The organism is Parashewanella hymeniacidonis, from assembly GCF_016900895.1.
GTDB lineage: Bacteria > Pseudomonadota > Gammaproteobacteria > Enterobacterales > Shewanellaceae > Parashewanella > Parashewanella hymeniacidonis.
Genome location: NZ_JAFEUN010000013.1, coordinates 1 through 57,671, shown reverse-complemented (window position 1 = coordinate 57,671; position 57,671 = coordinate 1). Strand labels below are relative to the sequence as shown.

Sequence of the window (57,671 nt, the reverse complement as noted above, 5' to 3'; positions counted from 1 at the left end):
CAATGGCTGATTACTCACCTCGCCAGCTTAAAAATGAAAGTCATATTGTTATTATTGTCAGTACACATGGTGAGGGTGAAGCGCCTGATGATGCAGTAGCACTCTATCAATTTTTGCACTCAAAACGAGCACCTAAACTACCAGAACTTAAGTTTTCAGTTCTGGCTCTGGGCGATTCAAGTTATGAATTTTTCTGTCAAACGGGCAAAGATTTCAGTAAACGTTTGCTTGAGCTTGGCGCACAAGAATTCGTGCCACTCGCTGAATGTGATGTTGACTACGAAGAGACAGCAGCATCTTGGTCACAAACTCTGGCGATTGAATTAGAAAAAACCGTAACCAAGACGGCGCAAGTTTTGCCGTTAAATACCAGTGCAACTACAATACAGGCAAGCGGTTTTACTAAAGAAAATCCATTCTCGGCGGAGATCATTGTCAGTCAAAAGCTTACCGGCCGTGACTCTGATAGAGATGTGCGCCATGTAGAAATAGATCTTGCTGGCTCAGGCATGACTTATCAAGTGGGCGATGCTTTAGGCGTGTGGTTCAAAAATCAACAATCATTAGTAAATGAAATTATTATCGCTCTTGGATTTTCGCATGATGAAGCTGTAGGTGATAACACTCTGCAACACATACTAACGGAAGAGAAAGAACTTACCCAGCTTACGCCAAGTGTGGTGTCCGCTTGGGCTGAGTATGCCCAGAACGAAAAGCTGAATAAGTTAATTAAGAATAAAGAACAACTAAGAGATTACATTACTCATCATCAAGTGATCGAGCTGATCAGTCAATATCCAGCAAGCGTGACCGCTGAGCAATTTGTGAATGTACTGCGTCCGTTAACACCAAGATTGTACTCCATTGCCTCAAGCCAAGATGAAGTGGATGAAGAAGTACACCTTACTGTTGCTAAAGTAGTAGATGAACGCCAAGGCACACTGCGTCTAGGTGCAGCTTCTCGTTTCTTATCGGAAAGCGAAGAAGGCCAAACGGTGAAAGTGTACGTTGAACCAAACTCACACTTTCGTTTACCAGATGATCCTGCAACCGCAATCATCATGGTCGGACCTGGAACTGGTGTTGCGCCATTTCGTGCATTTCTACAACAACGTTCGACTGAGACAATAACTGGAGACAGTTGGTTATTCTTTGGTAATCCTAATTTTGAACAAGATTTCTTATATCAAACTGAGTGGCAGCAATTTCTTAAAAAAGGAGTATTAAGTCGTTTAGATGTAGCTTTCTCTCGTGATCAAGCTAAAAAAGTTTATGTTCAACATCGATTGCTCGAACGTGGCGAAGCGGTGTGGCAATGGCTGCAAACTGGCGCACATCTCTATATTTGTGGTGATGCAAAACGTATGGCGAAAGATGTGCATCAAGCCTTATTAGCAATCGCACAGCAACATGGCGGGTTAGATACAGAGCAAGCCGAAGCGTTTTATAACGAATTACGAATCAACAAACGTTACCAGAAGGATGTGTACTAATGAGTAAGTTAGCTGCCAATGAATATATTAAAACCGACAGTAATTACTTACGTGGCACGATTAAGGAAGGGCTTGGCTCTCAGGTAACTGGCGCATTTGCAGATGACGATCAGCAACTGATTAAGTTCCATGGTTTTTATCAGCAAGACGATCGCGATTTACGCCAAGAGCGACAGCAACAAAAGCTTGAACCTCTGTATAGCTTTATGCTTCGCGCTAGGATCCCTGGTGGGATTTGTACGCCAGAACAATGGTTAGCAGTTGATAAAATTGCGTCGGAGTTAACGACTTCAAACAGCATTCGTTTAACCACGCGGCAGACGTTTCAATATCATGGGATCCCAAAGCGTAATCTCAGAACGCTCATTCAAGGGCTTGATCAACAAGCGTTGGACTCCATTGCCGCTTGTGGTGACGTTAACCGTAACGTGATGTGTAATCCGAATCCGGTGCAATCCGAATTGCATCAACAAGCTTATGCTGTAGCAAAAGCGTTGTCGGATCATCTACTGCCACATACGAAAGCGTATGCTGAGATCTGGCTGGGTGATGAAAAACTGGTGAGCGCCGAAGAAGAAACGGTTGAGCCGGTATATGGCAATACTTACTTACCGCGTAAATTTAAAATGGCGGTGGCGGTACCGCCAGAAAATGATGTGGATGCTTACACCAATGATCTTGCTTTTATCGCCGTTGCAGAGCAAGGTAAGTTGGTTGGTTTTAATCTTGTCGCTGGTGGGGGTATGGGATCCACACATGGTGATGTGAATACTTTTCCACAATTGGCGAAAGAGTTCGGTTTTGTAAAAACTCAGGATGTACTTAAATTTGCTGAAGCGGTGATGACGGTGCAGCGAGATTGGGGCAATCGCGTTGATCGAAAACGTGCGCGGTTTAAATACACGCTTGTTGATAAAGGCTATGAAGCGATAAAGGCAGAAGTCGAAGCACGTGCGGGTATCATATTTGAACGAAAGCGAGATGTTGAATTAAAAGATCGGGGCGATCGTTATGGTTGGACTCAAGGTTTTGATGGTAAATGGCATTTAACTTTATTTATTGAGTGTGGGCGCATTAAAGACACTCAAGGCAAGCTATTACAAACAGGATTACGAGAAATCGCTAAGATCCATAATGGCGATTTTCGAATGACAGCGAATCAAAACATGATTGTCGCTGGCGTTGACGAAGCAGAGAAAGCACAAATTGAAGGTCTTGCCCGCAAGCATGGCTTGATGGGGGAAGTGCTAACTGAAAGTCGAGGTCGTTCGATTGCGTGTGTTGCTCTGCCAACTTGCCCACTGGCCATGGCCGAAGCAGAGCGTTACTTTCCTGAGTTCATGGACAAAATAGATGCTCTACAGACAAAGCATAATATTGCAGAGCGCCCAATTGTTGTGAGAATGACGGGATGTCCAAACGGTTGTGCGCGTCCGTTTGCGGCAGAGATAGGTCTTGTAGGTAGAGCGCCAGGTCGATATAACCTATATTTAGGTGCTGACTTTGAAGGTAAGCGCTTAAACAAACTCTATAAAGATAATGTGGATGAGAGTACGATCTTTTCAGAGCTCGATGGCCTGTTCGAGCAATATTCTGAGCAACGTCATGCAGGCGAAGGCTTTGGAGATTTTGTGGTACGCAGTGGCGTCGTAAAAGCGGTGATTGAAGCCGCAAGGGACTTTCATGGATAAGGCTCAGATTCAAGGATTACTTAACGCTTCAAAAAGAGAACAACAGCAGGGGCTGGTCGAATTAAATGACAAGCTTGCTGTTATGTCCGCTGAAGATCGTACCGCTTGGGCATTAGATCATTTGCCTGAGCAAGCGATCGTATCTTCAAGTTTTGGGATTCAATCGGCGGTTATGCTTCATCTATTACGTCAGGCTCGCCCAGATATTCCAGTTGTGCTCACTGATACTGGGTATTTATTTCCGGAAACTTATCAGTTTATTGATGAACTTACTGAGAAGTTATCACTGAATTTGAAAGTGTATCGCTCACAAACTTCCTCAGCTTGGCAAGAAGCCCGCTATGGCAAATTGTGGGAACAAGGTTTGGATGCGCTTGAGCGTTATAATCGCATCAATAAAGTTGAGCCAATGCAGCGTGCTTTAAAAGAATTAAACGCAGGGACTTGGTTTGCGGGTTTGAGAAGGCAGCAAGCAAAAAGTCGGAATCAATTGGACGTGTTAGCCATTCATGGTGATCGATTCAAAGTGCTTCCGATCATAGACTGGAGCAATAAAGACATCCATCAGTATCTGGTGGATAATGAGCTGCCTTATCATCCGCTTTGGTACGAAAATTATGTATCTGTTGGCGATACGCATTCAAGTAAGCCTTTAGAATTAGGAATGCTGGAAGAGGAGACTCGGTTTAACGGTATTAAACGAGAGTGTGGTTTGCATTATGAAATTTGAGGATGCTTTACTCTCATAGTTTATCCCCAATAAATCTAACCAGGCAGTAGCAAAAGTAGTGGAGCATAGTTTATTTTATGGAAAAGTGGACAGGATGTTTCGTCGAGCTTCATGAATCTCAATAAATGTGCAGGAGAAGGTGATGAAAACAGCAGCTTTGCTACTTCTAGTTGGTTTATGTTCTATTTCAAGCGTTTCGGCCATTGAAAGCAGTCATAGTGTTCTTAGAACTCAGCAATTTAAATCGATACAGCTACTTAAGTTACAGCCGACAAGTCAGATGTACGATTGGCCTGCTGGCTGTAAAGTATGGAATGAGTGCATTCCAAAGTGGCAAGTAAATCGTTAACGATGATAAAACAAAAAAGAAACAATGAAGACGTAACTCGTTATTTAAGGGGGCAAGCAATTAATTCAATTTGAATTAGTGCATTTACTTTCCAATCGCAGATTAATTTTGATACTCTCAGTTTCCATAGTACAAATCTACTACAACAAAATACTATGGAAGCTTCGATGTTAGATAAAAAACAACCCAAATACCCGCCAATGGCGCTGATCAAAACATGGGTATGGATGATGGTGGAATCTAACGTTCCTGAGATTAATGAAAAAGGACGTAACAATTTAATCAAATCTTTTGGTAGTCTTTCCAACGCTAATGACTATATTTCAAAGGTGTTGAATAAATAATCACACTTGTAATATCGAGGGTTGCAATGAAAAATTGGTTGATCATTCTTTCAGTATTATCATTATCAGCATGTAGTTCAGCCCCGAAACCGATTGTACTTTCACCTAAAGTACCCGTTACAAACCATCAGATTATTGCCAAATTACCCATCAATATTCAGGTTGTCGATCAAAGAAAAGCCAATTACCTTGTTGAAATTAATGGCGCTTCAGGTGCAGAAAGAAAGTTGCTTTTTCCTGCAACCCCTCCAAGACAACAATTGCAAAAAACCTTGGTTGCCGGCTTTAACAAAGCCAATGTAAGTGTCAACCTACAAGCAGGCACTCAGCTTACGTTTAATCTTGAGAAACTTTTAGTTAAAGTGAAACAATCGAGTTTCGATTATGATGCGACGACCTCTATAGTACTTAAGGTTAAAGGGAATAGCAGTAATCAAACATTCAGCAAAGATTACAGGGTTTCAGGCACGATGAATGGTGCCTTCAAATTAGATAATTCAGCGATTGAGCAAGAACTGAATAACTTGATCGATAAGTTGACTACTGACATTATTAACGACAAGCAATTACAAAGCTTCATCAGCCAAAAATAGAGATAGATTAAGGACAACACTATGTTACGTGCTTTGCTCGTCGGCATTCTTTTGAGCGTCAGTCAATTTGCGCTTGCGTTAGATATCCAAAAAAACACCTTGTATCCAAAAGTTGAACTTGATACTTCAATGGGAAAGATTGTGGTTGAATTAGATCGAACACGTGCACCCATCACGGTCGATAACTTTTTAACTTATGTAGTTAAAGGTGAGTACGACAATACGACTTTTCATCGAATCATTCCTGAATTTGTAGTCCAAGGTGGTGGACTCGATCCTGATCTAAAAGAAAAGAAAGAAATGGATCCGATCGTTAATGAGTCTGGCAACGGTTTATCTAACAGTTTAGGTACAATTGCGATGGCTCGAGAGAACTCGCCACATACTGCAACCAGACAGTTTTATTTTAATGTTGCCGATAATGAACGTTTAGATCCATCCCCTAGACGTTGGGGTTATGCGGTGTTTGGTGAAGTGACAGAAGGGCTAGAGATCTTACAGAAAATGGCTCTAGTAAAAACAGAATTCAATAAAACACTCGACTGGCCTGATGTTCCTGTTGAGGCCATTATTTTGAAAAAAGCGACGTTATTACCAAGAATGGAATAATTCCGATCAAAATAAACAGTTTTTTATTAAAAAAACAATCGCGATCGCGATCTAGTGTTTATACTGGATAAGCTACAAAAACATAATATTGAGGCGAACGATGAAAAAGCAAAATTTCATCGATGAAAAAGCGCCCCAGCTTGCTCACTACGGCAAGGCATTTCTTTGTCAGCAGATTGATTACAATGAAGTAAAAATGTATTTATGGGACACATTGGAAGAGTGGCAGCAGTTTAACTTTCAGGGTGAAACACAATCGGAATCAGACATCGAGACCGTTTTTTGGCATCTACTTTACAGTTTTGAAAAGTGGCCAGCCTGGGCAATCCGGGGTAACAAAGTTTTGCGAAAACAAATCAAAGAATGTTGTGAATTTTTGAGTGGAAATGGCGCAGTTCCCAAAGGCGTAATTGGGGTTAGTCCAGAAACAGCAGAGCTTCATCGAGTAGGATAGAAAACAGAAAGCCCGCACTCATCAGTGTGGGCTTTTTTTTATCTGTATTCGCTTTCCCCGACTTGTATCAGTTCAAAAATAAATGACAGCAAAACGGCGAGGTTATTATGAGACAATTTCTAAAGCTGTTGATTTAGCCATACTCCCCTCGTAAGCTTGAAACAGTTATTTTTTTATTGGTTTTTTTAATGGCACTTTTGTCTCGTCTGTCTGACATGTTTTCTGTTTATGCTCAAAAGCGCGTGGTGAGTATTTTATTTCTTGGCTTTTCTTCTGGCTTACCCCTGATGTTGGTGTTCTCGACATTATCATTCTGGCTACGTGAAGCGGGTGTAGATCGAACCGCAATTGGTTATTTTAGCTGGATCGCATTGGTCTATGGCTTTAAGTGGATGTGGTCTCCACTGGTCGACAGGTTGCGCATTCCGATCATTGGTAAACGATTTGGTCAGCGGCGAAGTTGGATTCTTATCGCACAATTTGCATTGTTTTTTGCCATATTAGGCATGTCGTTTAGTGATCCAGTTGAAAACATCAAGCACTTAGCCATTTGTGCCTTTATTGTCGCTTTTGCTTCAACCACTCAAGACATTGTGATTGATGCTTTCCGGATTGAATCAGCACCTGAAAAAATGCAAGCCGCACTTTCGGCGGCTTATTTAGTTGGATATCGGAGCGCAATGATCATTGCCACGGCAGGGGCGTTAACGATCGCAGCTTGGATAGAACCAGGTAACGATGCCTATAACCTTCACGCATGGCAGGTATCTTATCAAATCATGGCTGGGTTAATGATTGTGGGTGTCATTGCGACATTGTTGAGTAAAGAACCGCAAGTCAATGAGACGGAAATCACTGAAAATCAAATTCAATTGCAGCAAAAGTACCGCCAACAGTTTCCAAAAACAATGGCGGACTTCATGGCTTGGTTTCATCAGGCGTGTGTTACCCCGTTTGTGGCGTTCTTCAAACGCTATGGTAAGCATGCCATTCTAATTTTAGTCCTCATTTCCTGTTATCGTATTTCTGATATTGTGATGGGAATCATGGCGAATGTCTTCTATGTAGACATGGGGTTCTCCAAGGAAGAAATTGCCGCAATCAGCAAGGTTTTTGGCATTATTATGACCTTAGTTGGTGCTGCTGCTGGTGGTTTACTTACGGCACGTTACGGCATTATGAAAATCCTGTTTCTTGGAGCTTTACTGGTGATCTTTACCAATGCGTTATTCGCCGTACAAGCGGTAGTGGGTCATAACGTACCATTATTAACGGCCATTATTTCTGTTGATAACTTCAGTCAGGGGATTGCGATATCAGCGTTTATTGCATACCTTTCGAGTTTGACCAGCTCTGGATACAGTGCAACTCAATATGCGTTATTGTCCTCTGTAATGCAGTTATTCCCTAAATTTATTGCTGGCTTTTCTGGTACATATGTTGACAGTTTTGGGTATGTAAACTTCTTCATTGCTTCTAGTGTGATTGGAATACCGGTTTTGTTTTTGATTTATTTCGCATCTAAAGTGCAAAAAGCTCAAGATAGCTAAATTAATATGAAATGGCATTCTCAGAGCTTTCACAGAAGCTCCTTACAGGCTGGTTTCAAAGAAATTTATGCTACGTTAAATTGTCTCAAGGTAGAGTGACTATGTATTCCCCAATTTACCTTGCCTAAATTTCTTTTAATTCTAGCTGAGTGCGTCATTTTATATTGATTTAGCTATAAGCCTTGCGTTAACAGAATGTTTCACTCACTATAGCCGTGATTTTCCGCATAAATAAATGGAGCTTATAATGAAAAAAGCGGCTATCGCCCTTGCTGTTGTTGCGGCAGGTGCGGCAGGGTATTGGTACACTCAAAACTCATCATCGACGGCCTCAGATTCTGTCTATTTAGAATACATTCCGGCTGATACCTTAATGTTTTCAGGCAGTTTAGAAGACTTCCCTTTAAAAGATTACATTAATCATACTGCTGCCAGCATGATGCCAATGGATACATCCGCTTTCGATAATCTCGGTGAAAAAGAGTCCACTCATACTAAATTTTTACTGTCTCTCCTAAAGCAGTTTCAGCAGGCAGTTACCAAGCCAGAGACCTTCACACAGTCATACGGATTACCAGATTCAGGTAAGTCATTTATGTATACCATAGGTGCGATGCCAGTGATTAAAGTGGAATTAGCCTCACCCGATGCTTTTTGGAAGCACCTTGATAGTGCAGAAAAAGACAGTGGCTTTAACCATCAAATCAAAGAATTAGATGGCGTGATTTATCGTGCTTACCAACTTATGGATAAAGATGTAAACGGTAAGCCAATGGATCTGATTTTTACTGAAAAAGATGGTGTTCTAACAATAACACTAACTGGCTTTACTCAGGACAATAGCGCTTTAAAGCAGGCATTCAGTCTCGTTAAACCAAAGCACTCTCTTGCTAAATCTGGACAGTTAGAGCAGATAATTGATAAATACGACTTTGATCCAAGAAGTGTATTTTACATCAATCAAAAAGCGTTAGTGAAAGGCATTACCACAACAGACGGTAACGAATTTGCTCAGCAATTAACTTCAATGTTTGCGTTAGCGGGCGAGAATCCATTATCTGAATTCCAAACGCCTGAGTGTGCTCAAGAGCTTCAGGGCATTGCGGATAACTGGCCACGTACTGTAGCGGGTTTAACGGCATTAGATATTCTGCCAGATCATGCAAAAATGGATGTTTCGGTTATTGCTGAATCGAACAATAAAACGATGATAGACGGCCTTAAAAAGCTGCGCGGTTTTATTCCTAACTTTGTTGCGAATGACAAAGACAGCGTTATGGCAATGGGATTAGCGCTTAATACCAGCGATGTTGTTAGTGGATTAACGGATGTTTGGTCAGACTTGCAGACGCCAGCCTACCAGTGTGAACCGTTAGCACAAATGCAGCAGAAATTGTCCCAGCAAAGCCCTGCGATGCTTGGAATGGCAACGGGAATGGCTGCAGGCTTAAAAGGCATTGCTGCTTCCATAATTGATCTCGAATTTGATGGGACTCAAGGTCCTTCAATCAGTCAACTCGATGCACTCGTGAGTGTATCAGCAGACAAGCCAGAGCAACTGTTTAACAAGCTTAAAACGTTTGTGCCTATGCTGGCGAATGTTGAATTAAAGCCAAATGGTGAGGCTGTTGATTTATCGACATTACTTCCAATTCCACCGCAATTGAACATCAAGCCGATGCTAGCACTAAAAGGTCAACACTTGGTGCTTTATACCGATGTTAAAGGTGAAAAGTTAGCGGATAATTTAAGTAATGAAGCTGTTACTGAAAATGGCATTATTTCGATGGCAATAGATCAGGGGAAACTGATGAAGCACCTGATTAAAGCGTCTGAATTGTCAGGTCAACCTATGCCAAAAGAGCTGAATATGATGAAAGGCAATAATCAATTCAAGTTTAGCTTTGACGTGCAAGATGATGGAATTGTCATTAAAGAGTCTATTGTTTACAAAAAGTAAACTTTTGAATCTTTGAGACTAAAAACGGGCTATAAGCCCGTTTTTTATAGTTAACTAGAAAATGTCGTTAATCGATACACCCACACCAAGGCGATTGGTATTGACATTGTAGTCAATCAAACTTTCACCGTAGCCATTGAAATACTGAACGTATAAACGCATGTGACCAACAAGAGGGTAACTGTAGGTGAATTCGGCAGAACCTTTGTTATCGCTACGTAAGTTGTTCCTAAGCTTTAATGTGAAGCGGTGTTTATCAATAGCGTAGGCGCCATAAAGCTCAAAATTTCCCATGTATTTGTTGATGTCTGGATTGTCATCCCCTTTAGCATCCTCAGGTGTTTTTTTAGGATCTTCAGGTAAACGCCACCAAACTTTCGCTGAAAAAACGAAGGGACCATGATCAAACACCGCAAGGCCGTAAATGCGATTCCAGCTGCGTGACAACGTACCGCTACGGCCATTAGACTGGTGTGCAATACCTAAACCGAGAAATTTACTTTCAAAGCGGCCAACTTGCCAATCATTATTAAACAGCAGTAATGCTTCAGGTTCATGGTTTGTTTCTCTGAAAGGAGAAGAATGTTCCTGATTGTAGACTTGCCAATACGACTGGTTGGTGTAAGCAAAGTACAAGTGGCCGTTATCACCAAACATGTTATACCAGACGGGAAACTTTAGACTGACTTGAAACTTAGCCTCTAAATTATCAAAAGGATAATAGTCATCTCGATTGATAAACGGAGCTTCGTTTGGTGAGCTGTTGTAGGTCACTGGCAGAATATAGTTCACCTTATGCGAGCTCAATGCAAACGGGTTATCTAATACTTCAAGTTCTTGGGATACCCGTTGCTCCAGCAACGAATCTTCAGCGTGAGCTGATAATGATAAAGCCAAAAAAGTGCTAACAATCAAAGTCCATTTTTTCATAGTAAATAATGAGTAAACATTAGAATTTGAGCATTACTATACGTTTTTACAATTAAGCTGCCAATTTAGTTACTTTTATTTTTGTAATAGAAATTGTTATAAAAACAACCTTCTTATATCAAAAGGTAATAAGTTTTCTGTTTTATATATTTAAAAAGATATAAAAGCTCCGCTATATTTCCATAAAGTTTAATCTATTGGAATCTGAAAAATGGAACTGGTGCCGCTGACCGATAACGGCGCAAAAGGCAAAGTTTATATTGTTGGTGCCGGCCCTGGCGATCCCGATCTACTTACCCTTAAAGCGTGGCGACTCATTAAACAAGCCGATGTAGTCCTTTATGATGCACTGGTAAGCGACGAGATCATGCAGCTCGTGAACTGCAATTGTGAAGTGATTGCGGTAGGTAAACGTTCTGGCAAACACAGTGCAGCTCAAGAAGATATCAATCAGTTGTTGATCACCAAAGCGTTTCATCACAAAAACGTGGTACGCCTGAAAGGTGGAGACCCATACATTTTTGGCCGAGGCGGTGAAGAGGTCAGTACTTTAGTCGCTGCTGAAATTGACTTCGAAGTCGTGCCTGCCGTTACTGCAGCTGCCGGCGCCTCAGCTTATGCCGGGATCCCACTGACTCATCGTGAACTTGCACAAAGCGTAACGTTTATCACTGGTCATTGCAAAGCTGGGGCCGGTGAAAAAGTAAAATGGCAAGAATACGCCCAATCTAACCACACACTCGCAATTTATATGGGTAAATCACAGGCGCCAAACATTGAAGCTGGACTCATTGAGGGGGGACGTTTGCCCCAAACTCCCGTAGCTCTGGTTTATTCCGCTACGACCACAAAACAAAAGGTGGTTATTGGCACGTTAGAAAAACTCAGTGAATTGATTACAGAAACCGATACCGCAGATCCTGCGATGATGATAATTGGTGAAGTGGCCAGTTTACATCAAGATTTGAATTGGTTTTTACCACAACAGCAACGTCAGTCGCCACACAACATACAAAACACTTCACAAAAGATGGCAGCGGCATTTAATGGCGATAAATTGGAGCAAATACTATGACCCAAACCATGACTCACCTGCAGCAATTAGAAGCAGAGAGTATTTATATCCTACGAGAGGTTGCTGCAGAGTTTAATAACCCTGTGATGTTGTATTCAATTGGTAAAGATTCATCGGTGATGTTGCACTTAGCACGTAAAGCCTTTTATCCAGGCAAGATACCGTTTCCATTATTGCACGTTGATACCAAATGGAAATTCAAAGAAATGATTGAATTTCGAGATCGTCAAGCCGAAAAGCATGGCTTCAAGTTATTGACTCACACCAATCCTGATGGCGTTGCGCAGGGTATTAATCCATTCGATCATGGCAGCGCAAAACATACTGACGTAATGAAAACTCAAGCGCTTAAACAAGCGCTGGATCAATATGGTTTTGATGCAGCATTTGGTGGCGCACGCCGAGATGAAGAAAAGTCGCGTGCTAAAGAGCGAGTTTATTCTTTCAGAGACGAACATCATCGCTGGGATCCAAAAAATCAGCGCCCAGAGCTTTGGAATAACTTTAATAGTGCCATTAATAAAGGTGAAAGCATTCGTGTTTTCCCATTATCAAATTGGACTGAGCTAGATATATGGCAGTACATCAAACAAGAAAACATTGAGATTGTTCCACTGTACTACGCCGCAAAACGCCCCGTTGTTGATCGTGATGGCATGATGATCATGGTCGATGACGATCGCTTGCCATATGAATCCGATGAAGTTCGATATGAACAAGTGAGGTTTAGAACCCTTGGGTGTTATCCCTTAACAGCTGCAATGCATTCTGATGCGGATGATCTCGATAAGATCATCACTGAAATGTTACTTACACGTTCAAGTGAGCGACAAGGGCGTTTGATTGATAGCGATCAAGCGGGATCGATGGAAATGAAAAAACGTCAGGGGTACTTCTAATGGTCGCTGAAAGAGTCGAAGACTTAGATATTGAAACATATGTGGCTCATCAACAACAAAAACAATTACTGCGCTTTTTAACCTGCGGGAGTGTTGATGACGGTAAGAGTACGTTGATTGGTCGATTATTGCATGACAGCGCTCAGATCTACGATGATCAATTAGCTACCCTGAAACAAGAAAGTGCCAAGATAGGTAATGCTGGCGAAGCTTTAGATTTAGCTTTGTTAGTCGATGGTTTGCAAGCTGAGCGTGAGCAAGGCATCACCATTGATGTGGCTTATCGTTATTTCAGCAGTCAGAAACGCAAATTCATCATTGCTGATACGCCTGGGCATGAACAATACACACGTAATATGGCAACGGGAGCATCCACTTGTGATGTGGCTGTGATTTTGATCGATGCTCGTTATGGTGTACAAACCCAGACTAAGCGTCATGCTTATATTGCAAGCTTATTGGGCATTAAACATCTGGTGATTGCCATTAATAAAATGGATTTAGTGGATTACCAGCAAAGTGTTTTTGATGCGATAAGAACTGACTTTGAACAGTTTGCAAAGCAACTGAGAGCTGCTGACATTCGATATATTCCTCTGTCAGCATTAACTGGCGACAACGTTGTTGCAACATCAAAGCATATGCCATGGTATACATCTGAGCCATTACTCACAGCGCTTGAAGACATTGACATTGATAGCGAACATCATGAATTTCGTTTTCCTGTGCAATATGTGCAACGTCCTGATCTTAACTTTAGAGGTTTCTCTGGTACGGTTGCGAGTGGCAGTATCTCGGTGGGCGATGAGATAACGGTGTTGCCGTCGGATAAGTCATCAGTGATCGCTAGCATTGTCACCTTTGACGGTGACAAATCAATGGCGACCAAAGGCGAAGCCATAACATTGGTTTTAGAGGATGAAATTGATATTTCGCGTGGAGATGTCATTGTTAAAAGCCAAGACATTTCGCCAACGTCAGCTCAGCAAATAACCGCTGAGTTAGTGTGGATGCAAGAAACACCATTGAAGCTTAATCAGCTTTATGATGTGAAGGTTGCTGGCAAACTGACTCAAGTAAAAATGACCAGTATCGAGTACATCACAGATGTAAACACACTGGACAAGCGTGTTGAAAGTACCGTTAGTTTAAATACGATCGCTAAAGTGAAAATGGCATTCACAGAGCCGATGTTTGTTGAAACATATAGAGATAACCACACTACTGGAGCGATGATCATTATCGATCGCTTAACCAATGCGACTGCAGCGGCGGTAATGGTGACAGAAGTTAAGTCGCAGAAGAAACTCGAACAGGTTTATTCAGAGTCGGAAATCGAACTGAACGCTTGGGTGAGAAAGACTTACCCTCATTGGCAGGCATTGGACATCAGTAAATGACCGATGCAGTGTGGTTAAGTCTCATCTTAATTGGGTTACTTGGCGGACTATTTTCAGGTAAAGCGTCGCCAGCAATGTGTTTTGCTGGTGCTGTTATCGCTTGTTATTTACTTGGGCTGGTGGATATTTCGCATGCCCTAACCAGTTTCACTAATAGTGGTTTGATCACGCTAGTGTTGCTTATTTTGACTGCCAGTGTATTAGAGAAAACACACTTACTTGCTAAGTTGAGTCAATTGATTGCGAAAGGGTCGTTTACATCGACCTTAGCTAAGTTGGGTTTTTCGACAGCCTTGTTGTCGTCATTCACCAATAACACCGCTGTGGTCGCATCTCTAATCGGGCCTATTCAGAGAAATCAATCCCACGCTGCCTCCAAACTGTTATTACCCTTGAATTACGCCACGATTTTAGGGGGGACGCTGACCTTAATTGGCACCTCCACCAATTTAATTGTCAATTCGTTTGTTGAGCATGCTGGATTAGAACCACTGCACTTTTTTGAGTTTACCCAAGTGGGTTTGGTGCTCGTTGTGGCAGGCATGGCGTTACTTATTGTGATATCGCATTGGTTACCTGAACGTGACGATAATCAAGCCGAAACAGAATTACCTTTTTTGTTAGAAGCTAAAGTGATAACGGGCTCGAAACTGATCGGAAAGAGTGTGCATGATAATCAGTTGCGCGCACTCAAAAAATTGTATTTGGCCGAGTTAGAGCGCAATGGTGTTGCGATGTCTCCCGTGCCACCGAATATGGTGTTGGTCGCGGGCGATAAACTGAGGTTCAGTGGTGCTGTGGATTCTGTAGAATTACTGCAACAGTTTGATGGCTTGGAATGGTTTGGTAAACACCAAGCGGATGGTCAAAACTTGGTAGAACTGGTGATTGCACCGAGTAGCCACTTGGTTGGACACTCTTTGAAGCAAGCCGAATTTCGAGAAACGTTTTCTGCTGCTGTATTGGGGATTCGCCGTGGTAATCAAGTGCTCAAAGGTGGCCTTGGTGATGTGAAATTACAGTCAGGCGATTTACTGCTGGTGACGCCGGGTAGCGAGTTTGAACAACTGCAACCGAGGCATGAATTTGCATCGATCAATGCTCTGGACTTATCTGTGCAATTAACGCCAAAGCGCAGCCATTGGGTGATGGCGAGTTTTGCTGTCGCACTGGGAGCCAGTTTACTTGGCTTGGTGTCACTGGCAAAAAGTCTAGTGATATTGTTACTGATGTATTTGTTGACTCGAGTATTGGATCTCGATCACATTCGTAGACGTTTTCCGACTTCGTTGCTGATCATCGTCGGCAGTGCATTGTGTTTGGCTGATCTGATGATGAGTACCGGACTTGCGACTGAGCTGTCAAATGGCTTGATGTCTCTATTCTCGGGGTACGGAACACTGGGTGCCTTTATTGGTGTATATCTCATGACGGTTCTATTAACCGAACTTATCACTAATAATGCTGCTGCCGCATTGGCCTTTCCCATTGCTTTGGCCATATCTGAAACACTTAGTGTTGATGCCAAACCTTTTATTGTTGCCGTCGTATTCGGTGCCAGTGCCAGTTTCATCTCACCTTACGGTTATCAGACCAATTTAATGGTGTTCAATGCGGGAAACTATCGCTTTATCGACTTCGTCAAATTGGGGTTACCTTTGTCACTGCTGTATTCAACACTGGTGATCACACTTGTCCCGATGTGGTTTCCATTTAACTGATCTTAATTAAACAACAAGAGGAGCTTTTATGTCTGAAATATCATGGCATTCACATAAAATAGATAAAGTTCAGCGTCAAGAGCTGCTAAAACAACAACCGAGACTGTTATGGTTTACCGGTTTATCTGGTTCAGGTAAATCTACTTTAGCTGGCGCACTGGAATCGATTTTACATCAAAAGGGCTTCGCCACTTATTTGCTTGATGGTGACAATGTTCGTCATGGATTATGTAACGATCTTGGTTTTTCTGAACGTGATCGTAATGAAAACATGCGTAGAGTGACCGAAGTGAGCAAGTTAATACTTGATGCCGGCGTGATTGTTCTTGGGGCATTTGTGTCACCTTCACGGCAGCAGCGGGAATGGATTCGAAGCCAGTTTTCTGAAAATGAATTTATTGAGATTCATGTGGCAACGCCTCTAGATGTTTGCGAACAACGAGATCCGAAAGGTTTGTATAAAAAAGCTCGAGCTGGAGAAATTAAAGATTTCACAGGCATTGATGCTGAATATGAAGAGCCAATAGCGGCTGAGCTCACTATTAACACCAGTAAAGGTGACTTAGGTCAGCAAGTGCATGCCATTCTAGAATATTTACTGGCATTGGATGCAGCTTCAGCAGCTTAAGGTAATTTGACTATAATCTAAGCGTTATTCATGGAGGAACAATGCTTAGAAACTTTATCTGGTTAATGGTTACTGGGCTATCATTTTCAGGGTTTGCAAAGGATAGGATTCCAAGAGAGCCCTCAAACGATATGTCTATGTTACCTGAGTTACCAACTCAGATTATGGATGACCCAGATGCGTTGACTTACTACTTATCTCTTCGCCCCCGTTTTGGGACACTAGATTGGAGTGACCAAGCTTGGAAGTGGGATGACAGCTCTTCACGAACTGGCGTGAAGCTCAAGTACACTGTCATTGAAGACGTGCGATTAGTGGCTCATGGTGATGCACGTCCAACAGTGAAAAGTGATTATGAGTTTGGCAGTCGCAGAAAAGCGTATGTTGGTTTAGCAGGACATTGGGGGCAACTAACCTACGGTAGACAAAATGCGGCGCAATATAACTTAATCGCTGAACCTGTTGATATATTTAATCGCCTAGCATCTCCATTAGCTTATGACATCATCAGCCCCGCAAGAGTAAATAGCATGGTGAGTTATCAATTACAGAGTGGGGATTGGAACTGGCAAATCGATAAACGGACTCATAATCAGCCATGGCATACTCGTAATCATTATCTTGGTTTCGGAGGACGCTATCATTGGCAAAACATGTATTTTGCTGCGGCGTATTACCAAGAAGATTTTGAACTCGATACACAACAAGTAATTGGTCTATCATTGTCTCAACAAGTCACCGAAAAACTTTACTGGGCGACGTCTTTTCAGCACACTCGATTTAACCAGAACGCTGGCTTTACTGCAGATGTCGCCATGTCCTATCAATTAACTTCAGAGCACAAACTGAAGTTTGGTGTTTCTCAATTTGAGCCCGATTCAGATAGACATCGAAAACAGCAACTCGTAAATACCACCTTTGAATGGTTCCAAACGGATAAATTAAAGTGGTTTGTTGAGTGGCAATTGATAAGGCAAAAATCAGCAACAGCACATCAAGTATTTATGGGGTTCAGATTTGATTTTGAGATTAAGCATTATCGACGCAATACGTTATAACTCACAGAAGTCTTGAATTTCACCTTCATCATGTTCGGCGTCTTTAGGCGCTTCTTCCATCTCTTCTGGTTGAGGTATATGCGCAAGAATTTGCATTATGGTGGTAGTTTCGTCAGACGTTTCATCAGGACTTTCTTTTAACAAGCAATTGAGCAAGTGCATGGCTGTAAAGGTGACGAATCGAGTGCAATCGACTGAATTAGTTAACGGTTGCAATTGAGTACAGATATAGGTGATTTTAGGAACCTTGTTGAACAGCGAAGCAAACTTATTTTTTGAATCGATTACAAAAATACGTTCTTTTATGAATACACATAAAATGGCGTGATGAGATTCGATTAAGGCGAGTGTCTTAGCATGTACTCCAACAGGAATAAACATCATTCTTAAGTTAGCTTGTTGTGTAAATGATGAATGATGTGCGAGCAAACTTGAGGCTAATTCTGAACTTTCAAGAGAAAGCTCACGATGAATATCAATATTGTGCTTTTCGAGTTGGTGAGCACTTGAAAAATTTTGTAGTGCTACATAACAATCATAAACTCTACCTTGACCAATATTTTTTCTCCCTGAATTGAGGAGCTGTTTGTCAAGGTGACGCTTAATGGTTCCCGTGAAAGCTTGAAACTTTTTTCTGGTTTGTGAGATCGGCACGGTATCGAATGTGGGAGAAACATATGAGCGCTGATAAGACTCTATTTGTGAGGCACTTACAAAATCACTTCCCTTTGTTATTTCAAATTGAGGATTCATTTTTAGTGGTTGAAGGTGGTGGATCTTGTTCGCTTTAAAATACTCAATGATCTTAGTTTCAGGACTGTGCAATTTAGGTTGCAGAGGCTCAACAATGTCTATGTCGCCTAGACAGGCTGATGTTGGTATAAGCGTGAAGTCATCCATTTGGACCAAAGAGACATATGAAGCTTTAAGCTCGTTGGTGCGATCAAAAGAGTGAGGCTGTGCTATGGAGGCTGTCTCGTCGTGTTCAGTTAGAGCGAAGGAGGGCGCTGATTCTGGGAGTGTACCGAAACATTCGACCCCCGTTTCAGGTGTCGAGTCATGAGTTATCACCAGACAGTCGTCCAAGAAGGCATCAGACTGATCACTCGGTAATTGAAGCCAGGTGATATGTTCGTTTTCTTGAGTGGACTGAGCAAGCAGCAGTCCTGTTAATTCAAAGTCGTCGTTTGACAAGTTTCCGCTAACTTGAGGGGGAGCTGTTATAACAACGAACTCTTCCAAATCATCTTTCACAGATTCTGGTACTGATTCAGAGGTGGACTGTGAACGTATGTTTCTGGCATTAGCCTTGTTATCTAAAAACGTTTTTACGGCATCTCTATCATTTAGGTCAATACCTTCTGCTAGTAGCTGAGAAATGAATTCGACCTTGAGCTCCTCTGCTTTCTGTAACTGTATTCGGATCTCAGAGAGCGTTGGATTCGATGAAGATTTATGAGCGACAAAATAATCTTGTTGTGTGCGAAATTGAGCCCACTTTTGATCGTCAATTGCCTCAGCTGGTAAATCATTTAAACTTCTAGAACGTGCTAACTTTCTAGAAGGAAAAGAGCCTAAATCAAATTTGGTGCTAAGTACTGCTAGGCTTTTTGTTCTTTCAATCTTCCCTCTAGTTTTAGTTGTTTGCGAATCTATAAACTTAAGCAATGGTTCAAAAGCACTGCTTGCGAGTAAATACCAATTACATTTCCGCATGAAATCAGATTCAACTGATTGTAATAAAGTACTATTTTCAATGGAAGTTTGGTTGTAAAGTTCGAGTTGAGCAAATGTACGGGTTAGATTATTTGGCCCATGAAGTGTATGCCAAACAACAGTATATTCAACAGGAAAAATCTCACTGTTCCTATGTATATATAGCATGAGCGTAGGAAGGTGTGCTTTCTGTTGTTTTTGATGCTTGATGTACTGAGAAACAGATTGTAATTGACCTGTATCAGTAAAGCCTGTCGCTAAATGATTACACTGAATTAAAGTTGTGGCCATAAACCTTTAAACCCTTTGAGTTAATGAGCTTAAAAAACCAAATTTACCATGCCTAATACAGTATGCTAATAAGATTAAAGATGTTTAATCTTATCGTGGACTCATTGGATTACAAAATCGTCATTCAATGTGCTTCTGATCACTTCAAAAACATTGGATTCTAATTTTGGAGACACCAGCTGTGCAAGCTCATTTCCTATGTTGGTAAATCGATAATAGCCAACGACGATATGTGGAATTTTTGGTATTAATGACAACTGTTTGTGAGGATAAGTGACTTTTATCTCTTCACCTTTGGTTAATCGACCCGTTTCAAATTCTTCTGGATGTAAAATGCCAGCATGTATCATCGTTAGAATGCTGGAGTAAGGGAGTCCACATTTTGATAAATCGATTAAGCGAATTGGGTTATTTCTGAAATAAGTCGTCCAGCCGCCTGTGACTCTATAGCGACTTAGCAGTTTCAAGCGAGTTTCATTATTAAACGTAGAGCCAAGCCCTAACGCTCTTTCGAGAATCAGTGCTTCACGTTGTGTCAGTTTCTTTAAGGTGTCTAAAGTCTCAATGGTGAAGTTACCCGGTTTTACGATTTCTCTTGCCAGAATTCTAGCCCAGAGATCTTGCATTTTAGGGTTATGGATTTTTTCTGCCATTTCAAAAAAGTGATACAACCAATCTGGATCTAAGTCGATGCCTGTAACGTCAGAAGGGGTGTGATCTAGAGCCAATTGATAAATGGATTCTAAATTCTTTTGATAGTTCGCAATGAGTTTACGTTGTCGGTGTTCACCACGTGCTGCAACTGAGGCATTAGCTGGCTTATAATCACCATCTGCAACTAAGCCTAATTGGCCACCTAAATTCAATGCTTTACGTCGAGCAGAAACGTCGTTGCTGTTAGCAGAAGATGTTGTGATTTTTTTTTCCACTCGAATTATTCCTTATGTTTCCAAATACTCTTCTGACTTATGGCGCTATTAAATAGTGATTATCTAATCGTTTACCTTTAAACAATACGACCTTTTACAAGAAAAGCTAAATCTTTGAATGATACAACGACACTTTCTCTTGCGATTATAGCTATTAATTTCTGAAATGGTGAAAGGGCTAGGAAAAAAGTATCACAAAATGGTTACATATAATAAACATTTGTGTAACCTAACTGGGTTATGAGACATCAGACCTCTTTAGCGAATATACATTGTGTTGGCTCAGGGAAAAGAATAACAAGGAATAATAATGACAACAAAATATAACCGTCGTGATTTTTTAGCATTTTCTGCAAAAGGTGTTGGGGCCGCAGTTCTATCGTATGGGTTGATGGGGTGTAGCAGTGATGATAAAAAGGACCGTATTTCTGGACAGTTTCTTCATGGTGTTGCCAGTGGTGATCCTGCAAGTAATGCCGTCATTCTATGGACTCGAGTTTCACCCAATGAACAAGGTGAAGTCAGTGTAAGCTGGCAAGTGGCTACGGACAGTGATTTTAGTGATGTTATTCGTGACGGCAGCATGACAACCACTGTTGAGCGTGACTATACGGTAAAAATTGATGCTGTAGGTTTACGACCAGGGCAAACGTATTATTACCGCTTTATGTCGGGTGATAACACGTCGACTGTGGGAGTAACTAAAACGTTACCTGAGGGTGAGATCGCTCAAGTTAAGTTTGCCGTTTTATCTTGTGCTAACTATCCAGTGGGTTATTTCAATGTGTATGAGCTTGCGACCAAGCAATCAGAGATAGATGCCGTTATTCATCTCGGTGATTACATTTATGAGTATGGTAATGACAGTTCAGCTAATGGCACAAGTAAAGTTGAAGGCCGTGAAGTCATGCCGGATCGAGAAATCGTCAGTTTAGACGATTATCGTCAACGCTACGCACAATATCGCTCGGACAATAGCCTGCAAAAGCTGCATCAACAAAGCCCATTCATCATGGTATGGGATGATCACGAAGTCACCAATGATTCCTATAAAGATGGTGCAGAGAATCATCAAGAAGAAGAGGGTGATTTTGCTGCACGTAAGCAAGCAGCGCTACAGGCGTATTTTGAATGGTTACCAATCCGCCCTTGGCGCGAAGGTCGTCATGAAGAGATCTACCGCAGCTTCTCATATGGTGATTTGTTGGATCTGCACATGCTTGATACACGCCTATTAGGCCGTGATAAGCAACTCGCTTTTGAAAATTATATCGATCCCAATACGGGTGGTTTCGACGGCGACAGCTTCATGGCTGATGTGACCGATACCAATCGCACTATGCTTGGCTTAACTCAGTTATTGTGGTTGCAAGGTGAAATGTTGCAATCAACGGCTAAATGGCAAGTTTTGGGTCAGCAAGTGCTTATGGGGAAAGTGTTTTTACCTGCGGCTATTGCAACGCAGCAAATCAGCATTTCGCAATTTGCTCAATTAGCACAGCTTGCACAAATAGCGGCAAGAGCACAAGCGGGTGATCCGACATTGACGGCTGGTGAGTTGCAAGCTCTCGCAGCGGGTCAGCATCTATTAACTCCTGAAGTGTTAGCCATGTTGCAACTGCCATCGATTCCATACAATTTGGATGCTTGGGATGGATACGCCTATGAGCGGGAAGTGATTTTTGGAACGGCTAAATCTCGCCAGCAGAACTTTGTTGTATTGGCTGGGGATACTCATAATGCATGGGCAAATGAGCTTCGTGATGTTAATGGCGATGTGGTTGGAGTTGAGTTTGCAACGGCTTCGGTTTCTTCTCCAGGGTTAGAGTATTACTTGCAAATACCGCAACCAGAATTACCTGCAACTGAAGCGGCCGTTTCACAATTGGTTGAAGATTTAAAATACGCCAATATGGGTGATCGTGGATTTATGACAGTAACATTTACGCCTGAAAAAGTAGAAAGCAACTGGTATTACGTCGATACTGTTTTGTCAAAAGAGTTCAAAGAAGATGAAACTAAGCGTCAAACTAAAACGATGATGGCTGGTGTACCAGAGTTGGTATAACCCATTTTTTGTACTCATGAACTTCTATATAGCCGCTACTTACTTGTTGTTAATTAGCGGCTTTTTTGATCATCCGCAATGATAGCCAAATTAATTCAACCATGTAGGCCATTTTAAAGTAAAATATCCCGCCAAGTTTGAGATATAAAACTTGGTTATACTGTTATCTAATTCGTATGACATTTTATTTGTTTATGTGATTAGGTTTGGTATTACTTTTCTCAAACCCATTGATATCAAAACAAAAAAAATTGGGGACCTACCTGTGATAGAAAAACATTATATTAGTGCTCAGCAGTTACTCGAAGATTCATTTCGTTTAGCGGCGCAAGTATATGAAAGTGGTTTTAGACCGGACTATATCGTCGGAATTTGGCGTGGTGGGGCACCCATTGGTATTGCTGTTCAAGAATACTTTGATTATAAGCAAATAGAAACAGACCACATTGCCGTACGTACCTCATCTTATTACGGTATTGGCACCGATAAGCAAAGTAAAGAAATTCGAGTCCACGGTTTGCACTACATCATCGAACATGCCAATGCCGATGAAAGTATTTTAGTTGTTGATGATGTCTTTGATTCAGGACGAAGCGTAGAAGCGTTACTTGAAAAACTAAAGCAACAAATGCGTTTAAACTTACCTAAAGATATTCGTATTGCGACCCCTTACTACAAACCAAAAAATAGAAAAGTAGAACTAACGCCTGACTATTTCATCCATGAGTCTGATGAGTGGCTAGTATTTCCACATGAAGTTTCAGGGCTTACACCAGAAGAAATTGCGGCTGGAAAAAAAGATTTAGCAGCAATTAAGCATATATTTGAATAAATTTGAGTCGTCATGCCAGCTCTGTTGGCATGACGTTTTTAACACTAAAACTCAAAAACACTAAGGTTTTAATAACTCTTTGATCAGAACACATCGCTGTTCTGCTTGTTTATGCTCTAATAAATTACGTTTTACGAGTTCAGATATCCCTTGGTTGTCAGTGAGCACTTGCTCGATGCGATTAATCCCCGTTTGGTCACATGATGTTGGTATTAGGCTACTGCTGTAAGCTCTCATATACACTGGACCAAGTTTATTAAGCTTAGGCAGCATACTCAGGCGCTGTTCGGCAGTGGCTTCGCTGAGTAAAGACTGCTCACTTGGATACAAGTTTTTCATCGCAATACTCAACTTGGAAAAAGTGAGCTTATTATCAAAAATCTTATTGAGCCATTCACGTTTAATGCTTGCAACTGGACGAATAACTTCAGCAGCAATTGCGGCTTTTTGTCCAGTATCAGAAGCATCACGTTTCAGTTCGTTTTTGATCAATTGCTCTGAACCTTCTACGCCATAACGATTAAGCTGCTTGATTATGTGCCATCTCGTATCTTGATCTAAAGCTTGTGAATCAGACGTAATACCATCAAGCGGATCATTACCTTGCAATAACTGTTGTAGATGAGCCAGTGATTCACTATCTGAAGCTAAATCGATATATGTGTTGAACCATAAACGTTGAATGCTCGAGTCGTGGGTGTTGCTCATGACCATACGAATCGCCAGTTGAGATAACGCTTTTTGAGCTTGATTGGCATAATCTTGATGGCTTGGCTGTATCTTCGATAAATCATCACTCGCACGCACCATGCTGCTGGTAAGCTGACTTAATATGGTGTAATCCGTTTCCATAGGGGCATTAACTAAAAGCACACCAATATAATCACTTAACGATAATTTACCTGAAACCACACTATCCCACAGGCTTTGCCATAACATTGAGCGTAATAATGGGTCTTCAACAAGATTTAGGTTTTTTTCTGCAGTATGGAATGATTTCGTATCGAGATTTACCTGAACAAACCCCCAATCATCAACATTGGGATAGACGAGATCAGGGCAGGCTGCACCAACAAGACTATCCACTGGTGTCTTCGCACCTTGGTAGGTGACGGTGACTTTTTTGGTTTGATAAATACGTTTATGACCGAGCTTGAATAACCCAACGTTTACTTTTTGCTCTCGCAGTGTTGGAAAGTTTGAGTCTGTGGGCGACTGTAACAGATTGAAGTAAGTAATTTTGTGGTTGAGGCATTGATAGTCGGCTTGAATACTATTGAGACTCGCTTTATACAACCATTGTTGCCGCCACGTAGATAAATCGCGGTTCGCAATTTGGCCTAAAGCGGAAACAAAGTCATCTAGAGTCGCATTTTTATAACTGTACTGAGTTAAGTAGTAGTGCACGCCCTGCCTAAATACTTCGTCGCCTAATAAATGACGCAATTGAGCCAGTACTGCAGCCCCTTTACTGTAGGTAATGGCATCAATGTTATCAAAAGCGTTAACTGTTGAAGCCACTGGGACTTCAATTGGATGAGTGGTTACAAGTCCATCTTGATGGTAAGCACTTTGTTTGCTTTCGGAATAAAAGTTGCGCCATGCATAATCAAACTCTGTTGACTCAGCAATGGCTAGGAAGCTCATAAAGGAAGCAAAACTCTCGTTGAGCCACAAACCATTCCACCATTTCATAGTAACTAAGTTACCAAACCATTGATGCGCCATCTCATGGAGGATTACCTCAGCAAGAATGAATTTTTGAGATTCTGTGCGCTTGGATTTATGTAAGAATGTACCTTCAGCAAAAGTGATGGCTGCCGCGTTTTCCATCGCACCATATAAAAAATTAGGTACTAGGATTTGATCGTATTTTTTAAAAGGATAAGGAATACCAAAGTAATGTTCATAGAACTTTAGCCCATTTTTGGTGTATTTAAACCAGGCTTTGGGCTCAATGTGCGATGCAACAGATTGTCTTGCCAATAAGCGAAGTGGGTACTTTCCGCTGTTATCCTGCCATAATTTATAAGGACCAGCATGCATTGAAAAATTATACGTACTTAATTTTGGTGAAATGGGGAAGTGCCAGATCTTATTTTTTGCTTGCTGTTGAATATTGCTTTCTCTTGTAGCGCTGATCACCGTCCAATCACTGGGAGCGGTTACAGTGAGTTGGTATGTCGCCTTGATATCGGGTTGATCAAAAGAGGCAAACATTTGATGTGCGGCAGCTGGCTCAAAATGCGAATACAGATAAACGTTGTGATCGACAGGATCAACAAAACGGTTTAACCCTTCACCATTAGTACTATGTTTACGAGTGAAATCAATAACGATTTGATTTTGCCCATCCTTTAGCAACGTCGCTTTGAAGAGCAAAAAGTCACCGTTGTAATCTGGGTAGAAGCGTTGATTATTTATCGTTACTTTGTTGATGTGCGCTTGGTCTAAGTCCACTCGTAATGGATAATCTCCGCCATGCCATTCAAAATTAAGTGTGGTTTGTGAGCGAAAATTTTCTTGCCCCGTTAACTGATAATTTAATTGATAATGAACATTTGAGACTTGCTGCGAGCGTAACTGTGCTTGCTCTTGTGTCAGATATTTTGATTGCGTTTGCAAGTTTTTTGGCAGCGATATATTAGTGCAACCAAGTATCATTATTGCAATTGGTAGTAAGAAAATGCTTCTTTTCACTCTGGAGCCTCACTTATTCTATTGTTTTGCTTAGCCTTGTTAATTTGATTAGGGGCTGTTTATCTTTCAGGATTAAAAACAATCACGAAAGATAAACAGCCCCTAGAAGCTACAAACGGAATTTTGAAACTGAATGACACAATTATAAGAGCGAATGTGCCTTAAGGTTATTCTTATGAGTTACAAGTAATAACGCTAGTTGCTGTTTTATATCACAAACTCGTGGCCAAGCTTAGATTTAATAGGAAAGTTTCATGCAGTTTAAACCGCAAGAAAATAATAAAAAGTGAGTATTATGGGGGGGAAGCGCATCAGTGGCTCTTATACCCATGATACTTGAAGATGCATGTTTCAGGACTTTTTCAGCGCCAATTCTTTGAGGCGCATTAGCGAAGGAATATCGGGATTCTTTCGAGCTAATGTAACAAAGAAGAATTGGCGTTGAGAAGTCCACGCAGTGCGAGTTGCACAGCTTGTTACTCTTCGTTGCCAGTGCTAACAATAGCTCACTATTGCCGCACACTGTCGCCTTGATTAACAAGTTGTGCATTCTCGCTGAAATCGAGCATCTTCAGGTATCATAATGGGTATATATGTTGGTTACTCCAATTAAAAAGGGGCTAATCAGAAACCCCTTCCTTTTTATGATGTATGAACTTTTTACAAACCTAAAAACGATTTTGTTCTCGTTTTACGGATTTCTTTTTCATCAGACCATTCAATCAATCCAGTTTGTAGATCCATTAAACGCATGGTCATTTTGTAATATACGTCTTTAGTACTGCCACCTTGCTTAACAATGCTCGAAAGGTTGCCATAAAGCATATATTGAGCACCAATTTGACGACCAAACTTAATCGCAGTTGAAGGATCAACCAGACCAGAGTTATTTTGGTAATCCAGTTGCTTACGCACAGAATCTACTTTGGTCATATCAACAAAACGGAATTTACCAGAGCGAAGCAGACGGTTACTGATTGAGTCAGTGATCGACTCCGTATCAATATGCTCAGAGGTTTTGTTTTTGATGCTATCAACAAAAATAATTGGGCGATTGTTATTAGCAGTAAGTGCGAGCACTGGTGGGAACGTCAACATACTATCAACCATTTTGGTTGTAATAGATTGTAAATCCGTTGAGCCAAAGTTGGCATTCACGGTTTCAACTTCTTTTGCATCACCGTATTCTACTTTTGATTGACACGCCGAAAGCCCGAGAACTGCGGCAAGTATCAATACAGATTTTAAATGTTTCATAGTCAGTTCCATTTTGATTGTAAATTTGAGTTAAATAATTATTGAATAAAAGCGTGTTACATTTCCAGTTTTTATTGCCCAAACCAGTGTCTTACGACCTGCCTCAACATTAATTGAGTGAGATGTACTGTTATCGATAGACAAAGGATAGCTGCCGGAGTTCAGATTTACTCGAGCAATTTGAGCTTGGTTCGGTAAGGTTAACCAGCTGCGTCGATCTGCTTGCTCAGTGATGACATTAAAAATTTGAGCTGCAATCGATCCTATATCGAGTTCATCATTTTTTCGTTTATGTTTGCTGGTGCTCTTTCTTGCCAGCTCTGCTTTCACAGCAATGCGCGCCGCTTGCCTTGCTAAGGCATAAGGTAACTCTTCTTTTAAAGCATTTATGGCTAAAGCGTCAATGTTGGTGATTGGGCTAGCTTGTATCACTTCTGTACTATTGATATTTACGGTTACAGGACTCAAGTTAGCCGCAGGGCGGTTATAAGTCGCTAATGAAGCGGTTTGCCAGCTACCATTGATCCTAAATGGAATAGTAAAGCTTTGCTTTTCTTGTACAAAGCCTTTTTCATAGACAATAATCAGTTCACCCTGATTTTTTTTAGGTGACTTTGCATCACCCCAGCGCTTTTTAAATTCCGCATATTGAGGCATGGAAAGCTGCTTAGCTAAGCGAACCAGAGATTGTTCTAAGTAAGGGTTTCCGGGCCATATCTGTGCCGCTTTTCGATAATCGATAAAAGCATCATTGGGTTGGTTGAGCATTTCATGCAATAACCCCGTCATAAAGAAACTATAAGCATTAAGGTATGAGCTGGTTACTGATCCGGCGTTAGCGGACAGACGCCTTTCTTCTTCTGAAACCGCACCGTTTTCCAGCAGGCGAGCTGACTTCTTCGACTTCGCATACTTATCTTGTTCGGTTTGTTGTAATTCGTTTGCTCTTCTTACTTCAACTAATGCGCCTTGATAATCATTCTGGAATAAGTAATTCAAAGCTTGATATTGGTGCAATAAAACTCGTTCATATCCTGGACCACGATATGGAATGGCATTGTCATTAAGCAGCAGTGAGCTTGCATTAGCTCCTACACTTGAAAGGCTGATCGTCGCTTTTTCATCAAAGACTTGATAGTCTTTTACCGCTTGTTGATAAAATTTTTCACTCTGTCCAAATTCACCGGCAACTTGAGCGATTCGTCCAGCCTCTAGTGCGTATAACAAACCATCATTTCCAGATGTGTTATCAGAAACGGATTGAATCGATGACAAGGGTTGCGTCGTGGTAAGTGCTTGGCGTTGTTTATTAAGCTGAGAAGGATAACTCACAAATAAGCTGTTGGTGGCACAGCCAGAGAGTGTTGCTATAAGAAAAAAGCTTACGGCCAATCGCTTCATGCTTAATATCCTGTTTACATTAGAGTTCTGTTATTGTTCGATGAAGTTCTGTTCAGGCATTTGGGATCGCTCTAAAACGGTGATACCGAGCAAGTGATCATGTTCATGCTGAAATACTCGAGCAGGGAAGCCTGTGAGTGTTTGTTTTATAACACGTCCCTGCAAATCTTGGTACTGGACATTAATTTCATCATAACGCGCAATAGGCAATCTTTTATTCGCAACGGACAAACAACCTTCTTCGTCAACGAGCATGGTTTCGCTGTGAGTTAAGATGGTAGGGTTGATGACAACCGTCGGCTCCATTGTAGGGGCATTTGGGTATCGAAGTGTGGGTCTTGAAGCCATAATAAACATTGAGATAGATTGATGCACTTGCGGGGCTGCAATGCCTAACCCCTCTGCTGCAACCATCGTTACCATCATTTGCTCTGAGAGCTTCAACAGCTCAGAGTTAAACTCAGTGACGAGTTTAGCTTTTTGAGTTAATACCGTTTCACCGACTTGAGCTATCTCTAGAATTTCAGTCTTCATTTTGCACCTCGATTCCCACCACTGCATTAGTAATGCGGTGGTGGTGTTTCTTCGGATTGACTGGCAATATTACTTGGTTCAATTGCCGTTATTTTTTGTATTAATAATTGTAGCTTATGCTGCTGAGCAGCAACAATGTCGTTCAATCGGATAAGTTCTTGATTAAGTTCTTCAATTGTTAGTTCCTGAAAACTTAATTTAGTTTCCAAATCATCAACTTGTTTTTGTAATTCTGACATGTGAGTTTCTTTTTGAGTATTACTGTCCCATATTCTACTCAAATGACTGAATTATTGCTGAACTTCTTATAAAGCAGAGACTCTAAACCTTGACAGCATTGGTCTAGGCCGTTAAAACAGTAACTTACATAATTTTACCCTATTAATTATATTGAACCTGAATCACTATCAAAAATGGTTATAAGTCATTCTGTACTGAATGGTTTTACTTTTAAAATCAATTTGTTGGTTGTGATAATGAAACACGCTGAGGAAGCATTTACATGAAAACTGTTTATAAATTGTCGTTAGTTGCGTTGGCTGTACTCGGGCTTTCTGCATGTAATCAAGAGCAAAAAACCACCAAAGAGTCAGCAGGCACTGAATTAACTACTCCGGCTCAAAAAGAGTCATACAGTGTAGGTGCATCAATTGGTAAATACATGGGTGGGCACATCAAAGAACAAGAAGATCTTGGTATGCCAGTTGACCGTGCGTTAATCATTGAAGGTTTTTCTGATGGTCTTCACGATAAAGTGAAATTATCAGAAGAAGACATGCAAACATTACTTCAAGGTCTTGATAAGCGTTTAGTTGAAAAACGTGAGGCGCATGCTAAAGCTGAAGCGACTAAGAACAAAGCTGCTGGTGAAAAGTATCTTACTGAAAATGCGAAAAAACCTGGCGTGAAGACAACGGCTTCAGGTCTTCAGTATGAAGTTCTACGCGAAGGTAAAGGCGACCATCCAAAAGCAACAGATACTGTTGAAGTGAACTACAAAGGTACTTTGATTGATGGTACTGAATTCGATAGTTCTTACAAGCGCAAGCAAACAGTTAAGTTCCCATTAAACCGTGTTATTCCTGGTTGGACTGAAGGCGTTCAATTGATGACTGTAGGTTCTAAGTATCGTTTTGTTATCCCTGCGAACCTAGCATATGGTGATCGTGATACTGGTACTATTCCAGCAGATTCTACGCTGATTTTTGAGGTTGAACTTGTTTCAATTGAAAAGCCACAAACTGAAGCTCCGAAAGCTGAGAAAAAAGAAGCTAAGCCAAAAGTAGCAACTAAATAATTAGTTGTTGCTCTTATGTAAAAAGGCGCAATTTGCGCTTTTTTACGTTTAGATACCAGAGACTTTTTTGTAATATAGGGAACATTTTTCTGCTGTAGGTTGTACTCATGGATTTTGAATTTCGTCGTAATACCCTTGATGACGGTGTCGTAGCCATTTTTTCAATGGAGCATCAAGTTCTCGGTCGTTGGTTTACAGAAGAATTAAGTAATGACAAAGTAAAACTTGCTGACGTAAAAAGTGCTTTAGAAAGTGTGTGCAGTAAACATATTCAAGAGTGGCGTTCAGTCGGGAGAGAGATTTCTCTTGAAATAAACTCAGAGCAAGTCACGGTATTTGAAAATAGTTTAAATCTTGATGATGAATTAGAAGAATTGGAGCAAGGCTTTAATCTTTATAGCGCCGAATCATTCGCTTATTGCGGCTTCGAAGATTTTCAAAATGTATTGGAAAGTTTTGAAGATTTTATACGTTAGTCTTCATCCAAAATTGTTTAAAAATTGACTTAGATCAAGTACTGATTCGATCTCCACATAAATGATAAGGATTAGGAATAGAGTTTGATCCTGATCATTAGTTAAGAGAATGTGATGTCCTAAACTCAAGTTGAATTACAATGAAAGAGGACTTCTATTATGGCATTCTGGTTAGATCTAATGTTCGGAAATTGGATCGGTTTATTATCAATGATCGTGATCTTTTCCACAATGGGCATTGTGTCTTACATCTTATGGATGTTCGTACAGAAGTCTGCCCAAGAACCTGAAAAATAAGTAACTTGAGCAAAAAAAGTAATTCGCTTGCCTCGTGATACAAATACGTGACGGTCTAGTAAAATGCTATTGTCACGAATAGAAGCAGCTTGCCCAGTTGAATTAAGGTCCCCCCCCCTCAACCGCCTTAATTAGCTTCCATTGGCAAGCTGTATTTTTACGTCTGAAATGCATCATATGTGCTTTCAGTGCAAAAATTCGGTTCTACATTTCACAGTACATAACAAACAGAGATATAAATACCTCTATTTCAAAGTCGTGATGTACTTTTTTAATGAGAATATGAGGGAGTAAAAAGGGAGAAGCTAGGTGAGCTCTCCCTTATACAGTATTACTTAAGCAGCCTGTTTTCTTTGCTGCACTAAACTATGAATAAATGCGGGTCTAGCTTTTATCAATTGTTTCAATTCAAGCTCGTTTGGCTTTCCACTCGGTAAACGTAAAATTTGACGATTTAAATAGCTTCGAGCTTTTAACGTGATCTTAAAGTCAGCCGTAGGACCCTGAATCGCATAGTGTAATTCATTACCGATGCATTCTAGGATATGCGCATTCATTAAGCTTTTAACGGCAACGTCATCCTTCGGTAAGGTCAAGGTTGCACTGCTTTGTAAAAAGAATTCTCTGAGTACAGCTCTCTCAGTAGGGTCTAGATAGTGGATTTTATTTTCAATCGCAGTTGTCGCTTGCTTACTACTGTAGTGATTGATACCAATATCAAGTAAGTAGTCAAAAACTCGACTGCAGAAATACGCACAACCGATGACCAACCCTAAGCCCACAAAGTGGCTGTACGGTTGAATATGCTCATGTAATCCTAGTTTGCCTAGAATGTGCTCCGGTAAAAACAGAAGACTAGCGCATAACACAACTAGCCAAAGCATGGATCTTGACATCCATTGTTTTGAAAATATGCGTCCCGAGAAAAAGTTCAGTGAAGATAAAGTAAACTTGTTCATCTTTCTATCCAACTGCCATTAAAATGTTGTGTTGAATAGGAAGCATATTCTATGCCATTAAATAAAATGATTGATTTTACGCTTTAGCGGAAAGTTTCTTTAGTGCCTTACTTACAGCAACAAAACCGAAAGTGCCCGTTACCGTTGTGATTGCACCAAAGCCTGAAGCGCAATCCATTCGCATATTGCCGTCTGAACCTGATTTATTCGCACACACGGTACCATCTTCTTGTGGGTAAACTAATTGCTCTGTTGAGAAAACAGCATCTACGCCAAAACGACGACTGGTGTTTTTAGAGAAGTTATACTCACGGCGTAAAATATTTCTTACTTTTGCGAGTAGAGGATCTTGGTGAGTTTTAGCCAGATCACTCAGTTGAATTTTAGTCGGATCCATTTGTCCGCCTGCGCCACCGACTGTAACAATAGGTAATTTGGATCGCTTACACCAAGCAATTAAAGCGGCTTTTTGTTTCACTGCATCAATACAATCGATGACAAAGTCAATATTGCCACCTTGTTTCGCAGAAACTAAGTATTCATTCAAGTTATCGAGTGTAATAAAGTCTTCAATTTCATTGACGATACAATCTGGGTAAATCGCCTTGATACGATCAGCCATGACTTCCACTTTTGATTGGCCAATAGTGTCTTTCAGTGCATGAATCTGGCGATTAGTGTTGGTTACACAAATATCATCAAGATCGATCAGTGTGATTTGACCTATGCCAGAGCGTGCTAATGACTCAGCAACCCAAGTACCAACACCACCAATGCCAATAACTACAACGTGTGATTGGGAAAATTTTTCCAGTGCGGGCTGACCGTATAATCGACCGATACCGGCAAAGCGTTGAAGGTAAGGTTTTGAAAGTTGAAAATGTTCTGAGCTCATATAGGTAACGGATAATGGAAAGCGTATTTAAGGTTGGGCATTTTAGCTTAAGCGTATGAGATTGTCAGTGTTTGAGTAACTTGCTAGGATAAATAGCGATACCAATTACGGTAATTACAACCCATAAAACAATAATATTGAGACCTAATAATGTCAGATTTTAATGCTCTATACCCATGATACTTGAAGATGCATGTTTCAGGACTTTTTCAGCGCCAATTCTTTGAGGCGCATTAGCGAAGGAATATCGGGATTCTTTCGAGCTAGTGTAACAAAGAAGAATTGGCGCTTAGAAGTCCACGCAGTGCGAGTTGCACAGCTTGTTACTCTTCGTTGCCAGTGCTAACAATAGCTCACTATTGCCACACACTGTCGCCTTGATTAGCAAGTTGTGCATTCTCGCTGAAATCGAGCATCTTCAGGTATCATAATGGTATATATAACCGAGCTGTCTGGTTTGATATCCCTGTAGGCTGATTTGGATCGTGCCTGTGAGTTTTACCAACAAGTACTGGCTATCGAAGTAAAAAAAGAGAAGTTTGATAAGTTTGAGTTCGCTGTGTTCGAGCATGCTGAAGGCAATGGTGGTTGTTTAGTGCCTAACCCTGCGGATGTTTCTGATAAGGGTTTGATGCTGTACCTTAATGTTGATGGTCGTATTGCTGATGCTGAAACTAAAGTGACTCAATTTGGCGGTACAATTTTGCAGGCTACACATGCAATAGGCCCTCACGGTTGTCGTTGCATTATTCTAGACAGTGAGGGTAATCGAATCGTATTACATTCAACAACAGCATAAACTGCTTGTCACCCTTAACTATTTTACGAGCTTAATGAGTTGCCTGAATCGTTCGCCTTCGGCTACGTGTTGCAGCTCAAATAATGCTGATTCAACGTTAGATAAATTGGCACCGCAGTCGAGCATCATCTTTATGCCGCACACTTTATTTGTTTCTGTTCTCGATGAAATGGCGTCACGCACAATATGCGTTTGGAAACCGTTATTTTGTAAGTCTTTACAAGTCTGATAGACACAAATGTGTGCCTCAATACCCGCGACTAACAAGTGTGTTTTACCCGAGTGCTCTAGTGCTTGTTTAAAGTCATCATTTTTCCATGCACTAAAATGCTTTTTAGCTATCGGCTGGACATTAGGAGTTAAGAGTTCGGCGATATCATTGGAAGTATTACCAATTTTTTCAGGGATTTGTTCTAGCCAAAAAATGGGGATTGCGAGTAGCTCAGCACCTTTGATTAGAGTTTTAATCTTTTCATGAAGTAGCTTACTTTCAAACATCATTTGTGCAAGCTTTCCTTGTACATCCATGATGACTAAAGCAGAGTTATAGAGGTTTATAAGGTCACTACGATAATTTGCTTCCATCGGTTATCTCCTAAAAGTCGATTCTCATTTTTGATGAAATATTAAACATAAATTAATTTACCATAAAGGGGGGATTCATGTAGAGGTGTTAAAGTAAGAGTATGTTAATTTATTTACTAGGCAGTTATGGCAGCATCCATTCAAAGCACTAAAGGTTCCATTCAGCCTGAGTATGTTTATAAAAAGCAAGATGAAGCCAATACAACTTATGTTGTGGGTGTGACCATCTTTCCAAAAGATGGTGATCAGTTTCAGGCCGAATACCAAGCCAAGCATGTTCGCACCGAAGCTGGGATGTTTTGGAATGTATCTAATCACAACGAAGCTAGAAACTATCCAGCCAAAGTAAAGACCTATCCAGCCAAAGTGAAGACCTTTCCATATGAAACTAAGGACTATTCGATTGGAGATAAAGGAGAAGATATCCCAAGTAAATTTGATGTCTGTGAGTCACACTCTAGCTCTGTGAAGACCTTTTTTAAAGGACTCATTAACAAACTTAAGGTTTGGCTAGACGAATTTAGAGATGATTTTAATGGAGATGGATTCGAATCTACTGATCATTGGTCTAGAACAATGCAAAATTACTATAGAGATCATTCTGGTGAAATCGAAAATATGAAAAAACTCGTTGCAGTTGAGACGGAAGCTGTTCCTGAACAAGTTGTCGAAGGAATGCATTATATATATCAAGACCAAATGCTACTACAGATACCTTGTGAGGCAGGTAAAGTTATTGAATAAGCTCCTGAGAGTAAACTCATCTCAGGAGCTAAAGAGAAGGGTGTTAATCTTCACTATCACCTAATGAAAGCAAGGTCGCATTACCACCGATTGCCGTGATATTGTTAGTACGAGTCTTTTCAGTCACAAAACGAGTTAAATAGTGTGGGCCGCCAGCTTTAGGGCCAGTGCCTGACAACCCTTGACCACCAAATGGTTGTACGCCCACTACCGCACCAATTTGGTTACGGTTGATATACACGTTACCCACATCCACTTTATCCGCAATTTCTAAGGCATGACCTTCATTACGGCTGTGAATACCAAGCGTTAGACCAAAGCCTGTGCTGTTGATGTCATCAATGACTTTTCCTAAATCTGCACTTTTGTAACGAATAACATGCAAAATTGGACCAAAGTGTTCTTTCTCAAGCACTTTAATTGAATCAATTTCAACGGCAGTGGGTGCAACAAAGTGACCATGCTCAGTGCCCGCAGGTAAATCGACTTGCTTAATTAACTTGCCCACTTGCTGTATATGCTCAATATGCGCATTTAAATTGGCTTTTGCTGTCGCATCAATTACGGGGCCAACGTCAGTTTTAATAAGCCCTGGGTGACCAATGCTTAACTCATCCATCGCCCCTTGCATGACATCAAGCACCCGCTCGGCGATATCGTCCTGAATATACAACACTCGAAGCGCAGAACAGCGTTGACCTGCACTGGTAAATGAAGAACCAACCACATCGTTAACGACTTGCTCAGGTTGTGAGGTTGAATCAACCACCATTGCATTTTGACCGCCAGTCTCCGCAACCAGAGGAATAATGGCTCCGTTACGATTAGCAAGAGTGATATTAATGCGTTTAGCGGTGCCAGTAGAGCCAGTAAAACATACACCGCCAATGCGTTCGTCAGCGGTGATTTTAGCACCAACAGTAGCACCTGTACCTGGTAGGAATTGCAGTACGTTCTTCGGAATACCCGCTTCATGAGCCAGTTGAACGGCACGATAACCAACAATACAAGTTTGCTCTGCTGGCTTGGCAATAACCGTGTTACCCGTGGCAAGAGCGGCTGTGATTTGACCTAAGAAAATTGCTAATGGGAAGTTCCAAGGGCTGATACACACAAAGACACCACGACCTTGCAAGAATAACTCGTTGAGTTCACCTGTTGGCCCAGGCATAACTTCAGGTTGAGCCATCATCTTTTTAGCATTGATTGCATAATAACGGCAGAAGTCGACTGCTTCACGCACTTCATCAATACCGTCTTGTACGCTCTTACCCGCTTCACGAGTACATAGTGCAATCAGCTCTTCACGGTTTTCTTCCAGTAAGTCGGCTAATTTTTGCAGGGCATTTGCACGCTCTTCGACTGGTGTACGAGTCCATGCATCAAAAGCACTGTGTGCAGAACTCATCGCTTGTTCAATGGCTCGATCGTCAGCATAGGTAATTTGACCGACGATTTCACGGTTATCAAACGGGCTCAAAACGTCTAGGTTATCACCTAAAAGAGTTTCACCATCAACGATTGGCCCAGCAAACCATTTCGTTTCTTTATACTGCTCTAAAGCTTTAAAAAATGGCTCAGATTCAGAAGCAATGTTCATATTCATTCCCTTGGAGTTTTTGCGCGCTTCACCAAAAATATCTTCTGGTAGAACAATCTTATTATTAGCGAGGGTTTTAAAACGTTTAAGCGTTGATAACGGATGAACGACTAATGAATCAATCGGCGTTTTAGGATCAACCAACTTATGTACGAAAGAGGTGTTCGCCCCGTTTTCAAGTAGACGACGAACCAAGTAAGGGAGTAAGTCTTTATGGGCACCAATCGGCGCATAAATACGAACGGTTTTTACCCCCGCTTCTGCAAGAATTGTGTCATAAAGTTCTTCACCCATGCCATGTAAACGCTGGAATTCATACTGGCGATCGCCAGCCATATCAGTAATGCTGGCTACGGTTTGTGCATTATGAGTCGCAAATTGAGGGTAAATATAGCCACGGGTTTTTTCCGATAGCAGATAACGAGCACAAGCAAGATAAGAAACATCTGAGCCTGATTTGCGAGTATAAAGCGGGTAGCCACTTTCGCCGTTTTCTTGTGCCCATTTCAGCTCACTATCCCAATAAGCGCCTTTTACTAAGCGTAATGGGATTTCATCACCTTGCGCTTTGGCCAATTGATTGAGCCAAACTAATACCGGTAATGCGCGTTTGGAATAGGCCTGAACCACAATACCCAATTGTCCCCAGCCTACAGCCGCTTCAGATTGATAAAGCTTTTGGAATAACTTGAGTGAGAGTTCAAGGCGATCGGCCTCTTCAGCGTCGATTTGAATACCTACATTTACACTGCGTGCAATATTGATAAGCTCAATCACACGATCATAAAGTTCGGTAAGTGTACGATCGGTATTCGCTACTTCATAACGTGGATGCAGTGCGGTGAGTTTAATCGAAACGGTAGGGCGAGGTGCTTCGGCTTCATTGTAATTTGGGCTGCCTAAAGCACGAATCGCATCAGCGTAATCATTAAAATACTTTTTAGCATCTTTGAGGGTTAAAGCCGCTTCACCCAGCATATCGTAGCTGTGGGTATAACCCAATTTACGTTTGCTTTCGCTGTTTTTTAAGCCTTCCTTGATGGTACGGCCAAGCACGAATTGCTTACCCATGATTTTCATCGCCGCAAGCATGGCTTGGCGGATAACAGGTTCGCCTAAACGATTGACCAGCTTGCCTAAAAGGCCACTGGGTTTGCCATCGACGCTTTGATCAAGCTTAACGATTTTTCCTGTTAGCATTAAGCCCCAAGTCGAAGCGTTAACCAGAACTGAATCACTTTGCTTGATGTGTTTATCCCACTTGGCGCCAGAAAGCTTGTCTTCAATCAATGCGTCGGCAGTGGCAGAATCTGGGATGCGTAACAGTGCTTCAGCAAGACACATTAAAATAATGCCTTCTTGCGTTTCAAGACTGTACTGTTGAAGGAAAGCATCGATGCCTACCATCAATCCTTTTTTCTCATATTGTCGTACTTTATGAACTAAATCATGTGCACGCTGAGTTACACGATTAATTTCAGTTTCCGATGACGGAACCAGTTTAATCAACTCAGACAGGTATTGTTCCTCGTCAACTACATAGTTATCAGTAATTGCTTGAAACAACTCAGAGAGGTTAGCTTGGTCAAAATGACCCGCTAGAACTTCACTCGCTTTGAACATAGTTATGCTTCCATCTAGGCCCATGCAGGGCACTGTGCGCTATTATTATTCGAGTCCGTTTGGATTAATACGACGTATTGTTGAACTCGGTTTTGTATACAATATTAGAAATTTTGCGGATTATACCTGCAAAATGTGATTTAGAACACTATTTAAAACGGCAATATTGGCTTTGTTTGATCTGTATGGGTTTTGGTTTTTTAGGCTGGTGAATAAAGCTTAATCATCTCTTTGTCATTAATTTAATTAGGCTTGATTAAAAAGTAATAAAATATTCAGAAACATACTCAGTGTAAATGAGGTCATTATGGCTACAGCCACTAGTAACCCCATAGCTAATGAAAGAACCGTTTATAGCACGATGAATACATATATACCCATATACCTGAAGATGCTCGATTTCAGCGAGAATGCACAACTTGTTAATCAAGGTGACGGTGTGCGGCAATAGTGAACTATTGTTAGCACTGGCAACGAAGAGTAACAAGCTGTGCAGCTCGCACTGCGTGGACTTCTCAGCGCCAATTCTTCTTTGTTACATTAGCTCGAAAGAATCCCGATATTCCTTCGCTAATGCGCCTCAAAGAATTGGCGCTGAAAAAGTCCTGAAACATGCATCTTCAAGTATCATGGGTATATTCGGGAGAATGAAGGTAAAGCTGCAATTAAATCAGGTTTTATAGGACATTTAATCATCAATTCAGGCTCAGAAGGTAATGCTTTGCGGGACTATAAATTAACGATAGTTGCGGAAGATGGAAAACTTAAAGCTACAGGTGCAGCAAGAGATGCTGTTGGCTGGAAAATCGCAAGTACTTTAAATTATTTCAGGGCAGGTATAACTTCTATCATTCCTAACCGATTCAATTTTGAAGAATATCAAGTGGGTAAAACAAGTGAGGCACTGGTCTCAAAATTTAATGCCCTTGTCACACAAGGTGATATCTATAAAAATATGCCTGGGGCTGCTAAAAAGTAGAGCACTTAAATAAGTGCTCTACTGGATACTTAGAGCTCTTACCAACTTGTCTTACGCTTTCTTCCTGGTTTTGGGAAATAAGCTAAGATGAGTCCAATTAATAAACCTACTCCAGCAATCATGCCGCCTTCACGCCAGAAGCGATACTTTTCATCTTGATTGGCTGTTAACAGTTGCTGTTGGACTGTCGCAAGACTGCTTTCTGCCGTTTTGCGAGCTTGAATCGCTGCAGCCAATTGTTGTTCAAGTTCTGACGTATTTTGTGACGACAGAGCGCTGACAGCTTTTACGGTAGTTAACTCTTTTTGTAAGTCATCTATTTGTTGCTGTAATTTAGGTTCTGTAATTCTAAATGTTGGATCTTTTACAATCATTTTTGATTGAATCCAACCTTCTCGACCTTTGTTGTCAATGACTTTAGAAAAGCCACCTTGTGCTTCAGGGAGAAGAGTTACTTTTCGTCCAGCTGCTACGCTGCCAAGGATTTTATATTGTGAGCCCGGGCCTGAGTGTAAATAAACATAAACATTTTCAGAGATATAGCGAGTTTCTTCGGCTTGTAACTGAAAAGGAAGAACTAAAAAGCACAGTGATAGAGCAAGCTTTTTTAACACAAATACGATCTCAATCGAAAATACAATAATTGTAATGCTATGGATTTGTTGCACTTAATGCAAGAGGGAAGCATGAATGCTTCCCTCTTAAGTGTGATTAATATCAAGTAACGCTTTCTTAGTTAAAGATACCTTTAATCATAAAGAAGAACATAATTGATAAAGCAGCACCAGCAGGGAGTGTGATGACCCAAGATACAACAATGTTACGAACCACACTTAAGTTAATCGCTGCAATACCACGTGCCATACCAACACCTAATACTGCACCCACAAGAGTTTGTGTAGTAGAGATTGGTAAACCAGTACCTGAAGCGATAACTACAGTAGAAGCAGCTGCAAGCTCAGCAGCGAAACCACGGCTTGGAGTTAAGTGAGTAATGTTCTTACCAATGGTTTGCATCACTCGCTTACCAAAGATAGCCAAACCTAATACGATACCGAAAGCACCCAAAGGTAGAATCCACCAAACAAGCGCTGCTTTTTTGGTGATTTCACCACCAGCTTGAATAATTGACACAACAGCCGCTAATGGACCAATCGCATTTGCTACGTCATTTGAACCATGTGCAAACGCCATACAACAAGCCGTTACAACCATCAATATAGCAAATACTTTTTCAACGTTACCAAAGTGATCGTTCTTGTCTGCATTTTCATCCATCTTAAGACGACCAATTGCCATTTTGCCAACAAGGCCAACGATAACCGCAATCGCAACTGCGAGGGTATAAGCTTCAACGGCTGTGAAATTTAAGCCAATATGCTTAAGGCCTTTCGTTATCGTTACCAAAGACATTACAAAGCCAGCAAAGGCCATGTATAAAGGCACATAACGTTTAGCATTCGCCAATGGATTCTCTGTATTGAAAATCAGTTTCTGTACACTTTGGAAAATTAAAAATGCGATAAAGCCAGAGATTGCTGGAGTGACGATCCACGAACCTACGATACCACCAACTTTGCCCCATTCAACCGCATCTGAACCAACACCCACTGCGGCGAAACCGACAATCGCACCAATAATAGAGTGAGTGGTTGATACAGGCCAGCCTAAAGCAGAAGCGAGCACTAACCATAAGCCTGCTGCAAGTAATGATGCGATCATACCGTAGACTAATAACTCTGGTGCATCAACAAAATACGCAGAATCAATAATACCTTTACGAATTGTACTGGTTACTTCGCCACCCGCTAGGTAAGCCCCAGCAAATTCAAAGATCATTGCGATAATGATCGCTTGTTTAATTGTGATTGCACCAGAACCGACAGAAGTTCCCATTGCATTTGCTACATCGTTGGCACCGATACCCCATGCCATTAAAAATCCGAAAGCAGCCGCAAAAGCAATAAGCCATGGGCCATTGGTGACTAATACATCAACCATTTTTATAAACCTTGAAAACTAGTTAGACACGGGCGAGCATAAGCTCAAGACGAGAACCGACACGCTCAGCTAAATCGGCTAAATCACCAACCCACTCGATGATTTTATATAAAAACATAACATCGACGGCATTCATGTCAGACTCAATCGCAAAAAGTTGGCGTCTTAACTGAATTTGTATATCATCCGTGTCATCTTCGATGTTATCGAGTTCATGGATCATCTTTGCTACTAGATCGACTTCACGTCCACGGAAACCGGCTTCTAGTAAATCATCCAACTCATTGATTGCTTCTTTTGCCATAGAAACAGCATCTAAACAACGTGTTAAGTAGGCAAAAAAGAGTTCTTGAAGATCTTCTGGAATGGTCATGTTTCTACCAATAACACGTCCAGAAATGTCTTTTGCTTTGTTAGCGATTTTATCCTGCTGAGTGACTAACTCAAGAAGATCGGTACGCTCAACGGGCATGAACAAACCGCCAGGGAGTTGAAGGCGAATGTCACGCTTTAAAACATCAGCTTCACGTTCAGTCATGCTGATAGTTTTACGACGTTTAATCGCTTCATCCCAGTCGCCTTTGTTTGCGGCTTGGAAGAATGGTGTAAGTTCCGATGCGCAATCGAATACTTTATCAATGTGCTCTTGAAGAGGCTTAATTGGCGATTTTGCAAACACGCCTAAAATAGAGTTTACTGGCATTGCCGTGTACCTATTTAATTTGAAAATATCCAATTTACCTAATAAGGTATCGGGTATTTCCCGCTTATGGCTATTTTGGTTATTCCACCTATGTGGAAAAGCGGGCGAATGTTAACCTAAGCATTCGCATTTTGAAACTGTGTTTTCACAATTGAGCCGATTAATTTTGCTTATTGTGCACTTGTTTCGCTCAAAAAAACAGCGGTCGAGTGTTTTTCCAACTCAGATTCATTTTTTGCGACCGTTTCGTTATCGCATGTGGCATTTTGACGACCAAATATGACAGCAATGTTACATTGTGTCGTTAAGATGACAGAAAAAAGAATGTTTGATTACAATTTGTTCAAATTATGACTATTGAAACTGAAGTAAAACTACTGATAAATGAAAATGACGCTCAGCGTGCAGCAGACGTTATTCATAAAAAGCTCAATTCGAAGTATGTTGGCGTCAAACAACTAGTAAACCAATACTTTGACACCCGCTCATTGACGTTGAGAGCTTGGGATATGGGACTTCGCATTCGACAAGTGGATACACACAAAGAGCAAACATTGAAAACGGCAGGAAAAGTTGTAGGTGGATTGCATAAACGGCCAGAATTTAACGTAGATATCCCGTTTTCGTTTATCCATCCGCAATTGTCGCTTTTCCCTAGTGAGATTTGGCCAAGTGATGCCAATATTCAAACGACTCAAGCTGAACTGATCATGCTATTTGAAACTAATTTTTTACGAAAAAAATGGTATGTAGAATTTGAACAAAGTGAAATAGAGGTCGTATTAGATATCGGAAAAATCATTGCTAACGATAAAGAGAGTCCAATTTCAGAAGTTGAACTCGAACTGATTCGAGGTTCGGAAGAAGATCTTTTGTCTTTGTCTGAAGCGCTGAGCTCTTGGTTAGAGGTAAAAGCTGGTTCAGAGAGTAAAGCGAAAAGAGGCTATGATCTTCTCAAAGCGAGTTGATATAAGTTCAATAAAATGAAAATGGCATAACTTGTTATGCCATTTGTTTTACTAAATTAACACTTGCCCATCTCATCAGTTCCACTCTATTTCTTGAGTTTGTTTTTCTAAAGATAGAAGAAATATGTGCCTTCACCGTGTGTTCACTAATTTGTAATTTTTCTGCAATCTCTTTATTGCGAGCACCATTGAATGCAAGCTTGATGATAGTGATTTCTCTGGAGGTTAAGTTTCTAGGCAGCGGAACGTGTTTATTTGGTTGATTAAAGGTGATGATTCGATCTGAGCTTTTAATGAGCATTCTCACCGTTTCACTCAGTGACTGCCTATCAAACCATAATTCGCCCTTGAGCAGCTTAGTAAGACTCGACATGATCAGATCCATACTGATGTCACTGTAAAGTAAGCCTTGAACACCGAGTAAGATTGCTGCACTTTCAGAAATGGTATTACGCTCAGCTTGATACAAAGCAATGGGTAATTCATTAATCAGTTTGTGTGCTTCAATAGGGATACCATCTTGATCCAGTTGCATTCCTTTTTGCGGAATCAAACACAAAGCTTGATGATTGTTTGCAAATTCGGGGATTTCGGATGGATCATTGATTACAGTAACAGTAATGCCGAACGACTCAGCTAAAGCCGCCAAATAGCATGGTTCATCTGATTGATGTAGAAACAGTAATTCCTTTACTTGTTCCATTTCATTTGCTCCCTAAACGAAATACTTATTATTGATAATTCACTTTACTAATGAATTCTTATGCTTATAAATTAACCATTATGTTTATAAGCTAGCATAAAATATACATTTGTAAATGTGGATATAGGTATCTGTATGATTAAGAAGAAAAAAGCTATTTAAGTTGTTCTTTTAGGCTAGCTATTTCAGCTATCATTTGAGCTTGGTTGCGTTCCATTTGCTCTTGATTCGCTTCCATACGCTTTAAAGCTTGTTGCAGTTCAGACTTGATTTGCTCTTGATGTGCTTCTTGTTGTTCTTTGATTTTATTTTCATCGGGGGCAACAAAGATTGACGCCATATAACCAGAAACCACACCAAAAAAACTCACACCAGAAATGATAACTAGACCACCAATGATATGACCTACTGTAGTCACAGGGTAATAATCACCATAGCCTACGGTGGAAATTGTGACTAATGCCCACCAAATTGCTTGTTCCGCAGTATGAATATTGGCACCTTTTGCGCCACTTTCAACCAACAAAATGACAACGGATGCTATCGCAAGAATGGTAACCACAGCCACTAGGAGACTGGCCATCGTCGCTTCTCTTTTCTGTTTTACTAGAGGGAGCAAGATAGAACGGCTGGCACGAATTAAACGAACTACCCTTAAAATTTGAAAGATCCGTGCGACTCGAAGTGGTTCAACAGCAGGCACACTGGCGATGAGATCTATCCAGTGTTGTTTAAAATAACGTCGTTTGCTGTCTGCACGAAAAAAACCATAGAAAAAATTAGTGATAAAAATGAGACAGATACCTGTATCAATTAACATCAGTAATTTATGGGTTTGTGGATCTAACTTTCCAAAGGTGAGTGTGAGCATAATGATCACAGCAATGAGGGATAACAGCATCATTGCTAATTCAAATGGAGAAGGCCCCTCAAATTTATCTTCGAGCCATTTCTTATTGATCATTACTCAAGTCCTTTGGAGCTGTGCTTAGGTTATGCGTTTTCGTCAGATACGAAATTCACTAAATCGTCGAGTACGCGCTTTTTGATTTCCAGTTGCGAATCAGATTCTAAACCGTACTTCTCAGCGAGAATAACATAATCATTAGGACTAAGTGATACTGTTAGGCGAGGACGTTTAGGTCGTTTAGACACAGATAAACCGAGAATCGTCCGAATTTGATCTGAAGGGCTAACTCCAGCATCAAGGGCCGCTTTTCGGATGGAATATTGGAAGTGTTCGTCTAAATCAAAAGCAACTTGTGTTGCTTTAGCTGCTATTTGGTTTTGTTGCCATTGCTCTGGCAAACTGTTTTTGGTTTTACTCATATTTGGAAAGCGCTACCTATGCCTGAATAATGTTGATCAGTTTATGTCATATTCTGTCAATTTTACCAAAAAACAGTACTTATGCCAGAAAGAGATGCTCCCTCGTTTTTATATCGGCCAATATTCACGAATATCTGTGACTGGACGATAAAGCACTAGGCTTACTTCGGTTTCCCCACCTTCATAGACTTCAATATCTAATGCATAACTTTCTGTGTCATCCATCAGTTGATAGCTTTCAAAAGGATCACCTTGGTTTTCATTTTCAGATTGAGAAGGACGACTTTTTCGATAATCTTTAGGATGATAATAGCCGAAATCAGCAAAAGAGGTTTGACGATAGTGTTGTCCAAGCCACTGACTGAGTTCCTTAATTGGATGATTTTCGATAACCGAAAGTTCAGCTTCGCCAGGCTCTTCAAATATTTGACTAAAGCTTTCCATATCAAACAGCTGCTCAACCTTGTCACGTGACACTTTTATTGAAAGTGCTAAATACACTTCGTCATCTTTATCTAGGGTAAGAAAGATAGCTTGATTATCAATGCCTTTCAGCTGCCATTCTGTGACACGGCGATGTTCGTATTCGTAAGTATTAACGGCTTCAACTTTAAGTTGCTTACCTTTGAGCTGCGAAGGTAATGCAAAGCTGTCGTCAAGTGTGATCATATCACCAATGATAAGATCGTCAGGTTGAGTTAACTCACGTGAAGTTACTTCTTCTGTTTTTGAAAACAATGATTTGAAAAATCCCATCGTAAGTTCACTCCTGAAATGAATAGTATTAAGTATTGGGGGTTGTTTTTGTACTCAATACTGAGTTGTTAACTTTTGATTGATAAAAGAAAAAGCTTGGAACAGCAAGCATCATGAAACCACAAAGTGCACATAGATAATTGCCATCTTTTATTCCCAAAATGATGCCCAATAAGGCGATCACTAAAATAAATAATTGTGTAAACAATTTCAAACTCCATTTACGAAACTGAAAAATAAAACAGCGACTTAATGCAGGATGGTTGGGAGACGGCCTGCATAAGTCGCAAAAACCAATCCAATAACCAGTGGAAGAGTTAAAAGTTGGTATAGGGTGAGGGAGATTCGGCAAGAGATAATGAACGGCCTCTTACCTTGCTTTCCCTCAAGAGCAATGGATTTGGTGTTAACCTTTTTTGGCTTTCAATCTATCTAGAACGGCACTGGCATCAGATTTCTTTTCACTAATACCCGCTTCAGCTAACTTAGCTTGTAAAGACTTATCACTGTTTTCATCTTCAAGTGTTTCTGAAGCTTTTAGCTTGTCGTCAAACTGTTGCTGACGCGCTTTGATGCGCTCTAATGAATCTTTAGCGTTCATCAGCTTCGAGTTGCTAGACGCAAAAGAATCTGTGATAGTCGCTGTCGCTTTTTGTACGCTTTCAGTGGTTTTCACCATGCTAAGCTGACGTTGATAATCAGAAAGCTGTCTTTCAGTTTTCTTCACTAACTCTTTTAAGCGTGCAGCATGCTGGTTATAACTGTCATTTGCTGATTGCTGCTCAGACAATTCTTGATCAAGCTGTGCAATTTTTTCAGCTACTTCAAGTGCGAGCTCTTCATTTCCTTGCTCAAGTGCTTGAGTTGCATAACCTTCATGCTCTTCAACGCTACGTTTTAGGCGTTCAATTTCACGGCTGGCTTGCATTTCTTTTGCCATGACGTCCGTTAGCTCACGCTTAGCGTTCGTTAAGTGTTTCTTCGCATCACGAATTTCTTGCTCGAAAATACGGGTTGAGTTCGCATCTACGATGCTTTCACCGATTTCAGTAGCGCCGCCACGAAATGCGGTTAGGATTTTATTTAAAATGCCCATGGTATTACTCCTTATTTCAGATAGGCGACCATTTCGTCGATGACTTCAATACAGTTGTCGGATAAAACCGCCACTTCTTGTTCAATTTCGTTCATGCTTGAGTTGAGTGATAATGCTCCGTACACCACGTATTTTTCGTCAACTTTAGCAAATGCTGACAGTGGCATTGGGATATTCAATTCAAGCATGGTTTGGAACATTTCTGTTCGTTTTTCTAGGACGACTTCACTCTCATCCCACAGGTAACTGATGCACAACACTTGGTTCTCTGTTACCGAAATAAACACCGGAATTTCTTCTCGGTCTACTACGTTTACTTGTAGTACTTCAACTTCACCGTCAATCGGTATGCAATCAAAAGTAAAACCAGTTTGCCCTTGATCGCCAAGTCCATTTAAATAATTCGCAATCGTGTGAATGTTCATGTTTATCCTTGTTGACATATTATGTCTTGAGTTCAACTTTAGCAACTAGACATAATATGTCAAGCGCTTTTTTTTGATTCTTTTATTTTTTCTTTTGTCATCCCATAAAAGGCAGGAAATGACGTCACGACAGTTTAGTTTGTCGGCAGCCTCAGTGTATTTTTGGTCGAAATACAATCACTGACATGACCATTAATTAAATACATCAACATCTTGCTCCTGTGCCCACGCTTTTTGGTGGTATCGATAGAGCTGCAATGACCCTAAAACATTAGGCTTAACATTATTAGCATTTTGATAGAAGTTCCCCGGAAATTCAAAAGCAGCACGTGCTAAAGACGGTGTTAACCATTCTTCTTTTATAGGGAATTGCTTTACTTGTTCCAGTCTAGTTTTAGGTTTTTTCCCGCTCAAGGTTGCAATCGTCCAACCCCATTCACCAAAGCTCGGCACGTTGTGGTGATATTGCTGAACCTGAAACCCTGTAGAAGACAACGTTTTACCTATAGAAATAAAGGCGTTTTTTGCATGGTAGGGTGAGGTTGATTGTATATTAATCGCACCGTCAGCACTGAGAAGCTCTTTAAGCTTGCGATAGAACACATCAGAATACAGCTTATTTAAATCTGGATGGCTTGGATCAGGTAGATCAACAATGATGGTGTCATATTTCTTTTGGCTTTTAATTAATTTATCGACACCATTGAAGGCATCATCAAACATCAGTTTCAAACGAGAGTCGTTTAGCGCATCACCGTTTAATTGGCGTAGAGCTTTACTTAATTCAGTTGGCATTGCGGCGGTATTGCTGGCAAATAACTTAATTAACTCACCATCTAAGTCCATTAATGTAACGTGTTTGGGGTTCCATTTTAAAACTTGCTTTAGACCCAGGCCATCACCACCGCCAATGATCAAAATATTATCGTGTCTTGGGCTGATAGCCATGACAGGGTCGACCAAAAACGAGTGATAAATATGTTCATCTTCACTGGAAAATTGCAAACGACCATTGATGTACATCGAGTAAACAGGTTCAAGACCGCTTCCTCGAAGGCGTTCAGTAAACGTCAATTGCTGAAACCGAGTCGCTTGGCTGTGAACGACTTTGTCTTTATATAATAAATTATTAAAACCTTGTTGCCAGTCGGGGCCAAAAGTCGCTAACGCGAGCAATAGAAAGCTGGCTAAAACGTGCCCAACAACTAATAAAGAAAAGTGTTTAATACGATCACGGAAACGGAATAAAAACACAAAGCCTGCAATTAAATTAGCACTGGCGGTTAAGGTTGCTGCGAGCTCAATGTCCATTGCGAGCATAAAGCCAACCCAAATAGCGGCACCAGCTCCTGCACCAATATAGTCGGCACCATAAATGGTTCCGGCGTTATGCAGTAAATGCTCTTCAGACAGCGATTGTCTGACTCGAGCAATCAGTGGGATCTCCATGCCTATCATTAAACCAAGAATCGTTCCCCATACATAAGGAAGATACTTGACCATGGCCTGCATAGTTTGAATGCTGCCACCATCGGGTAGTTGATCGGGCGGTAAATTAAACGTAGTAGCAATAATTTGCGGAAACTCAGAGGTGAAACCGATAACCGCTGCAGTGATCAAAATGGCACTCGAACCACAGATGGCCACAATTAATTCAAGCGTTGCAAAACCCGTAAAAGCATCTTTAATTTTACGGGCCGCAAATGCGCCTAACCCCATTGAGACAATCATAATGCCTATCATGGTGTAAATTGCGGCTTCAAGTGCACCTAAAATACGACCTGCATAATGGGAAAGCAGGTATTCGTATATCAGACCACAAGCAGCAAGAACGCCCATGATCAGCAGTAACAACATATCATCAATTCGAGACAATGATTGTCTCGAATTTGATGAAATACTCACAGTTTGTGTCATAGTTTGCTTATGCCATTAATGCCGTAAGAATTAATGCAACAGAAATACTGATCGCCATTTCAATCGAAGCTAAACCAACATTATGTTGTTGTTCAACTTCAACGGTACGATTGATTTTCGAAAGTACTACCGATTTTACAATGCCTTGTAAGACCGACAATACAATCAACATCACAATAGAAAAGACTAACCAAGCGATGAGGTTACTGACATATGCGTGAGGTAAAAATTCGATAAAGTGGCTTGCAGCGTTAAAGCTTAATCCCATCGCAATCATATAACCAACATGCCTAACAGCGAGAGCGACATTGCCTTGCCGAAGTGCTTTTTGGAATGAGTTGCCTTGATTGCGTTTTGCAAAGCTGTATTCACGCCAGCGAGTCAGCAGTACTAACATTAATTGCGAGATAATAAAGCTACTAAAGATAGCAATAAAGGTCACAAGTGTTAGGTCTTCTGCCCATAATAACGTAGCACGAATGATGATAGCCGTAGCAATAGAGGCGCCCGCATCTACAATTGCGACTGACACATTTCCGCCTAAAATACTTTCGGTTTTATTAAACTCATTCAGTGCAACTTTGTCATGCAATAGACGCCCAAGCTTGATTAAAATGATGCCACAAACACCATAAGCGGTTAAACCAATTGCTTCGGTTGAGAAGTTATGAGCCGCTTCGCCGGTAATGGCTCCAGTTAATACAATACCCAAAGCAGCGATGGCACCAGCGGTACTGACACCAAAAGCGAAATTATCTTTTTCAGCGAGTTCATGGTTGCTGTTGACTTTTGCACTCCAACCTAATAAATAGCGCATTAATGTCAGCAGCAACATCGCAATGCCAAGATCAATCAATAGGATGATCAGTAAATCTTGTGTGAGGCCATATTCCTGTAGTGAAAACATAATCTTTCCTTACTTACCGCGGCGAACGCCACGTGATGTTCTGCTTGATGAATTTCGGAAACCGCTGCTAGTGCTTTTTGCGCTGTTTGAATAATTAGAGCGGAATTTACTGCCTGAACTTTTAAAGGACTTTTGTGCAGCTTGACTTGAGCGACTTAAACTACTCGAACCAGTTCGAGTCTTCGCGTAGGGACTTTTAAACTGACGGCCTTGATTATTAAAACGCTTTTTAGTGTTTTGATATAACTTGTCTTGGCGCTTATGCTGTTTGGGTGATGTGTAGCGGTTACGTCCGTAATCACCGTAATAACTGTAACCACGGCGGCTTGACCAGTTGTTATAATAAATTGGGCGATGAAACAAGTTAGAGAACATGGAGTACATGCCATACCACGCCCAAAATGATGTACCACTGCTGTTAGTTTGCCAGCTACCATAAGACGGATTACCGACCAGTTGACTGCCAGCACCAAAGTCTTCTGAGCCATTAGCAAGTAATTCAGAAGCTTTACTCATGGCATTAATGCGAGCTAAAGCTCCGTCTGACATATCGGCAATAGCATTTAACGGATCAGACAGCATGTCGTTATATAAGCTTGGGTCCGCTGCCTGATAGATATTCTCGACTTCATTCAGTTGGGCATCTAAGTCGATGAAATTACTCGCTTCGCGAGAATCTTGCATTCGACGTTTTAACCCCTGATAGATAGGGCCTTCGGTAGTTGCATCAAGAGAGAGTTGTTCAAGCAGCGGCGAAAGTTCAGGTCTTTTCGTTTCTAAAACTTCCGCATACTGTTTTAACAGCACTGCATTACGAATTTTTCCGCTGTTTATCTCTGATGCGAGAGCATCAATGCGATTGGCGGCTAATTGTTGATATTGAGCAATTTTGTCGGGTCTATCATCGCCACAGCCTGACAATCCAATGATGGAAAGTAACAGAAGGCTAGATAAGAGCACCCGTTTTAGCATTCCTGCCATATGAGCTCCAAAATATAATCAGTATTAAACACTGAATTTGCTTATTGCTAATGGCCTTTTTTAAGATTGACCATTAGGATCAAAAGATAGATATATCACCAATGACATAATATGTCGAATAAAAGGTGTTACCAAAGATTATGACCTCTGAAGTTAACGCAAACAAGCCTTTATCAAAAGATGTAAAGCAACTAGCAGCTGCTCGTTTGGAAGAGCTAAGTCAGAAAGCACCTGATGTGCTTGCTTCAATGTCTTCTGAACAGCGATATCAGCTTGAAGCCGTGCTAGGCTTGAGTGATTTCGTCTATGGTCAGTTGTCCCGACATCCACAGTGGATACCGGCCATTGTGAATGAAGTTTTAGAAGATGATCGCTGTTTATTTTATCGAGGCATTCTGCAAAAAAAATTATCTGAGATTACCGATATTGAGCAAGCTAAAAAAACATTACGAAACTTTCGTAATCGACATATGGTGTCTATTGCTTGGCGAGATTTTTTAAATGTCGGTGATGTGAAGCAATCGTTAGTGGACCTTTCTACATTAGCGGAAGTAACGATTTTAGTAACGAGAGATTGGCTATTTGATCTGCTTTGCAACCGCTATGGCACGCCAGTTAACTCAGATGGTGAAACACAAAAACTCGTGATTATTGGTATGGGAAAACTTGGTGGTGGGGAACTGAACTTTTCTTCTGATATTGATTTGATTTTTGCATTCCCTGAAGCAGGCTTCACTCAGGGCGGTCGAAAACAGCTCGATAATCAACAGTTTTTCACCAAGATGGGACAAAAATTGATTGCGCTATTAGATCAAGTCACTGTTGATGGGTTTGTCTATCGAGTTGATATGCGGTTACGACCTTACGGTGATAGTGGTCCTTTAGTCTTTAGCTTCAATGCACTTGAGCATTACTATCAAGATCAGGGACGTGAATGGGAACGGTACGCCATGGTGAAGGGGCGGATTCTTGGGCCTCACTGTCCTGAGCGAACTGAAATTATCAAGTTATTACGACCGTTTAACTATCGCCGTTATATCGACTACACCACGATTGATTCGTTGCGTAAGATGAAGAACATGATTTCTCAAGAAGTGAGACGCCGTAATCTGATCGATAACATTAAATTAGGTGCTGGTGGTATCCGTGAAATTGAATTTATTGTACAGCACTATCAATTGATTCATGGTGGACGACAAGCGGATCTTCGTCAGCAGGGCATCTATGCGTCCATGGAAAGCATCTTTCATCAAGGCTTGATGGACTTCAACGATGTGGTAGAGCTTAGGAACAATTATACCTTTTTAAGAAAGCTCGAAAATTTATTACAAGCGATTGATGACAAGCAAACTCAAACCTTACCTGAGCACGAATTAGATTGGCAGCGTATTTGTTGGTCAATGCAAATGGATAATGAAGCCGAATTAAGAAAACAACTTCAGCAAGTCATGAAGTCAGTTAATGAACAGTTCAAACTTTCGATTGGTGGTGAGCAAGATGGAGAGGACCACATTACTTGGGCTGAACATCTATGGGACGAAGCACAATCTGATGTCGGTGAGTTTGTCTGGATTAACCAGCACCAAAAACAATCTGAATTTGTTTCCGTGCTTTATAAGTGGCGCAGTGAGGTGCTTAAGCGCCCTATTGGGCCTAAAGGGCAAGATAAACTCGATAAGCTGATGCCATTTATCATTGCTGAAGTTGCCGAGCACACAGATCCCACTTTCGTGTTAAAACCTGTAGGTAAGGTACTTGAGCAAATTGTGTGTCGAACGACTTACCTTGAATTGCTTTATGAAAATCCGGGGGCTCGTCAACAGCTCGTCCGTCTTTGTGCTGCGAGTCCATGGATTGCCGAGCAATTAGCGCATTTCCCAATGTTACTGGATGAGTTGATTGATCCCGTTCAACTTTATAACACTACTGACTTTGAAGACTATACCAGCGAAGCACATCAATACAGTTTACGAGTTCCAGAAGACGACATGGAACAGCAAATGGAGGCCATGCGTCAATTTAAGCTCACTCAACAATTAAAAATTGCTGCGGCAGACATTACCGGAGTTTTGCCTATTACTGAGGTCAGCGATCACTTAACGTGTTTAGCTGAAGCAATAATTGCTCAAGTAGTGAATCAGGCGTGGCAGCAGATCACGGTGCGATATGGCAAGCCAAGTTATCTAAATAACAATGAAAAGGGCTTTGCTGTAATTGGGTATGGCAAGCTTGGAGGACGAGAGCTTGGCTATGCTTCAGATTTGGATCTGGTGTTCTTGCATGGCAATAAAGAAGACTTTGCACAGACAGACGGCAAGAAGCCCATCGACTGCAATCGTTTTTATATTAAGTTAGCGCAGCGAATCATTCATTTGTTTTCGACTCGAACCAATTCAGGGGAGTTGTATGAAGTGGATATGCGTCTTAGACCATCAGGTGCCTCTGGTCTACTCGTGAGTGAGCTTGAGAGTTTTGGGCGATATCAACAACACGCTAAAACTTGGGAGCAACAATCATTAGTGCGTGCAAGAAAAGTATATGGTGATGTGGAGTTAGGCCAGAAATTCATTGATATACGGCATCAAGTATTAACCAAAGCCAGGCATTTAAAAGCCCTGGTGACTGATGTGCGTGAGATGCGAGCCAAAATGACAGAACATTTGTTAACGGCGAAGGCCGGTGAATTCGATTTAAAGCACAGTTCAGGTGGGATTGTTGATATTGAATTTCTGTCGCAGTATCTAGTGTTAGCCTATGCCAATCATAATCCTGAAGTGACGAAATGGACAGATAATATCAATATCTTATCAACACTTTCTGATCATGAAATGATTGAATCTAAGCTGGTAAATAAGCTAGTTAAGAGCTATGAATTTTTTAGAAATTTATCTCACAAACGTTCGTTGTTAAGTTTAGACAATAAGGTTGCTTCTACTGAGGAGATCGAATACTACGCTGAGTTTGTGCAGCAGGCATTCACTCAATTTTTAGAAACGTAAGTGCTTGACGATATTTTTTTAAAGGACTTACCGTCAGGTACTTAGCTTTGTAAAATGATGGTTGGCGCCAATAATTTAAGCGCCAACGTCAATATCATGTTTTATCGTTGTTGGGCGTTTTTTGGTTAAGAGCTCTCTTTTCGGGTGATTTCCAAAAACCTTGAGCCCCCAGCTTATGCCAAGCCCACTTTATCCAGTTGAGGCAAGAAAAGCATAACCACAACACCCATATCAGCATGATCAGTTTGTACCAAATGTTTGAAATAGAAACGATCTCAACCTGTGGTAATTCACCCGTTGATTGATCCAAAAACCAGGATAGAGGTTGGTCGCTGCCAGCATAAGTCATGATGCCCATGTTGGGAGAACCCAACAAACTGAGTGGAATAATGGCAATTAAATTGAGTATATACCCATGATACTTGAAGATGCATGTTTCAGGACTTTTTCAGCGCCAATTCTTTGAGGCGCATTAGCGAAGGAATATCGGGATTCTTTCAAGCTAATGTAACAAAGAAGAATTGGCGCTGAGAAGTCCACGCAGTGCGAGTTGCACAGCTTGTTACTCTTCGTTGCCAGTGCTAACAATAGTCCACTATTGCCGCACACCGTCGTCTTGATTAACAAGTTGTGCATTCTCGCTGAAATCGAGCATCTTCAGGTATCATGGGTATAACAATGGCACTCAAGCCAAATAACAGTAATTGAGTGAGATTAAACCATGAACGAGACAACGTTTGTGGGCGGTATTGGCTAGCAGACAGGGCCGCAAACCAGACGAAAAGCAAAATTAAGAAACCCCAGTTATTCAGGCTTAACCCTAAGCCGAGAATTATCCATGCTAAAGTAGATAGTGGTGAGAACGGTATCCGAGTCAGTACGAGAGCGACTAAAATAAATGCTAACAACTCCCCCCAATACAAAACCGCAGGGCCAAGCGTTGGGCCATCAGCCCACAGTATCCATCGACTAGACCCAACATTGAGGCGTGTTTCAATATTGCTGACGGGGGCATTCAGATTGACTGCAGGTGATGTTAACCATGGGTCAATGGAGGCTGATGAGCGTAACGTTATACGGTAGCGATGCTCTTTAGGCGAGATAGGCAAAGTAAGCTTGCCTTGCTCAGTTTGAATATTGATCAACGTATTATCATGCTTAACCTGTTTAAGCTCAAAATCTTGGGGTAAAGCAATCGTATGTTCGCCACCTTGTGTACTTCGATACGCAAAGTCGAGTGTTAAGGTACTACTGCGTAGACCCTGATCCAATATTTGCTTCACTGAGTCGATAGCGAGCGTTCCTCCTTTTATGGCCTGAGGTCGTTCAATTGATACGGTCAAGATTTCATCGGGTAGAGGATAAAAGTGATACTGATAGTAGTCACTGTTGTCTTGTTGTTCGATGACATTAGGTAAGCCAGTAAACGCAGCATGATAAGTTGGTGTTATGATAAAAGACCAATGTTCGACAAAGCCTGAATTGGCTTTAGCATTCAGTTTGATTTCATGGCTTCTATCAATTTTTGAGCGCCAAAATATACGGTTTGTTCCTGCTGGAATGTTCACTTTCGTTTGATGGTGTTCAACGTTAATACCTTCAGAAAGTACTCGCTCGGTTACGATTAAGGGTACTGAGAGGTTTATCGAACCCGAAGTTGGTGCTACTCGCTCGATACTGGTAAAAACAGTCCATTCATTATCGAGCATGAAACGTCTATGAATTTTAACTAAGGGTTTAATGGCAAAGCGAGATTGCTGAGATTGATGTTGTTTTGGTGAAACCGCAGTAAATTCAAGCGTATTACTCACTAAACGGTTATCCAGAGTGCCAACAATTTGCCAATTGTCATCTTTAATAACTTTAACGTTCAATGGCTTATCAATAAAGCGAAGCTGAAACGATTCCATTGCGGTAATGGTGCCGATTAATTTAACGTCAGTAATGCCGGGTTTTATGGGCAAGTAAGTCTTACCTTCCTTTCTGGTCAACAAATTCGAGCTCTTTCCATTGAGATCTACACCTTGAACAAACCAAAATGGTGAACTTGGGATAGCAACCGCAGAGTCATGTGCTGCATGAACTTCAAGCGTTAACGTCAATTGCTGCTTATGTGCTTCTACCTGTAAGTGGTTAATTGAAGCACAACGTGGTGCACAATCGGGATCTTGGATGAGCTTGGTATGCAATTCGTCTAACATCCATTTTTCAGGGAGATCTTGAGCTTCGGAGGTTGTTGGTGCTAATGACAGTAAACTCACAGATAGTACGATGGCGAGTATTGAGCTAGCTTCAGAAGCTTTAAACTGTGTTTGACTCTTTAGTGTTCTAATGAAGAGTAGAGACTCCTTACGTAGTAAAACGGCAAGCCAAATTAAGGCCATAATAATCCCGGCTAATTTAACCGCAAGGTAACTGTAACCCGTCAAAATATATAGATTGAAAGTCTGCCCCTCAGCCACATTGCTTTGCCAATTGATAGTATGTTGTTTCCATCGCCAGTTTGGTACCCCCATTCCAGCTTGAATTTGAGTGTCCGCTTGATAACGCTCGAGCATATCAACTTGTTTGATACGGCTTCCTGTTACTTGAACTCTTTCTACATTGTCGGCCATAGGACGGGCTTTTAATGCTGCTGCGTTACGTCTTTCTTTAGTGTATTGCTCAGACTGGGTTTGTTTTATTGCATGGCTTGTAAGCGATGACACATGTTGTAATTTCACGTTATGCGAATGGGTGATTTGTGGATAAATCGTCGATTTAAGCTGTATTGCACTGAAATACAGTAAGGATATAAATACGATCGCAGAACTGAATATCCAGTAATTGCGGCTGATAGATTGCAGTTTTTCAAAAGGCTGGAAACGATGGATTGCTGATGCAATAATAAAGTTGATGATCGATACAATCGGTGCTGCTTGATCATGGAATATGAGCAATAACAGCACAAAAGTGATCATAGCTTCTGACTTCCCTATGACTTTCCAAGTCATAACCGTACAAATCAGTACTAAAAAACTCACCCAAATTGTCCATTTTCCTAACCAACTGCCACTGGCATGATCAACACCAAAGACAGCCAATAACATAGTGGCTGGTGGTAAATGAAGTTGGATATCGACGCGATCAAAATTGTCTTGCCAACCAGTAACAGGGATTGTCGAATCTTTTGTGAGTTGCCCTTGAGCTTGAATATTCACTTTAGGGTAACGAGTTTCGATACCTTTATGTTTATTAAATTGGGTTACGAGTATCGGGCCGTCATTATCCTTTGCTGAGCTCAGTAAATAGTCGGCTATGAAAAAAATCTAACATTATGATCGCTAATACAATATAGCTCTTTGATACATTCAATTTCGACCAGAAATGATATAGTGAACCTACGGTTTCTGGTCGTTTTTGGTGCTAAAAATGCTCTCC

General features: G+C 41.1%; 53 protein-coding genes (1 of these 53 running past the window's edge). 27 read left to right on the top strand and 26 right to left on the bottom strand.

Going from position 1 to position 57,671, the window contains the following annotated elements; all coding sequences use genetic code 11:
- The 10 genes from JQC92_RS04655 to JQC92_RS04610 all read left to right on the top strand — a co-directional run.
- Nucleotides 1–1,493, top strand: the 3' portion of a protein-coding gene (locus JQC92_RS04655) for an assimilatory sulfite reductase (NADPH) flavoprotein subunit (protein ID WP_204998557.1). The gene continues 283 nt to the left of window position 1, outside the view; the window shows 1,493 of its 1,776 coding nt (coding positions 284–1,776); its start codon lies beyond the left edge, outside the window; the stop codon is at nucleotides 1,491–1,493.
- Nucleotides 1,493–3,184 carry an assimilatory sulfite reductase (NADPH) hemoprotein subunit gene (cysI, locus tag JQC92_RS04650; protein ID WP_204998554.1) on the top strand — a complete coding sequence of 564 codons (1,692 nt, stop codon included), beginning with the start codon at nucleotides 1,493–1,495 and terminating at the stop codon, nucleotides 3,182–3,184. Before JQC92_RS04655 ends, cysI begins: the two co-directional genes overlap by 1 nt.
- Nucleotides 3,177–3,914 carry a phosphoadenylyl-sulfate reductase gene (locus tag JQC92_RS04645; protein WP_204998553.1) on the top strand — a complete coding sequence of 246 codons (738 nt, stop codon included), beginning with the start codon at nucleotides 3,177–3,179 and terminating at the stop codon, nucleotides 3,912–3,914. The genes cysI and JQC92_RS04645 overlap by 8 nt, the downstream gene beginning before the upstream one ends.
- A gap of 142 nt (nucleotides 3,915–4,056) precedes the next feature.
- A complete protein-coding gene (locus JQC92_RS04640) occupies nucleotides 4,057–4,263 on the top strand; it encodes a hypothetical protein (protein ID WP_204998552.1) in 207 nt (68 codons plus the stop codon).
- A 155-nt stretch (nucleotides 4,264–4,418) separates the two neighbouring features.
- Nucleotides 4,419–4,607 (top strand): hypothetical protein, encoded by a 189-nt coding sequence (locus JQC92_RS04635; RefSeq protein WP_204998558.1) that lies wholly within the window; start codon nucleotides 4,419–4,421, stop codon nucleotides 4,605–4,607.
- Between the two features lie 26 nt (nucleotides 4,608–4,633).
- Nucleotides 4,634–5,200 (top strand): YajG family lipoprotein, encoded by a 567-nt coding sequence (locus tag JQC92_RS04630; protein ID WP_204998551.1) that lies wholly within the window; start codon nucleotides 4,634–4,636, stop codon nucleotides 5,198–5,200.
- Between the two features lie 21 nt (nucleotides 5,201–5,221).
- On the top strand, nucleotides 5,222–5,809 hold the full coding sequence (locus tag JQC92_RS04625) for a peptidylprolyl isomerase (RefSeq protein ID WP_204998550.1): 588 nt from the start codon (nucleotides 5,222–5,224) through the stop codon (nucleotides 5,807–5,809).
- A gap of 100 nt (nucleotides 5,810–5,909) precedes the next feature.
- Nucleotides 5,910–6,263: a hypothetical protein gene (locus JQC92_RS04620; RefSeq protein WP_129945207.1), complete on the top strand. Its 354-nt coding sequence runs from the start codon at nucleotides 5,910–5,912 to the stop codon at nucleotides 6,261–6,263.
- A 188-nt stretch (nucleotides 6,264–6,451) separates the two neighbouring features.
- Entirely contained in the window at nucleotides 6,452–7,813 is a 1,362-nt protein-coding gene (locus tag JQC92_RS04615) for an AmpG family muropeptide MFS transporter (protein WP_204998549.1), read from the top strand.
- A gap of 247 nt (nucleotides 7,814–8,060) precedes the next feature.
- A complete protein-coding gene (locus JQC92_RS04610; protein ID WP_204998548.1) occupies nucleotides 8,061–9,773 on the top strand; it encodes a hypothetical protein in 1,713 nt (570 codons plus the stop codon).
- 54 nt (nucleotides 9,774–9,827) lie between these two features.
- On the opposite strand, the gene JQC92_RS04605 is transcribed toward JQC92_RS04610, so the two are convergent.
- Nucleotides 9,828–10,703 carry a phospholipase A gene (locus tag JQC92_RS04605; RefSeq protein WP_204998547.1) on the bottom strand — a complete coding sequence of 292 codons (876 nt, stop codon included), beginning with the start codon at nucleotides 10,701–10,703 and terminating at the stop codon, nucleotides 9,828–9,830.
- A 211-nt stretch (nucleotides 10,704–10,914) separates the two neighbouring features.
- On the opposite strand from JQC92_RS04605, the gene cobA reads away from it, so the two are divergent.
- From cobA to JQC92_RS04575, 6 genes are read left to right on the top strand one after another with little or no spacing between them, the layout of a single operon-like run.
- Nucleotides 10,915–11,778 (top strand): uroporphyrinogen-III C-methyltransferase, encoded by an 864-nt coding sequence (gene cobA / locus JQC92_RS04600; protein ID WP_204998546.1) that lies wholly within the window; start codon nucleotides 10,915–10,917, stop codon nucleotides 11,776–11,778.
- Nucleotides 11,775–12,677 carry a sulfate adenylyltransferase subunit CysD gene (gene cysD / locus JQC92_RS04595; protein WP_204998545.1) on the top strand — a complete coding sequence of 301 codons (903 nt, stop codon included), beginning with the start codon at nucleotides 11,775–11,777 and terminating at the stop codon, nucleotides 12,675–12,677. Before cobA ends, cysD begins: the two co-directional genes overlap by 4 nt.
- Complete coding sequence (gene cysN, locus JQC92_RS04590; RefSeq protein WP_204998544.1) at nucleotides 12,677–14,077, top strand: sulfate adenylyltransferase subunit CysN; 1,401 nt, start codon at nucleotides 12,677–12,679, stop codon at nucleotides 14,075–14,077. The genes cysD and cysN overlap by 1 nt, the downstream gene beginning before the upstream one ends.
- Nucleotides 14,074–15,798 (top strand): SLC13 family permease, encoded by a 1,725-nt coding sequence (locus tag JQC92_RS04585; protein WP_204998543.1) that lies wholly within the window; start codon nucleotides 14,074–14,076, stop codon nucleotides 15,796–15,798. Before cysN ends, JQC92_RS04585 begins: the two co-directional genes overlap by 4 nt.
- A 28-nt stretch (nucleotides 15,799–15,826) precedes the next feature.
- Nucleotides 15,827–16,426, top strand: a complete 600-nt coding sequence (gene cysC, locus JQC92_RS04580) for an adenylyl-sulfate kinase (protein ID WP_204998542.1) — start codon at nucleotides 15,827–15,829, stop codon at nucleotides 16,424–16,426.
- A gap of 41 nt (nucleotides 16,427–16,467) precedes the next feature.
- Nucleotides 16,468–17,484, top strand: a complete 1,017-nt coding sequence (locus tag JQC92_RS04575; RefSeq protein ID WP_204998541.1) for a porin — start codon at nucleotides 16,468–16,470, stop codon at nucleotides 17,482–17,484.
- On the opposite strand, the gene JQC92_RS04570 is transcribed toward JQC92_RS04575, so the two are convergent.
- Complete coding sequence (locus JQC92_RS04570) at nucleotides 17,479–19,491, bottom strand: hypothetical protein (protein WP_204998540.1); 2,013 nt, start codon at nucleotides 19,489–19,491, stop codon at nucleotides 17,479–17,481. The two genes, JQC92_RS04575 and JQC92_RS04570, sit on opposite strands and share 6 nt — an antisense overlap.
- A gap of 101 nt (nucleotides 19,492–19,592) precedes the next feature.
- On the bottom strand, nucleotides 19,593–20,420 hold the full coding sequence (locus tag JQC92_RS04565) for a TIGR03899 family protein (RefSeq protein WP_338049491.1): 828 nt from the start codon (nucleotides 20,418–20,420) through the stop codon (nucleotides 19,593–19,595).
- A 310-nt stretch (nucleotides 20,421–20,730) separates the two neighbouring features.
- Between JQC92_RS04565 and JQC92_RS04560 the strand changes: the two genes are divergently transcribed.
- Complete coding sequence (locus JQC92_RS04560; RefSeq protein ID WP_204998539.1) at nucleotides 20,731–22,488, top strand: alkaline phosphatase D family protein; 1,758 nt, start codon at nucleotides 20,731–20,733, stop codon at nucleotides 22,486–22,488.
- 265 nt (nucleotides 22,489–22,753) lie between these two features.
- Entirely contained in the window at nucleotides 22,754–23,320 is a 567-nt protein-coding gene (locus JQC92_RS04555) for a phosphoribosyltransferase family protein (protein ID WP_204998538.1), read from the top strand.
- 60 nt (nucleotides 23,321–23,380) lie between these two features.
- Here JQC92_RS04555 and pepN read toward each other — a convergent pair whose 3' ends face one another.
- The 5 genes from pepN to JQC92_RS04530 form a co-directional block, all read right to left on the bottom strand.
- The gene (gene pepN, locus JQC92_RS04550) at nucleotides 23,381–25,984 is read right to left on the bottom strand and encodes an aminopeptidase N (protein ID WP_204998555.1); all 2,604 of its coding nucleotides are present in this window, start codon (nucleotides 25,982–25,984) and stop codon (nucleotides 23,381–23,383) included.
- Nucleotides 25,985–26,680: 696 nt separating this feature from the next.
- A complete protein-coding gene (gene lpoB / locus JQC92_RS04545; RefSeq protein WP_204998537.1) occupies nucleotides 26,681–27,277 on the bottom strand; it encodes a penicillin-binding protein activator LpoB in 597 nt (198 codons plus the stop codon).
- A gap of 30 nt (nucleotides 27,278–27,307) precedes the next feature.
- Nucleotides 27,308–28,678, bottom strand: a complete 1,371-nt coding sequence (locus JQC92_RS04540) for a COG3014 family protein (protein WP_204998536.1) — start codon at nucleotides 28,676–28,678, stop codon at nucleotides 27,308–27,310.
- 30 nt (nucleotides 28,679–28,708) lie between these two features.
- Nucleotides 28,709–29,212 (bottom strand): peptide deformylase, encoded by a 504-nt coding sequence (def, locus tag JQC92_RS04535; RefSeq protein ID WP_204998535.1) that lies wholly within the window; start codon nucleotides 29,210–29,212, stop codon nucleotides 28,709–28,711.
- Between the two features lie 26 nt (nucleotides 29,213–29,238).
- Nucleotides 29,239–29,451: a SlyX family protein gene (locus tag JQC92_RS04530; protein WP_204998534.1), complete on the bottom strand. Its 213-nt coding sequence runs from the start codon at nucleotides 29,449–29,451 to the stop codon at nucleotides 29,239–29,241.
- A 263-nt stretch (nucleotides 29,452–29,714) separates the two neighbouring features.
- Here JQC92_RS04530 and fkpA point away from each other — a divergent pair, with 263 nt between their 5' ends.
- From fkpA to JQC92_RS04515, 3 genes are all read left to right on the top strand, one after another.
- On the top strand, nucleotides 29,715–30,509 hold the full coding sequence (gene fkpA, locus JQC92_RS04525) for an FKBP-type peptidyl-prolyl cis-trans isomerase (protein ID WP_129945189.1): 795 nt from the start codon (nucleotides 29,715–29,717) through the stop codon (nucleotides 30,507–30,509).
- 107 nt (nucleotides 30,510–30,616) lie between these two features.
- Nucleotides 30,617–30,985 (top strand): YacL family protein, encoded by a 369-nt coding sequence (locus JQC92_RS04520; RefSeq protein WP_204998533.1) that lies wholly within the window; start codon nucleotides 30,617–30,619, stop codon nucleotides 30,983–30,985.
- Nucleotides 30,986–31,144: 159 nt separating this feature from the next.
- The gene (locus JQC92_RS04515) at nucleotides 31,145–31,282 is read left to right on the top strand and encodes a DUF3149 domain-containing protein (RefSeq protein WP_129945187.1); all 138 of its coding nucleotides are present in this window, start codon (nucleotides 31,145–31,147) and stop codon (nucleotides 31,280–31,282) included.
- A 335-nt stretch (nucleotides 31,283–31,617) separates the two neighbouring features.
- Here JQC92_RS04515 and JQC92_RS04510 read toward each other — a convergent pair whose 3' ends face one another.
- Together JQC92_RS04510 and tcdA are read right to left on the bottom strand one after the other, a co-directional pair.
- Entirely contained in the window at nucleotides 31,618–32,241 is a 624-nt protein-coding gene (locus tag JQC92_RS04510; RefSeq protein ID WP_204998532.1) for a superinfection exclusion B family protein, read from the bottom strand.
- 76 nt (nucleotides 32,242–32,317) lie between these two features.
- Entirely contained in the window at nucleotides 32,318–33,136 is an 819-nt protein-coding gene (gene tcdA / locus JQC92_RS04505) for a tRNA cyclic N6-threonylcarbamoyladenosine(37) synthase TcdA (RefSeq protein WP_204998531.1), read from the bottom strand.
- A gap of 478 nt (nucleotides 33,137–33,614) precedes the next feature.
- On the opposite strand from tcdA, the gene JQC92_RS04500 reads away from it, so the two are divergent.
- A complete protein-coding gene (locus JQC92_RS04500) occupies nucleotides 33,615–33,935 on the top strand; it encodes a VOC family protein (protein ID WP_204998530.1) in 321 nt (106 codons plus the stop codon).
- Between the two features lie 18 nt (nucleotides 33,936–33,953).
- Here JQC92_RS04500 and JQC92_RS04495 read toward each other — a convergent pair whose 3' ends face one another.
- A complete protein-coding gene (locus JQC92_RS04495; RefSeq protein WP_204998529.1) occupies nucleotides 33,954–34,520 on the bottom strand; it encodes an isochorismatase family protein in 567 nt (188 codons plus the stop codon).
- Between the two features lie 126 nt (nucleotides 34,521–34,646).
- Between JQC92_RS04495 and JQC92_RS04490 the strand changes: the two genes are divergently transcribed.
- Nucleotides 34,647–35,264 carry a hypothetical protein gene (locus tag JQC92_RS04490; RefSeq protein WP_204998528.1) on the top strand — a complete coding sequence of 206 codons (618 nt, stop codon included), beginning with the start codon at nucleotides 34,647–34,649 and terminating at the stop codon, nucleotides 35,262–35,264.
- A 43-nt stretch (nucleotides 35,265–35,307) separates the two neighbouring features.
- Here JQC92_RS04490 and putA read toward each other — a convergent pair whose 3' ends face one another.
- On the bottom strand, nucleotides 35,308–38,487 hold the full coding sequence (putA, locus tag JQC92_RS04485) for a bifunctional proline dehydrogenase/L-glutamate gamma-semialdehyde dehydrogenase PutA (RefSeq protein ID WP_204998527.1): 3,180 nt from the start codon (nucleotides 38,485–38,487) through the stop codon (nucleotides 35,308–35,310).
- 307 nt (nucleotides 38,488–38,794) lie between these two features.
- On the opposite strand from putA, the gene JQC92_RS04480 reads away from it, so the two are divergent.
- Together JQC92_RS04480 and JQC92_RS04475 are read left to right on the top strand one after the other, a co-directional pair.
- Nucleotides 38,795–38,938: a hypothetical protein gene (locus tag JQC92_RS04480; protein ID WP_204998526.1), complete on the top strand. Its 144-nt coding sequence runs from the start codon at nucleotides 38,795–38,797 to the stop codon at nucleotides 38,936–38,938.
- Nucleotides 38,939–39,208: 270 nt separating this feature from the next.
- Nucleotides 39,209–39,466 (top strand): hypothetical protein, encoded by a 258-nt coding sequence (locus JQC92_RS04475; protein ID WP_204998525.1) that lies wholly within the window; start codon nucleotides 39,209–39,211, stop codon nucleotides 39,464–39,466.
- A 38-nt stretch (nucleotides 39,467–39,504) separates the two neighbouring features.
- Here the strand turns inward: JQC92_RS04475 and JQC92_RS04470 are convergent, their stop codons facing one another.
- The 3 genes from JQC92_RS04470 to JQC92_RS04460 form a co-directional block, all read right to left on the bottom strand.
- Nucleotides 39,505–40,080 carry a TIGR04211 family SH3 domain-containing protein gene (locus JQC92_RS04470; protein ID WP_204998524.1) on the bottom strand — a complete coding sequence of 192 codons (576 nt, stop codon included), beginning with the start codon at nucleotides 40,078–40,080 and terminating at the stop codon, nucleotides 39,505–39,507.
- Between the two features lie 118 nt (nucleotides 40,081–40,198).
- Entirely contained in the window at nucleotides 40,199–41,467 is a 1,269-nt protein-coding gene (locus tag JQC92_RS04465) for an inorganic phosphate transporter (protein WP_204998523.1), read from the bottom strand.
- Between the two features lie 22 nt (nucleotides 41,468–41,489).
- Nucleotides 41,490–42,170, bottom strand: a complete 681-nt coding sequence (locus JQC92_RS04460) for a TIGR00153 family protein (RefSeq protein ID WP_204998522.1) — start codon at nucleotides 42,168–42,170, stop codon at nucleotides 41,490–41,492.
- Between the two features lie 350 nt (nucleotides 42,171–42,520).
- Here JQC92_RS04460 and JQC92_RS04455 point away from each other — a divergent pair, with 350 nt between their 5' ends.
- On the top strand, nucleotides 42,521–43,138 hold the full coding sequence (locus JQC92_RS04455) for a CYTH domain-containing protein (RefSeq protein ID WP_204998521.1): 618 nt from the start codon (nucleotides 42,521–42,523) through the stop codon (nucleotides 43,136–43,138).
- A 34-nt stretch (nucleotides 43,139–43,172) separates the two neighbouring features.
- On the opposite strand, the gene JQC92_RS04450 is transcribed toward JQC92_RS04455, so the two are convergent.
- The 10 genes from JQC92_RS04450 to JQC92_RS04405 form a co-directional block, all read right to left on the bottom strand.
- A complete protein-coding gene (locus JQC92_RS04450; RefSeq protein WP_204998520.1) occupies nucleotides 43,173–43,841 on the bottom strand; it encodes a helix-turn-helix transcriptional regulator in 669 nt (222 codons plus the stop codon).
- A 154-nt stretch (nucleotides 43,842–43,995) separates the two neighbouring features.
- Nucleotides 43,996–44,805 carry an ion transporter gene (locus JQC92_RS04445; RefSeq protein WP_204998519.1) on the bottom strand — a complete coding sequence of 270 codons (810 nt, stop codon included), beginning with the start codon at nucleotides 44,803–44,805 and terminating at the stop codon, nucleotides 43,996–43,998.
- 29 nt (nucleotides 44,806–44,834) lie between these two features.
- Nucleotides 44,835–45,170 carry a hypothetical protein gene (locus tag JQC92_RS04440; RefSeq protein WP_129945175.1) on the bottom strand — a complete coding sequence of 112 codons (336 nt, stop codon included), beginning with the start codon at nucleotides 45,168–45,170 and terminating at the stop codon, nucleotides 44,835–44,837.
- Between the two features lie 108 nt (nucleotides 45,171–45,278).
- Nucleotides 45,279–45,926: a hypothetical protein gene (locus JQC92_RS04435; RefSeq protein WP_204998518.1), complete on the bottom strand. Its 648-nt coding sequence runs from the start codon at nucleotides 45,924–45,926 to the stop codon at nucleotides 45,279–45,281.
- Nucleotides 45,927–45,954: 28 nt separating this feature from the next.
- A complete protein-coding gene (locus JQC92_RS04430; protein WP_204998517.1) occupies nucleotides 45,955–46,134 on the bottom strand; it encodes a hypothetical protein in 180 nt (59 codons plus the stop codon).
- Between the two features lie 198 nt (nucleotides 46,135–46,332).
- A complete protein-coding gene (locus JQC92_RS04425; RefSeq protein ID WP_129945173.1) occupies nucleotides 46,333–47,022 on the bottom strand; it encodes a PspA/IM30 family protein in 690 nt (229 codons plus the stop codon).
- A gap of 11 nt (nucleotides 47,023–47,033) precedes the next feature.
- Nucleotides 47,034–47,447, bottom strand: coding sequence for a YjfI family protein (locus JQC92_RS04420; protein WP_204998516.1), 414 nt, complete (start codon nucleotides 47,445–47,447; stop codon nucleotides 47,034–47,036).
- A 192-nt stretch (nucleotides 47,448–47,639) separates the two neighbouring features.
- Entirely contained in the window at nucleotides 47,640–49,364 is a 1,725-nt protein-coding gene (locus tag JQC92_RS04415; protein ID WP_204998515.1) for a polyamine aminopropyltransferase, read from the bottom strand.
- A 7-nt stretch (nucleotides 49,365–49,371) separates the two neighbouring features.
- Nucleotides 49,372–50,271 (bottom strand): DUF350 domain-containing protein, encoded by a 900-nt coding sequence (locus tag JQC92_RS04410; protein ID WP_204998514.1) that lies wholly within the window; start codon nucleotides 50,269–50,271, stop codon nucleotides 49,372–49,374.
- A 9-nt stretch (nucleotides 50,272–50,280) separates the two neighbouring features.
- Nucleotides 50,281–51,252: a hypothetical protein gene (locus tag JQC92_RS04405; protein WP_204998513.1), complete on the bottom strand. Its 972-nt coding sequence runs from the start codon at nucleotides 51,250–51,252 to the stop codon at nucleotides 50,281–50,283.
- 140 nt (nucleotides 51,253–51,392) lie between these two features.
- On the opposite strand from JQC92_RS04405, the gene glnE reads away from it, so the two are divergent.
- Nucleotides 51,393–54,251 (top strand): bifunctional [glutamate--ammonia ligase]-adenylyl-L-tyrosine phosphorylase/[glutamate--ammonia-ligase] adenylyltransferase, encoded by a 2,859-nt coding sequence (gene glnE, locus JQC92_RS04400; RefSeq protein WP_204998512.1) that lies wholly within the window; start codon nucleotides 51,393–51,395, stop codon nucleotides 54,249–54,251.
- Nucleotides 54,252–54,871: 620 nt separating this feature from the next.
- Here the strand turns inward: glnE and JQC92_RS04395 are convergent.
- The gene (locus tag JQC92_RS04395; protein WP_204998511.1) at nucleotides 54,872–57,451 is read right to left on the bottom strand and encodes an MATE family efflux transporter; all 2,580 of its coding nucleotides are present in this window, start codon (nucleotides 57,449–57,451) and stop codon (nucleotides 54,872–54,874) included.
- Nucleotides 57,452–57,671: the final 220 nt, after the last annotated feature.

Coding starts and splice junctions, on each gene's coding strand:
- JQC92_RS04635 (WP_204998558.1), top strand. CDS start 4,419: ATGGAAGCTTCGATGTTAGATAAAAAACAACCCAAATACCCGCCAATG.
- cysC (WP_204998542.1), top strand. CDS start 15,827: ATGTCTGAAATATCATGGCATTCACATAAAATAGATAAAGTTCAGCGT.
- JQC92_RS04615 (WP_204998549.1), top strand. CDS start 6,452: ATGGCACTTTTGTCTCGTCTGTCTGACATGTTTTCTGTTTATGCTCAA.
- JQC92_RS04405 (WP_204998513.1), bottom strand. CDS start 51,252: ATGGCAGGAATGCTAAAACGGGTGCTCTTATCTAGCCTTCTGTTACTT.
- JQC92_RS04560 (WP_204998539.1), top strand. CDS start 20,731: ATGACAACAAAATATAACCGTCGTGATTTTTTAGCATTTTCTGCAAAA.
- JQC92_RS04450 (WP_204998520.1), bottom strand. CDS start 43,841: ATGGAACAAGTAAAGGAATTACTGTTTCTACATCAATCAGATGAACCA.
- cobA (WP_204998546.1), top strand. CDS start 10,915: ATGGAACTGGTGCCGCTGACCGATAACGGCGCAAAAGGCAAAGTTTAT.
- JQC92_RS04610 (WP_204998548.1), top strand. CDS start 8,061: ATGAAAAAAGCGGCTATCGCCCTTGCTGTTGTTGCGGCAGGTGCGGCA.
- cysN (WP_204998544.1), top strand. CDS start 12,677: ATGGTCGCTGAAAGAGTCGAAGACTTAGATATTGAAACATATGTGGCT.
- JQC92_RS04645 (WP_204998553.1), top strand. CDS start 3,177: ATGGATAAGGCTCAGATTCAAGGATTACTTAACGCTTCAAAAAGAGAA.
- JQC92_RS04520 (WP_204998533.1), top strand. CDS start 30,617: ATGGATTTTGAATTTCGTCGTAATACCCTTGATGACGGTGTCGTAGCC.
- JQC92_RS04435 (WP_204998518.1), bottom strand. CDS start 45,926: ATGGGATTTTTCAAATCATTGTTTTCAAAAACAGAAGAAGTAACTTCA.
- def (WP_204998535.1), bottom strand. CDS start 29,212: ATGAAGACTGAAATTCTAGAGATAGCTCAAGTCGGTGAAACGGTATTA.
- JQC92_RS04640 (WP_204998552.1), top strand. CDS start 4,057: ATGAAAACAGCAGCTTTGCTACTTCTAGTTGGTTTATGTTCTATTTCA.
- JQC92_RS04440 (WP_129945175.1), bottom strand. CDS start 45,170: ATGAGTAAAACCAAAAACAGTTTGCCAGAGCAATGGCAACAAAACCAA.
- JQC92_RS04620 (WP_129945207.1), top strand. CDS start 5,910: ATGAAAAAGCAAAATTTCATCGATGAAAAAGCGCCCCAGCTTGCTCAC.
- JQC92_RS04460 (WP_204998522.1), bottom strand. CDS start 42,170: ATGCCAGTAAACTCTATTTTAGGCGTGTTTGCAAAATCGCCAATTAAG.
- JQC92_RS04530 (WP_204998534.1), bottom strand. CDS start 29,451: ATGTCAGAATTACAAAAACAAGTTGATGATTTGGAAACTAAATTAAGT.
- glnE (WP_204998512.1), top strand. CDS start 51,393: ATGACCTCTGAAGTTAACGCAAACAAGCCTTTATCAAAAGATGTAAAG.
- JQC92_RS04480 (WP_204998526.1), top strand. CDS start 38,795: ATGGCTACAGCCACTAGTAACCCCATAGCTAATGAAAGAACCGTTTAT.
- fkpA (WP_129945189.1), top strand. CDS start 29,715: ATGAAAACTGTTTATAAATTGTCGTTAGTTGCGTTGGCTGTACTCGGG.
- JQC92_RS04455 (WP_204998521.1), top strand. CDS start 42,521: ATGACTATTGAAACTGAAGTAAAACTACTGATAAATGAAAATGACGCT.
- JQC92_RS04465 (WP_204998523.1), bottom strand. CDS start 41,467: ATGGTTGATGTATTAGTCACCAATGGCCCATGGCTTATTGCTTTTGCG.
- JQC92_RS04495 (WP_204998529.1), bottom strand. CDS start 34,520: ATGGAAGCAAATTATCGTAGTGACCTTATAAACCTCTATAACTCTGCT.
- JQC92_RS04510 (WP_204998532.1), bottom strand. CDS start 32,241: ATGAACAAGTTTACTTTATCTTCACTGAACTTTTTCTCGGGACGCATA.
- cysI (WP_204998554.1), top strand. CDS start 1,493: ATGAGTAAGTTAGCTGCCAATGAATATATTAAAACCGACAGTAATTAC.
- JQC92_RS04575 (WP_204998541.1), top strand. CDS start 16,468: ATGCTTAGAAACTTTATCTGGTTAATGGTTACTGGGCTATCATTTTCA.
- pepN (WP_204998555.1), bottom strand. CDS start 25,984: ATGATACTTGGTTGCACTAATATATCGCTGCCAAAAAACTTGCAAACG.
- JQC92_RS04410 (WP_204998514.1), bottom strand. CDS start 50,271: ATGTTTTCACTACAGGAATATGGCCTCACACAAGATTTACTGATCATC.
- lpoB (WP_204998537.1), bottom strand. CDS start 27,277: ATGAAACATTTAAAATCTGTATTGATACTTGCCGCAGTTCTCGGGCTT.
- JQC92_RS04625 (WP_204998550.1), top strand. CDS start 5,222: ATGTTACGTGCTTTGCTCGTCGGCATTCTTTTGAGCGTCAGTCAATTT.
- JQC92_RS04605 (WP_204998547.1), bottom strand. CDS start 10,703: ATGAAAAAATGGACTTTGATTGTTAGCACTTTTTTGGCTTTATCATTA.
- JQC92_RS04425 (WP_129945173.1), bottom strand. CDS start 47,022: ATGGGCATTTTAAATAAAATCCTAACCGCATTTCGTGGCGGCGCTACT.
- JQC92_RS04570 (WP_204998540.1), bottom strand. CDS start 19,491: ATGGCCACAACTTTAATTCAGTGTAATCATTTAGCGACAGGCTTTACT.
- JQC92_RS04445 (WP_204998519.1), bottom strand. CDS start 44,805: ATGATCAATAAGAAATGGCTCGAAGATAAATTTGAGGGGCCTTCTCCA.
- putA (WP_204998527.1), bottom strand. CDS start 38,487: ATGTTCAAAGCGAGTGAAGTTCTAGCGGGTCATTTTGACCAAGCTAAC.
- tcdA (WP_204998531.1), bottom strand. CDS start 33,136: ATGAGCTCAGAACATTTTCAACTTTCAAAACCTTACCTTCAACGCTTT.
- JQC92_RS04585 (WP_204998543.1), top strand. CDS start 14,074: ATGACCGATGCAGTGTGGTTAAGTCTCATCTTAATTGGGTTACTTGGC.
- JQC92_RS04540 (WP_204998536.1), bottom strand. CDS start 28,678: ATGAAGCGATTGGCCGTAAGCTTTTTTCTTATAGCAACACTCTCTGGC.
- JQC92_RS04490 (WP_204998528.1), top strand. CDS start 34,647: ATGGCAGCATCCATTCAAAGCACTAAAGGTTCCATTCAGCCTGAGTAT.
- JQC92_RS04420 (WP_204998516.1), bottom strand. CDS start 47,447: ATGAACATTCACACGATTGCGAATTATTTAAATGGACTTGGCGATCAA.
- JQC92_RS04515 (WP_129945187.1), top strand. CDS start 31,145: ATGGCATTCTGGTTAGATCTAATGTTCGGAAATTGGATCGGTTTATTA.
- JQC92_RS04415 (WP_204998515.1), bottom strand. CDS start 49,364: ATGACACAAACTGTGAGTATTTCATCAAATTCGAGACAATCATTGTCT.
- cysD (WP_204998545.1), top strand. CDS start 11,775: ATGACCCAAACCATGACTCACCTGCAGCAATTAGAAGCAGAGAGTATT.
- JQC92_RS04630 (WP_204998551.1), top strand. CDS start 4,634: ATGAAAAATTGGTTGATCATTCTTTCAGTATTATCATTATCAGCATGT.